The sequence below is a fragment of the Photobacterium sp. WH24 genome, assembly GCF_019204055.1.
In the GTDB taxonomy this organism is placed as follows: domain Bacteria; phylum Pseudomonadota; class Gammaproteobacteria; order Enterobacterales; family Vibrionaceae; genus Photobacterium; species Photobacterium arenosum.
Genome location: NZ_JAGSOZ010000005.1, coordinates 228,749 through 271,083, shown reverse-complemented (window position 1 = coordinate 271,083; position 42,335 = coordinate 228,749). Strand labels below are relative to the sequence as shown.

Annotated in this window: 31 protein-coding genes, 1 tRNA gene, 1 rRNA gene and 1 riboswitch (1 of these 34 cut by a window edge); of the genes, 28 read left to right on the top strand and 5 right to left on the bottom strand. The window is 52.6% G+C overall.

The window, feature by feature from the left end; translation table 11 throughout:
* Nucleotides 1-33: 33 nt before the first annotated feature.
* The 3 genes from KCG43_RS08785 (at nt 34) to metA (ending at nt 1,388) form a co-directional block, all read left to right on the top strand.
* Nucleotides 34-109, top strand: a tRNA-Thr gene (locus tag KCG43_RS08785).
* 7 nt (nt 110-116) lie between these two features.
* A 5S ribosomal RNA gene (gene rrf / locus KCG43_RS08780) occupies nt 117-232 on the top strand.
* A 214-nt stretch (nt 233-446) separates the two neighbouring features.
* On the top strand, nt 447-1,388 hold the full coding sequence (gene metA, locus KCG43_RS08775) for a homoserine O-succinyltransferase (RefSeq protein ID WP_192015898.1): 942 nt from the start codon (nt 447-449) through the stop codon (nt 1,386-1,388).
* 68 nt (nt 1,389-1,456) lie between these two features.
* Here the strand turns inward: metA and KCG43_RS08770 are convergent, their stop codons facing one another.
* Entirely contained in the window at nt 1,457-2,794 is a 1,338-nt protein-coding gene (locus KCG43_RS08770) for a sodium:proton antiporter (RefSeq protein WP_192015897.1), read from the bottom strand.
* Between the two features lie 199 nt (nt 2,795-2,993).
* Here KCG43_RS08770 and metH point away from each other — a divergent pair, with 199 nt between their 5' ends.
* A complete protein-coding gene (gene metH, locus KCG43_RS08765; RefSeq protein WP_218384385.1) occupies nt 2,994-6,662 on the top strand; it encodes a methionine synthase in 3,669 nt (1,222 codons plus the stop codon).
* A 65-nt stretch (nt 6,663-6,727) separates the two neighbouring features.
* Here the strand turns inward: metH and lysC are convergent, their stop codons facing one another.
* Nucleotides 6,728-8,107: a lysine-sensitive aspartokinase 3 gene (gene lysC, locus KCG43_RS08760; RefSeq protein WP_255557898.1), complete on the bottom strand. Its 1,380-nt coding sequence runs from the start codon at nt 8,105-8,107 to the stop codon at nt 6,728-6,730.
* Between the two features lie 103 nt (nt 8,108-8,210).
* Nucleotides 8,211-8,392: riboswitch (Lysine riboswitch) on the bottom strand.
* 256 nt (nt 8,393-8,648) lie between these two features.
* Between lysC and KCG43_RS08755 the strand changes: the two genes are divergently transcribed.
* Nucleotides 8,649-9,767 carry an alanine--glyoxylate aminotransferase family protein gene (locus KCG43_RS08755; RefSeq protein ID WP_218384384.1) on the top strand — a complete coding sequence of 373 codons (1,119 nt, stop codon included), beginning with the start codon at nt 8,649-8,651 and terminating at the stop codon, nt 9,765-9,767.
* A gap of 69 nt (nt 9,768-9,836) precedes the next feature.
* Here KCG43_RS08755 and KCG43_RS08750 read toward each other — a convergent pair whose 3' ends face one another.
* Nucleotides 9,837-11,624, bottom strand: coding sequence for a Wzy polymerase domain-containing protein (locus tag KCG43_RS08750; RefSeq protein WP_218384383.1), 1,788 nt, complete (start codon nt 11,622-11,624; stop codon nt 9,837-9,839).
* 70 nt (nt 11,625-11,694) lie between these two features.
* Complete coding sequence (uvrA, locus tag KCG43_RS08745; protein WP_218384382.1) at nt 11,695-14,544, bottom strand: excinuclease ABC subunit UvrA; 2,850 nt, start codon at nt 14,542-14,544, stop codon at nt 11,695-11,697.
* Nucleotides 14,545-14,796: 252 nt separating this feature from the next.
* On the opposite strand from uvrA, the gene KCG43_RS08740 reads away from it, so the two are divergent.
* Complete coding sequence (locus KCG43_RS08740) at nt 14,797-15,336, top strand: single-stranded DNA-binding protein (protein ID WP_218384381.1); 540 nt, start codon at nt 14,797-14,799, stop codon at nt 15,334-15,336.
* A gap of 82 nt (nt 15,337-15,418) precedes the next feature.
* Here KCG43_RS08740 and KCG43_RS08735 read toward each other — a convergent pair whose 3' ends face one another.
* Nucleotides 15,419-16,333 carry a LysR family transcriptional regulator gene (locus KCG43_RS08735; protein WP_218384380.1) on the bottom strand — a complete coding sequence of 305 codons (915 nt, stop codon included), beginning with the start codon at nt 16,331-16,333 and terminating at the stop codon, nt 15,419-15,421.
* A gap of 199 nt (nt 16,334-16,532) precedes the next feature.
* Here KCG43_RS08735 and csrD point away from each other — a divergent pair, with 199 nt between their 5' ends.
* The 22 genes from csrD to KCG43_RS08625 form a co-directional block, all read left to right on the top strand.
* On the top strand, nt 16,533-18,476 hold the full coding sequence (csrD, locus tag KCG43_RS08730; protein WP_218384378.1) for an RNase E specificity factor CsrD: 1,944 nt from the start codon (nt 16,533-16,535) through the stop codon (nt 18,474-18,476).
* Nucleotides 18,477-18,647: 171 nt separating this feature from the next.
* The gene (locus KCG43_RS08725) at nt 18,648-20,096 is read left to right on the top strand and encodes a PilN domain-containing protein (protein WP_237794599.1); all 1,449 of its coding nucleotides are present in this window, start codon (nt 18,648-18,650) and stop codon (nt 20,094-20,096) included.
* The gene (gene gspM, locus KCG43_RS08720; RefSeq protein WP_218384376.1) at nt 20,093-20,728 is read left to right on the top strand and encodes a type II secretion system protein GspM; all 636 of its coding nucleotides are present in this window, start codon (nt 20,093-20,095) and stop codon (nt 20,726-20,728) included. Before KCG43_RS08725 ends, gspM begins: the two co-directional genes overlap by 4 nt.
* On the top strand, nt 20,721-21,044 hold the full coding sequence (locus KCG43_RS08715; protein WP_218384375.1) for an MSHA biogenesis protein MshK: 324 nt from the start codon (nt 20,721-20,723) through the stop codon (nt 21,042-21,044). Before gspM ends, KCG43_RS08715 begins: the two co-directional genes overlap by 8 nt.
* A gap of 17 nt (nt 21,045-21,061) precedes the next feature.
* Nucleotides 21,062-22,732, top strand: a complete 1,671-nt coding sequence (gene mshL / locus KCG43_RS08710) for a pilus (MSHA type) biogenesis protein MshL (RefSeq protein WP_192015872.1) — start codon at nt 21,062-21,064, stop codon at nt 22,730-22,732.
* Nucleotides 22,733-22,735: 3 nt separating this feature from the next.
* A complete protein-coding gene (locus KCG43_RS08705) occupies nt 22,736-23,578 on the top strand; it encodes an ExeA family protein (protein WP_218384374.1) in 843 nt (280 codons plus the stop codon).
* 2 nt (nt 23,579-23,580) lie between these two features.
* Nucleotides 23,581-24,786 (top strand): lipopolysaccharide assembly protein LapB, encoded by a 1,206-nt coding sequence (locus KCG43_RS08700; RefSeq protein WP_218384372.1) that lies wholly within the window; start codon nt 23,581-23,583, stop codon nt 24,784-24,786.
* Nucleotides 24,787-24,790: 4 nt separating this feature from the next.
* Nucleotides 24,791-26,533, top strand: coding sequence for a GspE/PulE family protein (locus KCG43_RS08695; protein ID WP_218384369.1), 1,743 nt, complete (start codon nt 24,791-24,793; stop codon nt 26,531-26,533).
* On the top strand, nt 26,533-27,750 hold the full coding sequence (locus KCG43_RS08690) for a type II secretion system F family protein (RefSeq protein WP_218384366.1): 1,218 nt from the start codon (nt 26,533-26,535) through the stop codon (nt 27,748-27,750). Before KCG43_RS08695 ends, KCG43_RS08690 begins: the two co-directional genes overlap by 1 nt.
* 212 nt (nt 27,751-27,962) lie before the next feature.
* Nucleotides 27,963-28,565, top strand: a complete 603-nt coding sequence (locus tag KCG43_RS08685) for a prepilin-type N-terminal cleavage/methylation domain-containing protein (RefSeq protein ID WP_218384364.1) — start codon at nt 27,963-27,965, stop codon at nt 28,563-28,565.
* A 9-nt stretch (nt 28,566-28,574) separates the two neighbouring features.
* Nucleotides 28,575-29,054 (top strand): type II secretion system protein, encoded by a 480-nt coding sequence (locus tag KCG43_RS08680; RefSeq protein ID WP_218384363.1) that lies wholly within the window; start codon nt 28,575-28,577, stop codon nt 29,052-29,054.
* 101 nt (nt 29,055-29,155) lie between these two features.
* The gene (locus tag KCG43_RS08675; RefSeq protein ID WP_218384362.1) at nt 29,156-29,662 is read left to right on the top strand and encodes a prepilin-type N-terminal cleavage/methylation domain-containing protein; all 507 of its coding nucleotides are present in this window, start codon (nt 29,156-29,158) and stop codon (nt 29,660-29,662) included.
* Nucleotides 29,649-30,290: a prepilin-type N-terminal cleavage/methylation domain-containing protein gene (locus tag KCG43_RS08670; RefSeq protein ID WP_218384361.1), complete on the top strand. Its 642-nt coding sequence runs from the start codon at nt 29,649-29,651 to the stop codon at nt 30,288-30,290. The genes KCG43_RS08675 and KCG43_RS08670 overlap by 14 nt, the downstream gene beginning before the upstream one ends.
* On the top strand, nt 30,290-31,045 hold the full coding sequence (locus tag KCG43_RS08665) for a PilW family protein (protein ID WP_218384360.1): 756 nt from the start codon (nt 30,290-30,292) through the stop codon (nt 31,043-31,045). The genes KCG43_RS08670 and KCG43_RS08665 overlap by 1 nt, the downstream gene beginning before the upstream one ends.
* Nucleotides 31,035-31,490, top strand: coding sequence for an MSHA biogenesis protein MshP (locus KCG43_RS08660; RefSeq protein WP_218384359.1), 456 nt, complete (start codon nt 31,035-31,037; stop codon nt 31,488-31,490). Before KCG43_RS08665 ends, KCG43_RS08660 begins: the two co-directional genes overlap by 11 nt.
* A 763-nt stretch (nt 31,491-32,253) precedes the next feature.
* Nucleotides 32,254-35,007: a DUF6701 domain-containing protein gene (locus KCG43_RS08655; protein WP_218384358.1), complete on the top strand. Its 2,754-nt coding sequence runs from the start codon at nt 32,254-32,256 to the stop codon at nt 35,005-35,007.
* Nucleotides 35,008-35,329: 322 nt separating this feature from the next.
* Nucleotides 35,330-36,373, top strand: a complete 1,044-nt coding sequence (mreB, locus tag KCG43_RS08650; RefSeq protein ID WP_027253728.1) for a rod shape-determining protein MreB — start codon at nt 35,330-35,332, stop codon at nt 36,371-36,373.
* 40 nt (nt 36,374-36,413) lie between these two features.
* Nucleotides 36,414-37,277, top strand: a complete 864-nt coding sequence (gene mreC, locus KCG43_RS08645; protein ID WP_027253727.1) for a rod shape-determining protein MreC — start codon at nt 36,414-36,416, stop codon at nt 37,275-37,277.
* The gene (mreD, locus tag KCG43_RS08640) at nt 37,270-37,758 is read left to right on the top strand and encodes a rod shape-determining protein MreD (protein ID WP_192015860.1); all 489 of its coding nucleotides are present in this window, start codon (nt 37,270-37,272) and stop codon (nt 37,756-37,758) included. The genes mreC and mreD overlap by 8 nt, the downstream gene beginning before the upstream one ends.
* Before the next feature lie 86 nt (nt 37,759-37,844).
* Complete coding sequence (locus tag KCG43_RS08635; RefSeq protein WP_218384357.1) at nt 37,845-38,411, top strand: nucleoside triphosphate pyrophosphatase; 567 nt, start codon at nt 37,845-37,847, stop codon at nt 38,409-38,411.
* 16 nt (nt 38,412-38,427) lie between these two features.
* On the top strand, nt 38,428-39,897 hold the full coding sequence (gene rng, locus KCG43_RS08630; RefSeq protein ID WP_192015858.1) for a ribonuclease G: 1,470 nt from the start codon (nt 38,428-38,430) through the stop codon (nt 39,895-39,897).
* A gap of 25 nt (nt 39,898-39,922) precedes the next feature.
* Nucleotides 39,923-42,335: the 5' portion of a YhdP family protein gene (locus KCG43_RS08625; RefSeq protein ID WP_370630672.1), read on the top strand. 1,496 nt of this gene lie beyond the right edge of the window; the window shows 2,413 of its 3,909 coding nt (coding positions 1-2,413); the start codon lies at nt 39,923-39,925; its stop codon lies beyond the right edge, outside the window.

Genomic DNA, 42,335 nt, shown 5'->3' with positions numbered 1-42,335 from the left:
GTGAAGCGTAAGACTTTGTTTAGATAAGAATTTGCTGGTATAGCTCAGTTGGTAGAGCGCACCCTTGGTAAGGGTGAGGCCCCCAGTTCAAATCTGGGTACTAGCACCAGAATTTGCTTAGTGACAATAGCGCTGTGGAACCACCTGATCCCATGCCGAACTCAGACGTGAAACGCAGCAGCGCCGATGGTAGTGTGGGGCCTCCCCATGTGAGAGTAGGACATTACTAAGCACCTCCTTCAAAACCCAGCCTCCGGCTGGGTTTTTTCATTTCTGTTATCTGCTATTTTCAGCGTCTCTTTCGCTAGCCTGCTGCTTTCATTAGAATTATTCATTATGTTCTTAACTATCTATAATTCTTTTAATGCGGTAAAGCTTGCAGTGTGAGTAGAAATTCTATAATTTTTGGGTATCTGGACGTCTGTACATCTTAGGGAGAGCAACACATGCCCATTAAAATTCCTGATCAGTTACCGGCAACTGATATTCTTCGTAGTGAGAATATCTTCGTCATGTCTGCAAAACGCGCTGCCAGTCAGGAAATTCGCCCGCTGAAGGTATTGTTGCTTAATCTGATGCCGAAAAAAATTGAAACTGAAACTCAGTTTCTTCGTCTGTTATCAAACAGTCCTCTGCAGGTTGATGTTGAGTTACTGCGGATTGATAACCGCCCGACGAAAAATACGCCAACGGAGCATTTGGATACGTTCTACCGGCAATTCGAAATGGTGAAGCACAGAAATTTCGATGGCTTGATTGTGACAGGTGCTCCGCTGGGCTTAGTGCAGTTTGAAGATGTGCTGTACTGGGAAGAAATCCAGGCCATTCTGACCTGGGCGAAAGGGCACGTGACTTCGACCATGTATGTGTGCTGGGCCGCTCAGGCTGGGCTTAAGCTGATGTACGATTTACCTAAGCGTACCCGCAAAGAGAAATTATCAGGTATCTACACCCATAGGGTCCACAATCCCCATCATCCTCTTCTGAGAGGTTTTGACGATACCTTTTGGGCTCCCCACTCGCGCTATGCCGACTTCTCGCCTGAGTTTTTATCGGAGCACACTGATCTGGACATTCTGGCCACCTCAGATCAGGCAGGAGTGTATTTAGCCGCCACCAAAGATAAGCGTAATGTCTTCGTGACAGGACATCCTGAATACGATGCCCATACATTACATAATGAATATATGCGTGATCTGGGAGAGGGGATGGAGCCCAAAATCCCAGTAAATTACTATCAGGATAATGATCCGGATAAACCGCCTGTTGCGAGTTGGCGCAGTCATGGCCATTTGTTATTTGCCAACTGGCTGAACTATTGCGTCTATCAGCAAACGCCTTATGATTTGGATCACTTCTCGGAAGATCAATTCACCAAGGACGACTGATTGACGCAGCCCTCACAAATAAAAAGACCTGCCAAAGCAGGTCTTTTTCATCGTCAGTATTCGGGTATTCAGGATTTGGGATCGGTTTCCGGTTGTTGGTGAGCATGAGCGGTTTGTTTGTTCTCTTTCGCTTTTTTCGCTTCCCAGGCTTTGGCTTTTTCGATCATAGGTGTGATGGTAGAGCCCTGGATCAGGATAGAGAACACCACGACTGAATAGGTCATCACCAGAATTATCTCTTTCACATCAATATTTTTCTCCGGAATAACGATAACACCGGCAGGGATCGCCATCGCCATCGCCAGAGCAAGACCACCGCGCAAGCCACCCCAAGTGAGGATCTTCACCGACTCGGGATTGTATTGGCGAAAACGTTTAAAGCCAAGATACGACAGCTTCACACTCAGGTAGCGCGCCAGTAGCACCAGCGGCACAGCTATCACCATCAGTGTCCAGTCTTCCTCATGGAAGCTGAAAGACAGCATGCTCATACCAATCAGCAGGAAGAGTACACCGTTCAGGAATTCATCAACCAACTCCCAGAAGTGATCCAGATGGTCTTCACTCTCTTTAGAAAAGCCGATATAACGGGTCCAGTTGCCTATCATGATACCGGAGACCACCATAGCTAGCGGCCCGGACACATGAATAACATCGGCAAAAGCATAACCAGCCGTTGGGATTCCCAGAGTCAGCAGAAGTTCCATGGAGTGATCGTCTGTCGAACTGATCAGATAATGGAACAGCAGGCCGAGAACAAAACCATAGGTTATGCCACCAATGGCTTCCTGCAGGAAAAGATGGCCAACACCCAGCACAGTAGGTGCTTCATCACCAAAGGCGATGGTAAACAAAGTGACGAAGATGACCAGGCCAAATCCATCGTTAAACAGCGACTCACCTTCAATTTGTGTGGAGATGCGGCGCGGCGCGTGCAGTTTTTTTACTATCGCCAGCACGGCTATTGGGTCCGTCGGTGAAATTAATGCGCCGAACAGCAGGCAGTAAATCAGGTCTAACTGGATTCCCAGCATCTGGCATATCCACCAAAGGCTGCCACCGATGAAGAATGTGGAAAACAGTGTGGCCCCCAGAGCCAGAATGGTGATTTCCCATTTTTGATCTTCGAGATGTGGCAGCTTGATCCCTAAACCGCCAGCAAAAAGTAAGAAGCCTAAAATGCCTTTTAGCAGAAAGCTTTCGAAATCGATCTGACCCAGCTGTTCCGCAGCAATTTCTTCGAGGTGAAACCAGCCGTTGTGGCCTGCGATCACAATTCCGAGCGATAAAATAATAGCACCGGCTGTGATGGCGATAGTGGTTTGCATCTTGCCTATTTTGTGGTTAATAAAGGCAATAACCATCGCAGCGGCGGCGAGAAAACAGAGGGTACTGTATACCGACATCCTTGATCCTCATCTGTTGTTAAAGTGTTAAGCAAAAATTGTGACAAAATATAAATGCTCGGGCCTCTGATAGCCATAAAAACTTTAGGCTTACGCTTGGATAATAAGTTTTCGCAAACGATATATGGACGTCTAGATTTCCAATCAGGCTGTGATAGGATGTTAGCAGCTGATAGGTTTAAGTGTAAGGAAGTAAGCAGTGTCGAAGGGTACGGATTTATTACAAAAGCGACTTAAGGAACAGATCCTCATCATAGATGGGGGCATGGGCACCATGATCCAGAGCTACAAGCTGGATGAAGAGGATTACCGTGGTGAACGTTTTTCTGATTGGCATTCGGATCTTAAAGGCAATAACGATCTGCTGGTACTCTCCCAGCCGCAACTGATCAAGGATATTCACTCCGCTTATCTTGAAGCCGGCGCTGATATTCTTGAGACCAACACTTTCAACTCAACGACTATTGCCATGGCTGACTATGACATGGAGAGTCTGAGTGCCGAGATTAATTTCGAAGCGGCAAAGCTGGCTCGTCAGGCGGCTGATGAGTGGACGGCGAAAACACCGGACAAACCACGATTTGTAGCTGGTGTTCTCGGTCCGACTAACCGTACCTGTTCGATATCACCGGATGTGAACGATCCCGGTTTCAGGAACGTGTCGTTTGATCTATTGGTAGCAGCGTATTCCGAATCAACCCGCGCCCTGATAGCTGGCGGGTCCGATATCATCCTGATTGAAACTATTTTTGATACCCTGAATGCCAAAGCCTGTGCGTTTGCCGTGGATAAGGTCTTTGAAGAGCTGGGCGTGACTTTGCCTGTTATGATTTCAGGCACAATCACCGATGCCTCCGGCCGCACCTTATCAGGACAAACCACTGAAGCTTTTTACAATTCTCTGCGACACGTCAAACCTATTTCATTTGGCCTTAACTGTGCATTGGGTCCGGATGAGCTGCGTCAGTATGTGGAAGAATTATCACGTATTTCTGAGTGTGCGGTATCAGCGCACCCGAATGCCGGTCTGCCAAACGCATTCGGCGAGTATGACCTTGAAGCGACAGAAATGGCTGAGCATATCAAAGAATGGGCGGAGTCCGGCTTTCTGAACCTGGTGGGCGGTTGTTGTGGCACCACGCCAGAGCATATTCGTGAAATGGCCCGGGTGACGGAGAATGTAGCGCCACGTCCATTGCCTGAGATTCCTGTGGCCTGCCGTTTATCAGGGCTTGAGCCGCTAACCATTGAAAAAGACACTTTATTTGTCAATGTCGGTGAGCGGACCAATGTGACAGGTTCAGCCCGTTTCCGTAGGTTGATCAAAGAAGAGCTTTATGACGAAGCGCTGGAAGTGGCACGTCAGCAGGTGGAAGCCGGTGCTCAGATCATCGATATCAATATGGATGAAGGCATGCTGGATGCCGAAGCTGCCATGGTGCGCTTTCTGAACCTGTGTGCCTCTGAGCCTGAAATCTCCCGTGTCCCCATTATGATTGACTCATCCAAGTGGGAAATACTGGAAGCTGGCCTTAAGTGTGTGCAGGGTAAGCCAATTGTTAACTCAATATCTCTCAAAGAAGGTAAAGAGAGGTTTGTTGAACAGGCGAAACTGATTCGCCGCTATGGCGCAGCCGTGATTGTGATGGCGTTTGATGAAGTGGGTCAGGCCGATACCCGTGAGCGTAAGATAGAGATCTGTACCAATGCCTATCGCATTCTGGTTGATGAGGTGGGCTACCCGCCGGAAGATATCATTTTTGACCCGAACATTTTCGCAGTAGCTACCGGGATTGATGAGCACAATAACTACGCGGTTGATTTCATTGAAGCTGTAGGAGACATCAAGCGCACTCTGCCACATGCGATGGTGTCGGGTGGTGTTTCGAATGTGTCTTTCTCGTTCCGTGGTAATGATCCTGTGCGGGAAGCGATTCATGCCGTGTTCCTGTATCACTGTTTTAAAAATGGCATGGATATGGGCATTGTGAATGCCGGTCAGCTGGCCATTTACGATGACCTGGCAGACGAGTTACGCGAAGCCGTTGAAGACGTTGTATTGAATCGCCGGGATGACTCTACCGAGCGCTTGCTGGATCTTGCGGATAAGTACCGGGGCAGCGGCGAAGCGGTAGAAGATAAAACAGCCGCTGAATGGCGCGGCTGGCCGGTCGATAAACGCCTGTCCCATGCGCTGGTCAAAGGGATCACTGAGTTTATTGTTGAAGATACCGAAGAAGCCCGTCAGAACGCGGAAAAACCGTTAGAGGTGATTGAAGGGCCTTTGATGGCAGGTATGAACATAGTCGGTGATCTGTTCGGTGAAGGTAAAATGTTCTTGCCTCAGGTGGTGAAATCAGCTCGGGTGATGAAACAGGCCGTCGCTTATCTCGAACCTTACATCAATGCTGAGAAGCAAGTCGGACGCACTAATGGCAAAATACTGCTCGCCACGGTGAAAGGCGATGTGCACGATATCGGTAAAAATATTGTCGGAGTGGTGCTGCAGTGTAATAACTACGAGATCATCGATCTGGGCGTCATGGTGTCTTGCGACAAGATCCTGAAAGTGGCCAAAGAAGAGAAGGTCGATATTATCGGCCTCTCCGGGCTGATCACTCCTTCACTTGATGAAATGGTGCATGTCGCCAAAGAAATGGAGCGTCAGGGCTTTGATCTTCCTTTGCTGATTGGCGGGGCAACAACGTCCAAGGCCCACACGGCAGTCAAAATTGAGCAGAACTACCATGCCCCTGTCGTTTATGTCTCAAACGCCTCGCGTGCTGTAGGGGTATGTTCGGCACTCTTGTCGGATGCCCAGCGGCCAGCGTTTGTTGAGCGCCTTGACAAGGAATACGAGGTAGTGCGGGAGCAACACGCCCGTAAGCGTCCACGAAGTGCTCCTGTCAGCCTGGAAGCTGCCCGCGCCAATAAAGTGGCGATTGACTGGAATAGCTACACTCCTCCCGCGCCGCAAAAGCCGGGGATCCACGTGTTCAAGGATTTTGACATTGCGACATTGCGTCGTTATATCGACTGGACGCCCTTCTTTATGACCTGGTCGCTGAGTGGTAAATATCCCACCATTTTGCGCCACGAAGTAGTGGGTCAGGAAGCCCAGCGCCTATTTGATGATGCCAATCAGCTGCTGGATGAGATCGAAGCCAGCGGCATGATAAAGGCCAATGGTGTCTGTGGCTTATTCCCGGCCAATAATATTGGTGATGATATCGAAGTCTACACCGATGAGACCCGAACCCAGGTACTGACAACCTTACGCGGACTGCGCCAGCAGACAGAGAAACCCAAAGGGCCGAATTACTGTCTGTCGGATTACATTGCCCCGAAAGAAAGCGGTAAAGCTGACTGGATTGGTGCCTTTGCGGTAACCGGCGGAATCGGTGAATATGAGATTGCCGATCAGTTCAAAGCCAAAGGCGATGATTACAACGCGATTATGATTCAAGCGGTGGCAGATCGTCTTGCTGAAGCCTTTGCGGAATTCATGCATGAGACTGTCCGTAAGGAGATCTGGGGCTATGCGCCGGACGAGAACCTGAGTAACGAAGATCTGATCCGTGAGAAATACCAGGGTATCCGGCCAGCGCCAGGCTATCCGGCTTGTCCGGAACACACAGAGAAAGGCGAGATCTGGACCTTGTTGGATGCGGAGGCCAATACCGGCATGATTCTGACAGAAAGCTACGCCATGTGGCCGGGAGCGGCCGTATCAGGCTGGTACTTCTCACATCCGGAATCGCGCTATTTTGCCGTTGCACAGATCCAGCGTGACCAGATGGAAAGCTACGCCGAGCGCAAAGGCTGGGATGAGATCGAAGCGGAGAAATGGCTGGGGCCTAATCTGTGATAGCTGTTCACTGAAGACAAAAAGGCGCTCAATGAGCGCCTTTTTTACCGGAACAGGACGTGAAATTACTCAAAAATCTTACGGTGCAGATTCTGAGCAATAGGCATGGCATGTTCGGTTTTAACCAGGAAGCACAGGTTGTGCGGGCTGGCACCGTAGCAAATCATACGCAGCTTGTACTCGTCCAGCGAATCGAACACGGTACTCACTGAACCGGCAGTCTGACTCATGCGGTTACCAATCAGCGAAATCAGGCACAGATCCTGTTCAATCTCAACGCGACACAGCTCACTGAGCGCGGCATGCGCCCCCGGAGGCAGCGTGGGTGCGCCGCCGCCTGTATCGGTCTGATCCATGGTCAAAGACACGCTGACTTCAGAGGTAGAAATCAGATCAACAGAGACCTTATGCTCAGCCAGAATCCGGAAGACTTCGGCCAGGAAACCATAAGCATGAAACATGTTCAGGCTGGTCAGGGTGATCAGGGTCTGGTTCGAGCGCAGTGCCAGCGCACGGAACAGCGGTGCTTCAGTAACGGATTTACGGATCCAGGTGCCGCCTTGCTCTGGTGCCCTGGACGATCCAACAAACACAGGGATTTGACGGCGAACGGCCGGGATCAATGTCGATGGATGCAAGATCTTGGCGCCAAAATTGGCCATCTCAGAGGCTTCGCTGAAGCTGATTTCTTTGATTGGCGTGGCTTTGGGCGCAATACGCGGATCTGTGGTGTACATGCCTGGGACATCAGTCCATATTTCCAATGTGCTGGCACTCACCGCCTCAGCCATAAGGGCGGCACTGTAATCACTGCCACCGCGGCCAAGTGTTGTTGTGCGACCTTGCTCATCACTACCGATGAAACCCTGAGAAACGATAATCTTATCCTGCAGCAGAGGTAATAGCTTTTCCTCTGTCAGTTGACGAATCATTTCCTGTTCAGGGCTGGCTTTACCAAAGCGGCTGTCAGTACGCAGCACTTCCCGGATATCGTAACGCAATGCGTCAGCACCCATCTCACACATGATTTGCGTAAACAGATGGGTAGACAGCAATTCACCGTTGGCAACCAGTTGATCTGTCAGCTCAGCCGATTTATGTTCTGCGGCTTTTATGGCAAGTTCGGCGACCTGATCGAGCAGTTCATCAATGTTACCCGCAACCTGTTCAGGCTGCTGTAAATCCGCCAGCACGCTGTGGTGAATGGCGCGAAGGCGCTCCATCAGGTTATGTCGGTGCCCGGCATCGGCCACGCCGTTGGCCAGTTCGACTAAAATATTAGTCACACCGGAACACGCACTGATCAACACCAGTTTGGTTGTCGGATTATTGATAACTATCTTAGCACTACGGCTCATTGCAACGAAATCAGCCACACTAGTGCCGCCAAATTTTGCGACTGTGATTTCAGCGTTCAACGCTGAAGAAGAAATTACAGGGCTCAATGTGATCTCCCACTTAACAAAGCGTAAACATGGGGCAAAATTTGGGGAATCTTTCCGACTTGAGTGTCAGAAGAGCCATTAGGCGAGACGTACTAAGACTGCTGCTACCAGAAGCTCTCCACCTGCACTGGATGATGCAGGTGACAGCCAGAAGGATTCAACCTTCAAAGCCGATACGGCAAGCCCCCTGTCTCACCGTATCTCGGCGTTGCTCCCCCTCTCTATGGTGCTTTGGGGTGGGGCCCCGCCGCATAGATACCTGGATAACGCGCCTCTTCCGTTTTCACCTGAAAAATGAGCTTTCTCAGGGTGAACAAAAATTGCCCTTATTGAATATGAGAGGGGGGGCTTTGTCAATGCTTGAATGCATTTTTCTGTGTCAAGATTGTTACTGACTTTGCATAAATTTGCCTGCCTGGTTTCAGGTACGGGTGGTTCTGTTATGCTCGCTAGGAATGCCCTGTAAAAGCGACTGTTGCCAACAATAACTAATGCACTGAATTATAAGTAACTTATGTGTCTGTGCAGATGGAGAAGCCTTATGACAATTCACAGTTTTTACCCACCTCAACGAATACTGATGGGACCCGGTCCGTCGGACATTTATCCGCAGGTGTTGCAGGCGCTCAGCCGCCCGACTGTCGGTCATCTTGACCCACTGTTCATTGGTATGATGGATGAGCTTAAGCAATTGCTTCAGTATGCATTTCAGACTACCAACCCATTTACTATAGCGGTATCTGCGCCGGGCAGTGCAGGAATGGAAGCCTGTTTTGTCAATCTGGTTGAGCCGGGCGAGAAGGTGATCGTCTGCCGTAACGGGGTATTTGGCGAGCGGATGCGGGAAAATGTTGTGCGCTGCGGCGGTGAAGCTGTGCTGGTGGATAATGAATGGGGAGAGCCGGTTGATCCGCAAGCCGTTGAAACAGCACTCAAAGCCCATCCGGATGCGAAAATACTGGCTTTTGTGCATGCGGAAACCTCAACCGGTGCACTGAGCGATGCGGAAACCTTATCCCGTTTAGCCCGTGACCATGACTGCCTGACCATTGTTGATGCGGTAACCTCATTGGGCGGGGTGCCGCTGAAGGTTGATGAATGGCAACTGGATGCCGTGTACTCAGGCAGTCAGAAGTGTTTGTCCTGTGTACCGGGCCTGTCTCCGCTGACCTTTTCGCCGCGGGCCGTGGAGAAAATTCAGCAACGTAAGACACCGGTTCAGAGCTGGTTTCTGGATCAAAGCCTGGTGCTGGCCTACTGGAGTGGTGAAGGTAAGCGCAGCTATCACCATACAGCCCCTGTCAATAGCTTGTATGCGCTGCACGAAGCACTGGTTCGTTTACAACATGAAGGGCTGGAAAATGCGTGGCAGCGCCATGCCGAGATGCACGAGTTACTGCGCGATGGCCTGGAAGCTATGGGGATCCGCTTTGTGGTGGATGAGAAAAGCCGCTTGCCGCAACTCAATGCTGTTTTTATCCCTGACGGGGCCGATGATGCGAAAGTGCGTCAGACTCTGCTGGAAGACTATAACCTGGAAATTGGTGCCGGCCTGGGGGCTCTGGCCGGAAAAGCATGGCGCATTGGACTGATGGGATACGGTGCACGTAAAGAGAATATTGCTCTGTGCCTGAAAGCGCTGGAAGAGGTGCTGAAATAATTATCAGCAAGGAAAAGATGCGGCTGCCCGGGCAGCCGCTTTTTTTGGGGAAGTCTTCAGTTCTTGTTTTCAGTCTTTGTCTGCTTGCCCTTCAGCCTGTGCTATCTGCGGCGAGGGGGTTACGGTTTTTGGCTTGGAAAACTGAGGTAACGCTTCATCGCTGAAATCCATACCCGGGAAAAGATACCGGGCCTCTTCGCGAACCTGTTCAGCTTGATAAGTGTTTGCCAATGCCTGATGAGCTTTGATCAGAAACTGATACAGAATAGGCCTTGGCAGCTCTTTGGCTTTATGGTCAGCCCAATGGATAAAGCTTGTCAGCAACGCAGGATTATCCTGCTGAATGCCCATTTTCAACTGGGTCTGATAAAGATCCCATTCAAACCGGTTGCGCCAGGCCCAGGTGTTATTGACCTTATCCAGGGCGGTTAAATCGGGTGGCGTGGATGATTCAAAGCGGGTCAGCATGGCGCCTGAATATAAGGTGGTGGCCATAAAGAGGCTGACGACAACAGGCAAAAGCATGGCGCTGATTCTGAAGGGCTTATAAAATCGCAGTGTTTGTTTGAAGTATTTCGCACTCAGGGCATCAACCCAATAGATCAGAAACACAAAAATAATCCAGTGGATCAGGGAGTGGTAAAAGGGGTATTCAAGCTGGGTATGCAGTGTTATTGGAAACAGGAGCGCGACCAGAGCCAGCTGAGTGTTGGCCGGTGCGCGGCGAATTTTAGCCAGCACCGCCGCTGCCGCAATCAGCAGTGCCAGTACAGGTAAAATACCCCCTTCACTGGCCCAGAAAAGTAACTCGTTATGGGGATGATCCAGCCCGGGTAACCCATGGGGCGTTTCAGGATCGGCCTGATGCGCTTGCGCTGTCTGCATCAGATAAGCGGGTTCAAAATTACCATAGCCGACGCCCGTGGCCGGTGAGTGCAGGAACATGTCCAGCGCTTGCGGGTAGATGACTGAGCGGGCACTTTCCAGCGACACTCTGCCCGGTTGCGGGCTCCAGTTCAGGCTGCTGGTCAGGTTCCAGGTCACGCTTAATCCCATGACCACCATCATCAGCCACATTCGCCACTGTATTCTGGCTGCAAACTGCATCAGGTAAGGCAGGATAAGTAACATCCCCACAACACTGGCAATCCAGCCGGTTCGCGAGCTGAGCACATACAGCATGGGGATCACAGCGACAGGTGTTAATTGGAGGCCGAGATGGGAGAGGGTCCAGCGGCCCTGAACCATAGGCTGCCGTGCCAGCAGGTAAGCTGAGAGGATCAGCCCGGTGGCCAGGAAGCTGGCCATCACGTTAGGTTGCTGAAAAATACCGTAGGGTCGGTTGAGATCTGTGTTATAGCCAATGCTATTTTGCGGTGAGATCCACAGAAACTGATACCAGGCCAGCGCGGCTTGCAGCCAGACCGCTTTTAAGATCAGCCAGAGTATTTGCTGACGCTGTTTCTGGCTGAAAGCAAACTGCTGCAGTGCCACGAAGAACAACCAGCCAGCCCAAAGGGTAATGATTCGGTTGACGGCGACTTCTGGTCGCGCTTCCGGGAAGAACATGGGGACAGACAGCGTGACGCAGCAACATAAGAGAACCAGCGTCAGGCGTGAATAACGCAATACTTTCTGTCGGCTGATCTCCAGCAGGCCAATAGCAATGGCAAAGCTGAAGGGAATCCAGCTACTGACATTAAAGGGTAGTTCCAGTCCGGATCCTCCCTGATTATGCTGAAAATAATGCATCGACAGCAGAAACAGAAAAGTCAGCGCCAGAATAAAAGGTCGCGTCAGTGGTTTACTGATGGTGGCAGCGGCCAGTCTGGTGCCCCTTAATTGAATGACGGTCACGGTGTCCGGTCCCTCGGCAAATAGACAAAAAGTCAGGCTGAATTCAGCCTGACAGAGTGCATGAGTGTAATTATGCCTGCTGCTTTGCCGTTAATGCGGGCAGCAGGGGTTTTAGGAAGCGGGCCGTATGCGAACCGGCGACTTCGGCAACCTGTTCCGGTGTGCCTGTCGCAATGATCTCACCGCCACCGCTGCCGCCCTCCGGCCCCAGATCAATGATCCAATCTGCGGTTTTAATGACGTCCAGGTTATGCTCAATCACCACTATGGTATTGCCGTGATCACGCAATCGGTGCAGTACACTCAGCAACTGCTGGATATCATGGAAGTGCAAGCCCGTTGTCGGTTCATCGAGAATATACAGGGTTTTACCTGTATCGCGTTTGGACAGCTCGCGTGCCAGTTTCACCCGCTGTGCTTCACCGCCAGACAGCGTGGTCGCTGCTTGTCCCAGGCGGATATAGGATAGTCCGACATCCATCAGGGTTTGCAGTTTTCGGGCAATGGCTGGTACAGGATCAAAAAATACCCGCGCATCTTCCACTGTCATTTCCAGCACTTCATCAATTGACTGGCCTTTGTATTTCACTTCCAGAGTCTCACGATTGTAGCGTTTACCCTTACAGTTATCACAGGGCACGTAAACATCGGGCAGGAAGTGCATTTCAACTTTGATCACCCCATCGCCCTGACAGGCTTCACAGCGGCCGCCTTTGACGTTGAAGCTGAAGCGGCCTGGTTTATAGCCCCGTGAGCGAGACTCCTGAGTGCCCGAGAACAGCTCCCTGATGGGGGTGAAAATGCCTGTGTACGTCGCCGGGTTGGAACGCGGCGTTCGGCCTATCGGGCTCTGATCGATGTCGATGACTTTATCGAAGTGCTCCAGCCCCTGAATATCGTCATAAGGGGACGGCTCGCCTGTAGTGGCCCCATTGAGTCTATGGTGAGCAATCTTGAAGAAAGTATCGTTGATCAGGGTTGACTTGCCTGAGCCGGAGACCCCGGTCACACAGGTCAGCAAACCAACCGGAATCGACACATCGACTGTTTTCAGGTTATTGCCCGTGGCGCCTGTTAGCTGAACCGTTTTTGCCGGATCGACAGGAACACGTTCAACAGGCACTTCAATTTGTTTTTTGCCGCTCAGGTATTGGCCGGTCAGGGAATCTTCCGAATTCAGAATATCTTCCATGGTGCCTTCGGCGATGATCTGCCCGCCGTGAACACCGGCGCCCGGGCCGATATCTATGATGTAATCCGCACTGCGGATCGCATCTTCGTCGTGTTCGACCACCAGTACGGTGTTACCCAGATCGCGCAGCCGGGTCAGGGTGCTCAGCAGGCGTTCGTTATCACGCTGGTGGAGGCCGATGGAAGGCTCATCGAGCACATACATAACGCCGACCAGTCCAGCGCCAATCTGGCTGGCCAGGCGGATGCGCTGAGCTTCACCGCCCGACAATGTTTCTGCACTGCGGGACAGGTTGAGATAGTTGAGGCCCACATTGACCAGGAAGGTCAGCCTGTCATTGATTTCTTTGAGGATTTTATCGGCAATCTGCGCACGCTGTCCTTCCAGTGTCAGCTCGGAAAAGAAGGTCAGCGCCTGGCTGATGCTCATTTCACTGATGGCCGGCAGGTTGGTACTGTCGATAAAGACATGACGTGCTTCTTCACGCAGACGCGAACCGTGACAGCTGGCACAAGGCTTGGTGGAGATATACTTCACCAGATCTTCGCGTACAGCATTGGACTCGGTTTCCCGGTAGCGGCGTTCCATGTTATTCAGAATGCCTTCAAACGGGTGACGGCGAACTGTCACATCGCCGCGATCATTAATGTATTTAAACTCAATATTTGTGGTGCCTGAGCCCTGCAGCAATACGTTTTGTACTTTCTTCGGCAGACTGCTGAACGGTGATTCAACATCAAAATCGTAATGTTCAGCCAGTGAAGTCAGCATCTGAAAGTAGTAGTAATTGCGTTTGTCCCAGCCCCGGATGGCACCGCCGGACAAGCTGAGTTCACTGTTCTGAATCACGCGGGACGGATCGAAATACTGTTGTACCCCCAGTCCGTCGCATGTGCCGCAGGCACCGGCCGGGTTATTGAAGGAAAACAGGCGCGGTTCCAGCTCACGCATGCTGTAGCCGCAATGCGGGCAGGCGAAGTTGGCCGAGAAAATCAGCTCGGCCATGTTATCGTCATCCATGGCGCTGACGACCACTGTGCCGCCTGACAGATCCAGCGCGGTTTCAAACGATTCAGCCAGCCGCTGCTGAAGATCATTACGCACTTTAAAGCGATCCACCACCACTTCTATGGTGTGCTTTTTGTGTAATTCCAGCGTCGGCGGATCGGACAGATCGCAGACTTCACCGTCGATCCGGGCCCGGATATAGCCTTGCGCCGACAGGTTGGCTAAGGTTTTCAGGTGCTCGCCCTTACGCTCCTTGACGATAGGAGCCAGCAGCATCAGCTTGCTGCCTTCCGGCAGTGTCAGCACTTTGTCGACCATCTGGCTGACGGTTTGCGCGGCGAGGGGCACATCGTGAGTCGGGCAGCGTGGTTCGCCGACACGGGCATACAGCAAGCGCAGGTAGTCATAGATTTCGGTAATAGTACCGACCGTCGAACGAGGGTTGTGTGAGGTCGATTTTTGTTCAATCGAGATGGCAGGCGACAGGCCTTCAATATGGTCGACGTCCGGTTTTTCCATCAGCGACAGAAACTGGCGTGCGTAGGCCGACAGTGATTCGACGTAACGGCGCTGACCTTCGGCATACAGGGTGTCGAATGCCAGAGAAGACTTACCGGAACCTGATAAACCTGTGATAACAATCAGCTTATCCCGGGGGATAGTCAGGTTAATGTTTTTAAGGTTGTGGGTGCGCGCACCCCTGACTTCGATCTTATCCATAGTTGCAGTCATCAGCGCTTGAATAAATAGGATTGGCATTATTGCATAGCCCTGAGGGGCTTAAAAGACTTGACTGTACAAAAACACAGTGCTTTGATCGTCTTTTATGCGTCCGATCAAGACATGGGAAGCATGACGTAGCCCTATGACTCGGAGGGCAGCCCATGTTAAACTCGGCGATTAAGTATAAACTTTGAATGAGCGAAGGGTGTCAGGATTGGCAGCCTCAACAGCGAAAACCTGGAGTGAACTATGGCCAGTCGTGGCGTAAATAAAGTGATCCTGGTGGGTAACTTAGGACAAGATCCTGAAATCCGTTATATGCCGAACGGCGGTGCAGTCGCAAATATCACCATCGCGACTTCTGAAAGCTGGCGTGATAAAGCCACCGGTGAACAGCGTGAAAAAACAGAATGGCACCGTGTTGCGTTGTTCGGCAAGCTGGCTGAAGTGGCTGGTGAGTACTTGCGTAAAGGGTCTCAGGTTTACATTGAAGGTCAGTTGCAAACCCGTAAGTGGCAGGATCAAAGCGGTCAGGACCGCTTCACGACCGAAGTGGTTGTTCAAGGCTTCAACGGTGTGATGCAAATGCTGGGTGGCCGTCAGGGTGGCGGTCAGGGCGCGCCAATGGGCGGCCAGCAGCAGCAGGGTGGTTGGGGACAACCTCAGCAACCGGCTCAACAGCAACAGCAACAGCAAAACTATGCGCCTCAGCAGCAGCCTGCGTCTAAGCAACCGCAGCCTCAGTACAATGAGCCGCCAATGGATTTTGATGACGATATTCCGTTCTGATCCTTTCCAGACGGTTGTTAAAAAAAGCAGCGTTCAACGCTGCTTTTTTATTGCCTGATACCCAGTCACCGCACGATGCTGATCACAGAGAGTGGGGATTGGCTGACTGATGTGCGTGTCCGGGTGAGGCTTTTTGTTTAATAAAATCAATAAACAGCTTAGTTTTGGTATGGTTGTAGTTGAGCTTAGGGTAGTAGGCGTAGGCAGCATTTAACGGCTGTTTCAGATCAGGTAAGACAGGGATCAGCAAACCATTGCTGAGCTCGCGTTTTACCGTATTCTCACCTACCAGAATTAACCCCATTCCAGCTACCGCAGCGGCGACCAGGGCTTCCGGGTTCTGGGTGGTAAAATTGCCCCGCAAACGCAGGCGACGGTTACTTTCAAAGACATGCTCTTGCTCATGGCCATGACTGCCGAATAACAGGCAGTTATGCAGCGCCAGTTGCTCCGGGGTTTCGATGGCGGGCCTGTCTTCCAGGTAACTGGGTGAGGCATAGAAGCCAGCCTGAAAACTAAAGAGTTTGGTGGCAATATAACTGGTGGAATTAAAATCAGTCAGTTCGCGGCTGATAAAAACATCCAGGTTGAGATCCGGCAACTGGCCCGGAGTCACAGTGTGCAGCTCTACCTGAATATTGGGATAGGTCTGTAAAAACTCGGCCAGATAATGAACCAGTACCCGGCTGCCTGTCGCCAGCGGGGCGCCGATGCGCAGCACACCCTGAACTTCGCCGTAGGTGGAGGTGGTTTCAGCCAGTATCTGGTGCCAGTCATCAAGTAAATGGACACTGCGCCGATAAAACACCTTGCCGGCGTCTGTGACTGTCAGGTTACGTGTCGTGCGTTTAAGAAGCTGAACACCAAGCTGTTTTTCTAACCATGACAGCCGCTTGGACAAGGCTGAACTTGAGGTGTTGAGAGCGCTTGCGGCCTGAGCCAGTGAGCCCTGCTCAACCACGGCGACAAAACTTTTGGTGCAGGTGATCCAGTCCATATCTCTCCGCTTTGTGGGGTGCATGCTGCCTGGGCGGTGAGCCAAGTAAGGAAAGTGTCGGTCTGAGCACTGCAGTGTTTGAGAGCCGATGGTATTTTCCAGTATAAACAGGCGTTTTGGTTTGTATTGTTGTCTGTATCAGAGTTGACCACAGAGCCAGGCGGTTTGGAATTGTTTTTCAGATAAAGTTGGACCTTGCATGAGAAAAGCCTCAGGGATGAAGCTGACCAATAGACTGGTTGCTTTCGTGACCCTAATTGTCATTTGCGCCATGTTTGTCATTTTCATTGGCGGTGCTGTCAGTTTTCGTCAACTCGGGCAGGATTATCTGCATCATTATCTGGGCGGCGTGGTAGAAGCGATCGACCAGGAAATGGCCGATCCTCAGGGTTCACAGTCTCTGGCCCGCTGGCTGCCGAAGTTACTCAAAGCCAGTAACGTGGTGGCGCTGGACGTCAGCAACGATACCGGCTCTGTCTACCAATTTCAGGGATTACAGAAAATCGATGATCCCAATATTCTTTATCATACTGAATATCCGCTGACCCTGAACCCCGGTTACTCTGTCAGTATCCAGTCAGTGCCGCCTTATACCGAATTAACCTATTCGCTGGGGGCGATGTCTTCTATCAGCCTGGCGATCATGATCATTATTGCCGGCCTGATATGGGGCGTAAACTGGCTTAAGCGGCAGTTGCAGGGCTCAGAGCTTCTCGAAGAGCGGGGGAGAATGCTGCTGGCCGGTAAGCTGGATGCTTTTGCCAAAGGCGCCGATCTGGAATGGCCGGAAACGGCAAGTCTGGCATTGGACAAGCTAATCTCTGAGCTGAAAGATGCCAGACAGGAGCGCAGCCGCTTTGATACCTTCATTCGTACCCACACCTTCCTGGATCAACTGACGGGCTCGGCCAATCGGGTATTGTTCGACAGCCGTCTGCAATCTGTGGTTCAGGATCAGGATAACCATGGTGCTGTTATTTTGATTCGTATCGCTGACTGGGAAGAATTGCTGCTGGCAAAGGGCAAGATTGTGGCCGATGAATTGATTCAGGATGTCGGCATGGTGCTGTCGAATATGGTCCAGCGCTATCCGGACAGCGTGCTGTCTCGCTATTTTGACGCCGAATTTGCCATCATGCTGCTGCAACAGCCCAGCAAGGAGGTCAATCAGTTTGTGAATCAGCTGCTGAAAGGGCTGGAGCGGCTGACACCTTCCGTGCCATTGCAGCGCGAGAACTGGTGCCATATTGGTATGACCTATTTTGCCAGCGGCGAGCGGCGTGGCCGCATCATGGATGAGGCTGACATGGCGCTGCGCAGTGCGCAATTACAGGGCACGAACAGCTGGTATGCCTTCCAGAAAGATGTACTGGGAGAGGATACCCGGGGCAGTGTGCGCTGGCGGACGCTGCTGGATGCTGTCTTGAGTCAGGGCGGCCCGGCTCTGTATCAGCAGCCCGCCTATCTCTCCGGGGAGAAAATACCGCTGCACCGTGAATTATTGGCGAGGATCAATGACGAAAACGGTGTGATGATCAAAGCTTCCCGTTTTCTGCCTGCGGTTGAGCAGGTGGGATTCAATGTGCGTATGGATAAACAGGTCATCAGTCAGGCGCTGGATCTGCTCAAAAATGGCCCGACGCTGGATAATTTTGCGATTAACGTCAGTGTCGAATCTCTGCTGGATAAAGGGTTTATCCGCTGGTTCCGGGATGAACTGCTGCAAACACCCAGGCCGGTACTGAAACGGCTGAGTATTGAAGTCCCGGAGCGGAACCTGTCACGCCATATTGATGCTGTGCGTACCTTTCTCAAAATGGTAACGGGCCTCGGCTGCCGGCTGGGTGTGGATCAGGCCGGGAGAACCATAGTCAGCACCCACTATATCAAGGATGTCAACGTCCAGTATATCAAGCTGCACAGAAGCCTGATTCGTGAAATAGATCAGCGGCAGGAAAATCAGTTATTTGTCCGGAGTATGCTGGGCGCCTGTGCCAATTCCGGTGTCGAGGTGATTGCTGTTGGCGTCGAAAATGACAGGGAGTGGCAGGTGCTGCAGCAATTGGGTATTAATGGCGGGCAGGGGCGCTTTTTTGCCCCGGAGATGAGTGTGAGTCAAATTAGTACCAAAAATCGCAGATAATGTTATCTAAGTGGAAACCTTACATTTTTTACAGGATTTTCTCTATACACCATAAATTCCTGTCAGTATCATGGGTCAAATTATTGACAATAATAGTCAATAGCATGTTTTTAAAGAATGTAGCCGCGGGTTAAAAACGAACGAAAAGTAAAACGGGTTATTACCATGCTGATGAAAAAGCTCCTAAGTCGGAAAACTGTCAGTAAAGTGGCCAGTTTTGCTGTGTTCGAAGGGAAACTGACACTCGTCTGTCTTACAGAAGACGGGAATGACTGGATCAGTGACAGTGTGGAAGTGGCTTCACGTGAAAGCTGGACGTCTTCCATCACGCAATTGATCAATACACACCATTTAAACGGCTGCAGAATTCGCTTCGTACTTGGCCATGGCTTATATCAAAGCCTGATCATTGATAAACCTGCCTTACCCCGCCATGAACTGGCCAGTGCCTTACCGTTTCTGGTCAAAGATCTGGTGACTGAACCTCCCGCTAATCTGGTGGCGGATGGGTTTGAAGAGCCAATAAAAGACAGACTGCAAGTGCTGGTGGCGCAGCGTTCCCTGGTTCAGCAACTGGTGCTGGCGTGCCTGGCGAATGGCTGTGAGCCTGAACTGATTACTGTGGATGAAGTGGTGCTGGGTCAGATGACGGCTGAAAAACAGAGCCAGCTGTTCCTTCATTCCCGTCAGCATTCCGGTCTGCACCTGACCGCTTTCAAACAGCAGGTGATGTGTTTTCAGCGCCAGCTGCGCGGTTTTTCTCAGCCTCTGATGGGTCTGGAGCAGGCTAATCTGCAGATAGACGGGCTGGCGCTTGAACTGCAGCGCTCCCTTGACTTCCTGAGTGCCCAGCTGCGTGATGCACCTATTGCCCAGGTGCTGGTCAGCTGTGACAGCGATGATAATGAGCAGTTGGCTGACGCATTGCGGCAGCGGCTCAATGTGCCGGTCGCGACAGTCAGTGGGGCACCCGCCGAGCTGATTGATTTTGATGCCCGTGTCGCCTGGGCCGTTCAGCTGCAGCAGCCGTTGCTCAATCTGTACAGCGACAGTCTGAAACCACAATCTAACTGGCTCACCTTGCCTAACTTAGTGGCTGGCTGGGCGGCGGGTGCAGTGGTGATCGGATCGCTGGCGGGATGGCAAAGCTGGCAGGAGCACAGGGCCACACAATTACTGGCACAGCAGCAAACCCAGCTGACGCAAAAACAGACTGAACTGGATAACGCCAAAGCCGCGCTGGCCCGTCATCTGCCGAGTGAATTAAAAGTCAAACTGAGCGGCGAGCTGGAACAGCATCTCGCGGCCAAACAAGCCACGCTCAGGGCAATTGCCATGCACGATAACAGCCTGCAAGCTGGCTATGCCACTATGTTGCAGCAGCTGGCGCAGGCTGCCAGCCAGGATATCTCAGTGAGCCGCATTCACGTACAGGGCCAGCAACTGGATCTGGAAGGCGTGGCCAGGCACCCCAATGCAGTACCCGGCTGGCTGCAGAGTTTTGCGCAATTTCCCCAGTTGGCCGATCGCCGCTTTGAAGTCATGTCTCTAGGCAGAAATGAAGAAAACAGAGTGACCTTTATGTTGCATGCGCAACGCAAAACAGAGGCAAAACAATGAGCGCCTGGGCATCTCTTGTTACCCGGTTTGAGCAGCTTAACCGGCGCGAGCAGTGGCTGGTGGCGGTAACGGGCTGGTTGATGCTGATTCTGGCCGGTTATCAGTTTTTACTGGAACCCATCCAGCAATCCCTGACATCGGTGGTAAGGCAACAGCAATCGGTACAGGCCAGCATTATCAAAAACGACGGTGATCTGATTCGGATTCAGCGGCAGCTGAACAGTGATCCCGATAAGGTGCTGGATGAACAAATCCGCCAGTTGCAAGACAGTAACGCCCGGCTGGACACAGAGCTCAAAGAACGTGTTGCCAGTCTGGTAACCCCGGTCCAGATGGCGGCTTTGATGGACCAGGTGCTGCAGCGCTCCCAGCGTCTGACGCTGGTGTCGCTGGAATCTCTGCCGCCAGCTCAGCTGATAAACGGTGAGGATGCCGGTTATTACATTCACCCTGTCCGGCTGACTCTGCGTGGCCGTTACTTTGATTTGGTGAATTATTTGCAGCAGCTGGAAGCGCTGCCGGTGAAATATTATTGGCGAAGCCTGGATTACCAGGTAGATAAATACCCGCTCTCCGATATACAGCTGGATGTATACACGCTGGGCGAAAGTAAGGACTTTATCGGTGGTTAGACAATGTATTTCTCTGCTGTTACTTGCCTTGTTCAGCACAGCAACCCTGGCTGAAAGCGATCCGACTGCCCCGCTGGGGTGGCAGGCGCCATCGGTAAAGAAAACAGCGACACAGCGCTTACCTTCACTGGAAGGCATCGTTTGTCCGGAACAGGACCAGTGCAGCGTTATTTTAAATAGCCAGGTGGTTTTGCCGGGTGAGGCGATAAGTGGTTATACCCTGAAAGCCGTCGACGGAGAGACTGTTATTCTCCAGCGCGGTAGCCGGCAATGGCGTCTGGCTTTGTATAGCGAAGAAATAACAATCAATGAATAATAAAAGTGAATTCTGACATGCGCTTATTGTTAATTGTGATGGCAACAACCTTGCTGGCGGCCTGCTCTACAAATATGGGGCACAATAAACCGGTTGAGGTGCAGGAAGCCTTAAATCAGGCTAAAAATGAGGCTCAGAGCCGGCCTCTGACTGACTTGCCATCGGCAGTCAGCGCTGATCTGATGCCCAGCCTGAGCCGTTCCGGCTATGGCAGCAGCCGTGCGTACGAGCGGCGCTTTCGTGTCAATGCCCGGGCTGTGGACGCCCGCGCCTTTTTCTCCAGCCTGGTTCGGGGTACGGCATTTAATATGGTGATCCACCCTGAGGTCAGCGGCCGGGTTACGCTGAGCCTGCAGGATGTGACTTTAGATGAAGTACTGAACGTTGCGTCGGATATTTACGGTTATGATATCCAGCGCAAGGGCAACATTATTCAGGTGTTCCCTGCCACATTGCGCACGGAAGTGATTCCGGTGGACTACCTGCAACTGCAGCGGCGTGGCCTCTCTCTGACATCCTTGACCACAGGCTCAATCAGCAGCCCGGATAACAGTATCGACAATCAGTCGGATAACCGCCGCAATACCAGTAATGATGACTATGACGACAACCGCCGCCGCGACAGCAATAACGGTGACCGCTCATCTTACTCCACGGGCGGCACCCGGATTGAAACGCGTTCCGACAGTGATTTCTGGGGCCAGCTGCAAAAGGCGGTTCAGGCCATGATTGGTACGGGGCAAGGGCGCAGTATTGTGGTGTCGCCGCAGGCCAGCCTGTTGACAGTGAAAGCATTTCCGAATGAATTGCGCGAAGTGCGTGAATTTCTCGGCGTATCGAAAAAGCGTCTTCAGCGTCAGGTGGTGCTGGAGGCCAAGATCATGGAAGTGACCCTCAACGACAGTTACCAGCAGGGCATTAACTGGAGCAACATTACCAAAACCATAGGTGGTACCGGCATTATTTTCGGCCGTACCGGGCCAGATAATTTGCCCGGTGGCAGCGAGATTGCCAATTTGCTGGGCGGACAAACCAATATCACCATTTCAGATGGTAACTTCTCGGCAGTACTGAGTTTTCTGCAGACGCAGGGCGATCTGAATGTGCTGTCCAGCCCGCGCGTGACTGCTGCCAATAACCAGAAAGCTGTCATCAAAGTCGGCGGCGATCAGTATTTCGTTACCGAGGTGGATGGCGGGGAAGCAGTGACAGATGGCGGCGTGGCCTCGCCGGAAGTGGTGCTGACACCTTTCTTCTCGGGCATCTCTCTTGATGTGACACCCCAGATTGATGATGACGGCGGCGTCCTGCTCCACGTTCACCCCACTGTGGTTGAAGTCACGGAGGAAGTGAAGGAAATTGCCCTGGGTGACACCTTTGGCACATACAGCCTGCCGCTGGCACGAAGCTCAGTGCGTGAGTCTGATTCTGTGATTCATGCCAGCAGCGGTGATGTGGTGGTGATTGGCGGTCTGATGAAATCGTCGCTGAAAGATCAGCAGACAAAAGTCCCTTTGCTTGGCGATATTCCCGGCCTTGGCTACTTGTTCCGCAACATCAATAAAGTCCAGACCAAAACTGAGCTGGTGATTTTGCTTAAACCCACAGTGGTGGGCGATCAGACCTGGCAGCAGGAAATTGAACGCTCACGCGCGTTGGTTGAGAAATGGTTCCCGGACCAAGGATAACCCATGTATCTGTCACACTTCGGATTTGAGCAGCTCCCTTTCCGGTTAACGCCGGATACCGGGCTGTTTCATGCACTGCCGTCACATTTGGAAGCGATCAAAATGACCCTGTCTGCGCTGGCGATGGGGGAAGGATTTATCCAGATTTCGGGGGAAGTCGGGACAGGTAAAACTCTGGTTTGCCGGATGCTGGTCCGACAGTTGCCTGCCCGGTATGACCTGGCTTATCTGCCGACGCCGGCCATGAGCGGGCGGGAACTACGGGCGGCGCTGGCTAAGGAACTGGGATTGCAGCCGGACAGTGACGGCCTGACACTGACTGAATTACTGCACCAGTCATTGATCGAACGCAAGCGCGGCGGACGCACAGTCGTGGTGTTGTTAGATGAAGCCCAGGCACTGCCTGATGAGGCGCTGGAAGCCTTGCGGCTGCTGGGCAACCTGGAAACTGAACAGGAAAAACTCTTGCATATTGTGCTGCTTGGCCAGCCTGAGCTGGATGAGCGACTGGCTTCCCCGCAGCTGCGCCAGTTCCGTCAGCGCATTACCTTTCGTGCCGTGTTGCGGCCGTTGGATATGGCGGAGACTGCGTCCTATATCGAGCATCGCCTGAGTAAAGCGGGCGGAGAGCCAGGGTTAATGCCGTTGGCGCGGCAGAAAGAGATCTGGCACGCCAGTGGCGGCATCCCCAGACTGGTGAACCAGTTGTGCCATAAAGCCTTGATCGTTGCCTGCAGCGCGGGTCATGACATTGTCAGCCGTAAAGCGGTGCAGGCAGCGATCACAGATACGCAAACCGCGCGCCAGCCGCGCTGGCAGTACCCTGTGTTGTGGGGATGGAGCTGAGCATGAGTGAAGTCAATAAAATGCTCAATAGTTTGAGCCAGAACCAGGCACCGCAAGAGGCGCCAGAGCTGAAGCCTGTCCGGGTCAAACCTTTGCCTAAGGCGTTGTGGCCACGCTGGCTGCTCGCCGGATTGCTGATCACAGGGACAGCTGGCGCCACAGGCTGGTGGTTCGGGCACAGTCGCGAGGAGAGCCGTTCAGCGGCTGAGATTACGCGGGTAAAAGCAGAACAGTTATCTCCTTCCGCGGTTTTGAAACAGGGACCGGATCCGGTCGGGAATTTTCTGCACACCAAGGCCAGGCCTGCTGGCGAGACAGCACCTGTTACCCAGCAGCCTGACAGCCAACCCACAACGGTCAGCCCAGCCAAAGCCACTGTGCTGCCCGTTGTGAAAAAAGTGCCCGTTGCGCCGGTCGCCAGCCAGCCTGAACTCGCCCCGGCGGTTAAACCGGCTGCCGTACCGGTTGTACCTCGCGCTGTCGCCCCTGTGCGTGCTGCGCAAACGGCCCCGGCGGCGGTTATGGCGATCACTGGCGACACTGAGAGCAAAACAACCGGCACGGCCACGGCAATGACTGAACCATTGCAAGAGGGGGAATCCGGCTTGTCTATCGAAAGTATTGCCCTGTCGCCAGAGCAGCTTGCTCAGACTGATTACGATAAGGCCATGAAAGCCTTAGCGGAAGGGGACACACTCAAGGCCACGAATTACCTGAAATCGGCATTGGAATATCAGCCCGCCTGGATTGATGCCCGCCAGCGTTTGTCAGCGCTGTACTACGGTCGCGGAGATGTCAGACGTGCGATGCTGACACTGCAACGGGGACTGGCCAAACAGCCCAACCAGCAGGACTTGCGTCTGACGATGGCCAAGCTGCTGACCCAGGAGTCACAACCGGAAGTGGCGCTGGATGTGCTCAGCGAACTGCCGTCGCAGCCTGCCAGTGAGTTCCTGGCCTTGCGCGGTGCGCTGGCCCAGCAACTTAATAATCAGCCACTGGCACTGAGCAGCTATCAGCAACTGGTGGATACCGAACCTTTCGACGGCCGCTGGTGGCTGGGGCTGGGGATTGCCCTTGACCGCAGTCAGGATAACGCCAAGGCGGTCGCGGCCTACACGCAGGCGCTGAAACTGGGACAGGTTTCCGGTCAGTCACAACAGTTTATTCGCCAGCGTCTTGCCGCACTAAAGACACAGGAGGGCTGAACAGATGCAGCTGAGGTTACGCAAACGTCTGGGCGATCTGCTGGTTGAAGAAGGCATAGTCCGCCAGGAGCAGCTTGATCTGGCACTGGATCAGCAACGCAGTACTGGCCGTAAACTGGGTGATACCCTTATCAGCATGGGCTTTTTGGGCGAGCAGCAACTGCTGGCCTTCCTGTCCCGCCAGCTGGATATCCCACTGATAGATTTGAACCGGGTGCCGGTCGACAGCGAAGCTGTTGGCCTGTTGCCGGAAGTCCATGCCCGTCGTCTGAGAGCGCTGGTGATCAGCCACCGGGGTGACACAGTACGTGTGGCCATGAGCGATCCGGCCGATCTGGCGGCCCAGGAAGCGGTGCTGAACCAGTTGCATCAGTTCAGGGTGGAACTGGTGATTGCCCCGGAACACCAGCTGATAGCCTCGTTTGACCGCTATTATCGCCGTACCAAGGAAATTGCCTCTTTTGCCGAGCAGCTGCATGCCGAGCATCAGGCGAACAGCGATTTCAGCTTCAGTGTCGATAATTACGACAACGAGGAAGTGACAGTCGTCAAGCTGATCAATTCCCTGTTCGAAGATGCTATTCAGGTGGGTGCCTCGGATATACATATCGAACCGGATGCCAGCGTACTGCGTATTCGTCAGCGTATTGATGGTGTACTCCATGAAACCCTGCTGAATGAATCGGCCATCGCTTCGGCTTTGGTGCTTCGCCTTAAATTGATGAGCGGACTGGATATTTCTGAAAAGCGTTTGCCGCAGGATGGCCGCTTTAATGTGACGGTGCGCGGCCACTCTGTGGATGTGCGTGTCTCTACCATGCCGGTTCAGTACGGTGAATCTGTCGTCATGCGTCTGCTGGATCAGTCTGCCGGTATTTTGAGTCTGGATGAGATTGGCATGCCGGCCGATATTCTTGCCCGCTTCCGCCGTCAGCTAAAACGCCCTCACGGCATGATTTTGGTCACCGGGCCGACCGGCTCGGGTAAAACGACCACCCTTTATGGCGCACTGAGCGAGCTGAACAAACCCGGCAAAAAGCTGATCACCGCCGAAGATCCGGTGGAATACCGGCTGCCGCGGGTGAATCAGGTGCAGGTGAATACCAAAATTGGCCTGACGTTTTCCGGCATACTGCGGACTTTTCTGCGTCAGGATCCGGATATTATTCTGGTCGGGGAAATGCGGGATCAGGAAACCGTGGAAATTGGTCTGCGTTCTGCGCTCACCGGCCATCTGGTGCTGTCGACACTGCATACCAATGATGCGGTAGACAGCGCCCTGAGGATGATGGACATGGCAGCGCCCGGCTATCTGGTAGCCAGTGCGGTCCGGGCTGTACTGGCTCAGCGCCTGGTACGCCGGATCTGTCAGGACTGCAGCCATGAGGTGACGCCGGATGCTGCAGAACTGCAGTGGCTGAAGGCCTGTTTTCCGTCCTCGGCCGACCAGACATTCAGGCAGGGCAGGGGCTGTCAGAGCTGTAACCTGACCGGCTATAAAGGCCGGATTGGTGTGTTTGAATTACTGGAAATGACCCCGGCAATGATGGATGCACTGCGCGCCAATGATGCAATGGGGTTTGCACAGCTGGCACGCGCTTCCGAGGGCTACCAGCCGCTGATTGAGTCCGCTATGGCGCTGGCTCTGGCCGGGCGCACCAGCCTGGAAGAAGTGCTGCAACTGAGCGAAGGAGATTACCTGATGCCGGAATTTAACGCCGTACCGGCGTCCACGGAATCCCGCTGATGCCGACATTTGATTACCGGGGACGGGGCAGTCAGGGACAACTGAAGAAAGGCAAGCTCGACGCGCCAACAGCGGAGGCAGCCGCTGATCAGCTGATGCGCCAGGGAATTATTCCTGTGGATATCCGCCGTGGCCGAAGCGACAGTCCGTTGACTCTCAGCGGCCTGTTGCAGCGCAATGTGCCGCTGGAATCTATGGTGATTCTGTGTCGCCAGTTGTACAGCCTGACCAAAGCCGGTGTGCCGCTGTTGCGGGCCATGAAAGGGCTGGAGCAGAGTACCAGTCACCCGTTGCTGCAATCGACGATTGATGCCGTGACGGTAGAGCTGACCAACGGCCGTGCACTGTCGCAGGCAATGAAAATGCATCCCAGGGTGTTTTCCGAGCTGTTCGTGTCGATGATCCATGTGGGGGAGAATACCGGTCGTCTGGAAGATGCCCTGCTGCAACTGGCGCAGTATTACGAGCAGGAATTGGAAACCCGGCGCCGGATAAAATCGGCTATGCGTTACCCGTCTTTTGTGCTCAGTGCGATTTTACTGGCAATGATAGTGCTCAATACCAAAGTGATTCCGCAATTTGCCTCCATGTTCAGCCGGTTTGGCGTCGAACTGCCTTTGCCTACCCGTATCTTAATCGGCACCTCTGATTTTATGCTGAGCTACTGGCCTTTGTTACTCGGCGGCTCAGTCGTAACCTGGATCGGCCTGAAAGCCTGGCAGCGCACTCCTGAAGGGCAGGAAAAATGGGACTACTGGCGGCTGAAAGTGCCGGTCGTGGGCGATATCATCAATCGGGCCCAGCTGTCGCGCTTTGCCCGGACTTTTGCGCTGATGATTCGCGCCGGTGTGCCCCTGAACCAGGCGATCCAGTTATCGGCCGAAGCGCTTGAAAACCGTTTTCTGGAAAATCGTCTGATCGACATGAAAAACGGCATTGAAGGCGGCAGCAGTATTACGCAAACAGCCAGACAAAGCGGCATTTTTACCCCATTGGTGCTGCAGATGATTGCGGTCGGTGAAGAAACCGGTCAGGTCGATGAACTGTTACACGAAGTCTCGGATTTTTATGACCGCGAAGTGGATTACGATCTGAAAACACTGACTGCCAGAATCGAGCCGTTTTTATTGGCGGTTGTTGCTGGCATGGTGCTGATTCTGGCGCTGGGGATATTCCTGCCGATGTGGAATTTACTTGATGTCGCGCGCGGGGCTTAATGCAGGCTGATGATATTAGCACTCAGTGCGAGAATAAAGTTTTGTTAGTGATATTTTTGTCACTTAATTGCTTTGTAGGATAAGCCTAAACCGCAGTTAATATTAGGAAAATGTGCAATAACCCGATTATTTCCACTGGTATTTTTTTACGATAATGCGAGAATGACTACTTACATCATTTTGACGCCCGTTCGTCATGTTTTTGGCAGATTATGACTCAGTATCCGAACAGGCAAACCGGCTTATCGCTGATCGAACTGGTCATTGTGGTGGTGGTGGTCAGTATTCTGGCTGTTGTGATGGTTCCCCGTTATATCGATATTGCCGAAGAGGCCAAAGTGGCCGCCCTTCAGGGCATGGCGGGGAGCTTTTCGACCGCAGTCCTGTCTGCCCGTGCGCAATGGGAAGCCGATGGCAAGCCTGGCACCCAGAGCCGGAACTGGGTCAATTACGACGGCACTCTGTTTAACCTGACCGCAGCAAAAACAGGTGGCAGAGAGGGATATCCTTTCGCGCTGCAGGGGCAGGGAAGTTCGCAACTGGGACAATTGTCGGAGCAGGATTGCCTGACATTAATGGACAACCTGTTACAAAACCCACCGCCGTCAACCACTGATGCGAGTGAGGCGGGCTCTGGGCAATATCAGTATTTCGTCGAAGTCGGTGCAATCAGTGGTAACCGGTTTTGTCGTTATTACCAGCTGGCTTCGGCCAGTGATTTTTGGACCGGTAAGAAAGCAATAACAGCCGGCCATTATTTTACTTATATACCGGCTTTGGGTCGGGTTGATATTAAAATTGATCGCAATATTTAGGAGTTAGCTATGAAACGTCAAGGTGGTTTTACCCTGATTGAATTGGTAGTGGTAATCGTGATTCTCGGCATTCTGGCCGTGACTGCTGCGCCGCGTTTTTTGAACCTGCAGGATGATGCACGTAACTCTGCGCTGCAGGGGCTGCGAGGCGCAATTGTGGGCGCTTCAGGCATTGTTTACGGCAAGGCTGCAGTGCGTGGTAATGAAACTAGTGATGAAGCAGTAGATGTCGATGGTGTTCAGGCCATTTTCGGCTATCCGACAGCAGCGGATGATGGCATTGGTGCCGCGTTTGAAAATGGTGATTGGCTAGCAATTACTTCGGCAGATACCAGCGATGTACCGGAAGATACTTTGACGGATACTCAGATTATCTATACGTTTGCAGACCGTACTACAGAAGGTTGTTACGTACTATATACCCAAGCAGCAGATGCTGACACACCAGCGACAGCTGAAGTGGTGCTAGGTGATGGCTGTACACAGTAAACACTGAGAGAGTAGGTCGATTATTTACCTATTGATTGTGTGTAAATTGGGGCGGACTCCTGCCCCTTTTCTCTCTTTGACAGGGCGTTTTGGGTGAATGCATGGCTCGCCATTTGAGCGCTGGCCGACAACGCGGCTTTACGTTAATTGAACTGATTTTGGTGATCATACTGCTGGGAATCCTCAGTGTGACGGCCGCGTCACGTTTGATTGGCCGCAGTAGTTTTGATGCTTACCTGGCCCGCGATCAGGCCATCAGTCTGGCCCGTCAGATTCAGCTGCGAGCGATGAGCAATATCAATGAGCTGGGCGATCTGAATCCCTGCCTGTCTTTACAGGTGGCATCGGATCATTTTGGCCCGCCTGCCTGCGCTGATATCACGTTATCTGGCCGCGCAATCACGGCATCAGCCGACGATATTACTGTAACTGGCGATTTGTTAGGCGAAGTGCGGTTCGATTTACTGGGACGACCTTATCAGCAGGATGGCAGCGGGAGCAAGACACCGCTTTGTACCACAGAGTGCCAGATAACCTTTGTCTCGCGTAACGCTCAGAGCACCTCAATCTGTATTAACCGGGAGGGTTATATCCATGCCTGCCCGTAACCCCTGGCGTTCGACAAATTGCCGCCAGAAAACCTACCGCCATCAGCAGGGTTTTACCCTGATTGAAGGCATTATCGCCATTGTCATTATGGCAATCGCCATGGTCACACTGACCAGCTTTTTATTTCCTCAGGCCGAACAGTCCGCCGTACCGCATTATCAGGCCAGAGCCGCCGCCATCGGCCAGGGCGTGCTGAATGAGGTGTTATCGCGTAAATTCGATGAAGCCTCGGATCCCTTTAACGACAGCGTGATCCGTTGCGGAGAAGAGGTGTATGTGTGCAGCGCGCCGGACAATCTGGGCGCAGATGCCGGTGAAGTTAACAGCGGCTTACTGAATGTCGGCGCTGCCGATGACGTGGATGACTTTATCGGCTGCTGGGGCAGTGTGGCACAGTGCAACGGCAGCAGTCTGCCCCGTCGCGGGGCATTGCAGGATCTCGTTACAGTGTCTGCCGCCGAGCAAAGTGATTACCGCAATATTTATCTTGAGATCAGTGTGCGCTATGAAAACAACGCTTTCAATGGTGCCGCAACGGCTGTCAGCACCCAGAAGCGCATTGATGTTCTGGTCAGGACCAGCCGCTACGGTGAATACCTGTTCACTGCGTTCAGGAGTAACTACTGATGCGGCCGTCCCGGGGATTCACTCTGATAGAAATGATCATGGCGCTGGTGATTCTGGCATTTATTTCGCTGGGCATCGGCGCTTACCTGCAGCTGGGCGCCGGGGGCTACTCCGACACCATAGATAGAGAGCGCTTACAGTCGGAGGCGCGTTTTGTTATCGAGCGTCTTACCCGGGAAATTCGCCATGCTGCGCCAAACAGCGTCAGTTTCAGCAGCGGGTGTCTGTCGTTTTATCCTGTGTATTTAACGGCGACCTATTATAGCCGACTTGAACCTCAGGAATCAGAAACAGAACTTAGCGGACTTGTACCGCCTGACTCACAGCACATTGCCTTATGGAACACGGGTATCAAAGATAAGCGCGCGGCTGTGGGATTTGTCAGTGCCAGTGATTATCAAGCCGATGAAGACGCAAGTATGGAGTTTTTTGAGCTGACGAAAACCCCGACTGCGGCAGATCCTACGGTCAGTCTGAAATTGTCCCGGTGGCTGGGCGATCGTTCGCCGGGTCAGCGCTTGTATCTGTTTTCCGACCAAGTGGCTTTTTGTCAGGTTGGCGATAGCCTGGTACGGCGAGTAAAGAATGGTACCGGCTATACGCTGACCAATACGCTCAGCCATTTCAATGTCGCTGTGTCAGGGGCCGGCCTGAACAGCAATGGTCTGATTCATCTTGCGCTGACATTTCGCGATCCTGTCAGCCAAGAATCGTCGGACTACAGCCAGAGCGTGCAGGTGATCAATGTCTTATAGCCGACGGCATTCAAAGCAACAGCAACAGGGCAGCGCGCTGATCGTCGCCATTTTCGTGATTGTCGTCATGGCCGCCATGGCAGCCGCCATGTTGCGGGTGGCGGGTTCTGGTCAGGACATTACCACCCGCGAAGTACTGTCGACCCGCGCCTGGTTTACCGCCCATTCCACCAATGAAGACATGATGAGGCAGCTTTTTCCGCTGGCCGGCACAGTGAGTGAACCCGCGGTCGATATCTGTCTGCGTCACCATCCTGACACCGGCACTGCTTACACTTTCGCACCAGCCGGGGTAACGGGCTGCCGCGCAACGACGACCTGCCAATCTTCAAATACCGGGTCAGTAAACACTTACTTTTTAATCAGCACTTCACAGTGCGGCAGCGGCCCTCATGCTGTTACCCGGATTCAGGAGCTTTGGGCAAAGGATTTGGATAATGAGTAAACGATTACAGGCTTTCGGGTGTCTTTGCTTCCTGCTGTATTTATTTCTTTCAGGACAGGCTGTGGCAGCAGAGTGCAGTAATAAGCTGAATAGTAATAAAGACTTTTATATTGATTTTGAAATACCGAGCGCGAATTTAGATGAGCAGGTCATTGCATCTCAGGCTAATTCCGGAACAAGAACTCAAGTCATTTGGACAGATAATCGAAATGCGAGTGAAGCCAACACAATTGTCGAGAAGAACTTTTTAGCTGGTGGACGCTATTATGTTCGGTTGTTATACAGCTCAGATAAAGGGAAGCAAGGAACGCTGCAGTATCTTAATAAGACGACGGTTTCCGGTACATGGCAGCTTGTCAGTGAAAAAGTGATCGACCTTTCGGAAATAAAGTCTGCTGATTTTCGTGTTGTTGGGAATGGCGAAGTTTCAACTATGGAGTGTGCAAAAGGAGAACCGCCGCCCTCGCCACCACCAGTTAATCCTGATGTTTGCGAATTATTTCCCGGCCCGGTACAAACCTGGATTGGAAATGAAAATAACTTATTTACATCTGATGTAGGCACCAAAATATCAAATACCTCAGCGCATAGCGTTGGGTTTAGTAATGCTATTGTCGATATGGGGTATCCTGACGCATACACTCCAGAGGACAATGTGAAAGCGTTATGCGATGGCGTTACTTGCTCCCTAAATGGCGGCATGGCGAATAAGCGAGATTTGCTTTGGGATGTTTCGGACAGTACTGAAATTAAAGATAAAGTTGTGACAGATAATGAAACGGCTTTACCGGGAAGTTATTTCATCTCGTCGTTCGGTGCGCCATATTCGGGACTCACGATAGAGCCTTCAGGGAACCTAATTTTCCCAACAGGGGAATACTGGTTAGACAGGGCCGATATTCGAGGCACGATGACAGTCGAAGGAGACGTTGTGCTTCACGTTTGGGATAAAATGACGGTTGCTGGCTTGGTTAATACAACAAGCCCATCAGATAATTTAACTATCTATGCTTACAATAAAGGTGATGAATGTCCTCGTCCGGGCTTTTATCCTAGTGGGCCACCTGCAGTAAATACGAATTTCTCAGTCGATATCAACTCATCAGGCTTGTTTAACGGCCGTATTTACTCCCAGGGCCCTGTTGCTTTATCTAACAATACTGGATTAAGAGGTGCGGTTACAGCCTGTCAGTTACAAATGAGCAACACCGCGCAAATAGTCGGTAACAGCCAATGTTTCAATCCGCCGGATAATAATTATCAACTTGTTGTCAGCCCAGAGCGAGCCTTGAGCTTGCTGTGCGAACGTCAACCCGTAGAATTCCAAGTGTTGGATAGTAGTGGTGCGCTGGCGTCCCAATTTAATGGTGAGATAGATGTCACGACGAATCTGACTGGCAGCGGACAGGCGTTCTGGTATGAGCAGCCGGACGGTGGAACAGGTACAGATGCCAAGCAAAGCCAGCGTTTTTCTGTTTTTAACGGGAAAACGCAATTGTGGCTGAAAAGTGAAGTGATTGAAACAATCTTTGTTACCGGACAGCTAGTCTCAGACGGCAACCCAAGCGCAGAAGGCCAGTACAGTTTTGTCCCGTTTAAACTGCAGATTCAGGAGCAGGCATTGAAAGTCGTTGCCGGAAAACCTGAACAAATTACTGTCTCTGCCAGGAGTTGCGATACCAGTGCTGCAACACCGGCAGAAGCCCGAGACTACAGCGGTATCCGGACACTACAGTTGAGTACTCGCTATACCTTGCCAGATTCAGGTGGCAACTCTGTCGAGTTACGCGATAAAAATGGTAACTGGCAGTCCACCAGCGTTGCATTGAACTTTCAGGAGGGCAGTGTTGAATCAGAGTTGCGTTATTTGGATGCGGGTCAGACGCAACTTAGTCTTGTCGATCCAAATTGCACTAAAGCCGGTGGATGCAGTATCAGTGGTAATGGCTCGTCGCTGGACGGTATGGATTTAGGCGATTGGACCCGATTAGAAGGTACGCAAACCGTCTGGTCCCGACCTTATACGTTCGCGCTCTGCGATGTGACCGCTGACAATGGAAAGACAGATTTCTCCGGCACTGCCAGCGGCGGACCGGGCTTTGCGGCAGCGGGTGAGTCGTTTTCAGTCACCTTTAAACCTGTGATCTGGACGGAAGATGCAGTGATGCCGGATCAAAGCGGTGACGATATCAATGATATCCAAACCACCACCTCAGCCTGGTGCAATCAACTCACCACCCCAAATTACTATTCCGTCTCTGGGCTGGTGACAGCGCCGATTCAGTTGTCTATTCCCGGTAAACCGGCTTCGCCAACGGGCGATGGTGTGGTTGCTGGGAGTCTGGGGGGCACGCTGTATCACGAATTTACAGGCTCTGAAGCGACATCAGGCTGGACCATAGACGATCTGAGCTGGAGTGAAGTCGGCAGTCTGTGGCTGCAGGCCGATGCCGACTATCTTGGCATGACAGTGGAGCAGGGTGTCGGACAACTGGGACGCTTCTACCCAGCACATTTCGTCATCAAGGAGAGTGTGGTCAGCGACGCCTACGGTAGTTTCACCTATATGAATCAGCCGTTTTCTTTGTCAGCGACTGTTGAGGCGCAAAATACGCAGAACCAGCCAACCCAAAACTACGGCTATTTTGCCGACGATTATAGAGAATCGCTGCAGTTACGCGCCGTGAATGCGGGGGCGACAGGGAGTGATGCCAATAACTTGACCAGCCGGTTGTCTGAGCGTCTGAGCTATCAGCAATGGGACAAAGCTCTCCAAACGATCACGACCGATACGCTGGCATTGCTACGGGTGGTGAGCAGCACAAACCCAAATGTGACCGAACCGGACGGGCCGTACCCGGTCGATTTTGGTCTGGTTGTAGAATCTCGGAATGATTGCGCTACCCGGGGTTGCAGCGACTTTTCAGATAAACCCTTGAGTGTCTATGAGTTGGACGGCGCCACGCCGGAAACCGCCGCCGCGCTGGTTGGTGATATTCATGCCCGCTACGGCCGGATGCGGTTGGAAGGTGCGGTGGGCCGGGAAGGTGAAAAAATCAATATTCCTGTGCTGTTGGAGTACTGGAATGCAGGCCAGTTCGTCACCAATGGCGACGATAACGACTCGGTATTCAATGGCCAGCTGTATTTCAGACAGGGCATCACTCACCCGACCACGAATGCAATCACCGCATCCGTTGGTGATATACAGGTGCAAGAAGGCCGTTCAGCGTCGGGCGATCTTTATGCCACTGAGGGCGAATCTGGCGAGCAGGTGCGCTTCTGGCAAAAACTGATAGCCGACATGCCTGCTGCCATCACAGGCGAGAATCCTGTCACTGACTCAGGATCCGGCACCCATGCCGGCAGCGAATCCCAGCCCTGGTTGCTGTACAACTGGCGGGGGCAGGGTGATGAAAACCCCTCAGCCGTGGTGACTTTTGGTGTTTACCGTGGCAATGACCGGGTGATTTACCGGGGTGAAAGGAATATGAACCAGTTCATCCATACCAATTAGCCGGTGTCAGTTCGTCGAGACCAGTGCGTCAACAGCTGGCGTTGCTATGCTGAATCGGAATGATTTTGATAAAGTCAGTCTGAATGGATAAAGCATGGCTTTATATTCCACTTGCTTTATATTTGTCTGGTATGTCTCAGGGGCATGCTAATGAGCGGGCAGCCCACAATTCGAAGCAAAAGCACACACGAAAGCGTAACAATCCCTAAAAATGAGGATCTGTGGCAGGTTTGACAAAGCTTATCTTGTCTCGCTACCTGCCACTTGATACATTTAGGCGCAATTTTTACGAAATTTGAGCTTGCAGGATTAGCCGAAAACTATGTTTAAAAAACTTCGTGGCATGTTTTCCAATGACCTGTCCATTGACCTGGGTACTGCCAATACCCTGATTTATGTCAAAGGGCAGGGTATCGTACTTGATGAACCTTCAGTGGTCGCCATTCGCCAGGATCGTGCGGGTGCCACTAAAAGTGTCGCGGCCGTTGGCCACGAAGCAAAACAAATGCTGGGGCGTACGCCTGGTAATATCGCTGCTATCCGCCCGATGAAAGACGGTGTGATTGCAGATTTTTATGTCACAGAGAAAATGCTGCAGCATTTTATCAAGCAAGTGCACGATAACAGTGTACTGCGTCCAAGCCCACGTGTGCTGGTAGCTGTGCCTTGTGGTTCTACTCAGGTTGAGCGTCGTGCTATCCGTGAATCGGCACAAGGTGCCGGTGCCCGTGAAGTGTACCTGATTGATGAACCTATGGCGGCGGCTATTGGTGCCGGTCTGCCGGTATCTGAAGCGACAGGCTCCATGGTGATCGATATTGGTGGTGGTACAACTGAAGTTGCCGTTATCTCTCTGAATGGTGTGGTGTATTCCTCTTCCGTGCGTATCGGTGGTGACCGTTTCGATGAAGCGATCATCAATTATGTCCGTCGTAACTACGGCAGCCTGATTGGTGAAGCAACCGCTGAGCGCATCAAACACGAGATAGGTTCTGCTTATCCGGGTGATGAAGTGCGTGAAATCGAAGTGCGCGGCCGTAACCTGGCTGAAGGTGTGCCACGCAGCTTTACTCTGAATTCCAATGAGATTCTTGAAGCCCTGCAAGAGCCGCTGACAGGTATTGTGTCTGCTGTGATGGTGGCGCTGGAACAGTGTCCGCCGGAACTGGCTTCGGATATCTCAGAGCGCGGTATGGTACTGACAGGTGGTGGTGCATTGCTGCGTGATCTGGACCGTTTACTGACCGAAGAAACCGGTATCCCTGTGGTTGTTGCTGAAGATCCGCTGACCTGTGTGGCTCGCGGTGGCGGTAAAGCGCTGGAAATGATCGACATGCACGGTGGCGATTTATTCAGCGAAGAGTAATGTCTACCCCGGCAAACATCCAAACAGGTCATAGTGTTACATGAAACCTATCTTTGGCAGAGGCCCTTCTCTGCAATTGCGCCTGTTTCTTGCCATGTTACTGTCGGCCGGCCTTATGCTGGCCGACAGCCGTCTTGATGCTTTCGCCCAGGTCCGGTATGTCCTTAACTCTGCGGTTGCCCCTTTGCAATACGCAGCGAACCTTCCGCGTGAAATTCTGGATGGTCTTTTCAGTCAGCTGAGTTCTCATCAGCGATTACTGGCAGAAAACAAAGCGCTTAAGCGCGACCTTCTGGTACTGCAAAGCGATGTGCTGCTACTTGACCAGTTGCAGCAGGAGAACCAGCGCCTTCGTGAGCTGCTGGGCTCACCTTTTGTGCGTGACGAACGTAAAATGGTGGCTGAAGTGATGGCTGTCGACTCCGACCCATACAGTCATCAGGTCATGATAGATAAAGGCCGGGTAGACGGTGTGTATGAAGGTCAGCCGGTGATCAATGACAAAGGTATCGTCGGTCAGATCTCCTATGTCGGTGCACACAACAGCCGGGTGCTGCTGCTGATTGATCCCACCCATGCGATTCCGGTGCAAGTGGTGCGTAACGATATCCGGGTAATTGCCTCAGGCAGTGGCGAGCAGGATCAGATTCAGCTCGAACACGTCCCCAGCAGTACCGATATCAAAGTGGGCGATTTACTGGTGACATCCGGTCTGGGTGGCCGCTATCCGGAAGGATACCCGGTCGGCAGGGTGACAGAGTTTTCGTTCGATAATAAGCGCCCGTTTGCGCAAATCAAAGCCTTGCCAACGGTGCAGTTTGACCGCTTGCGCTATTTACTGCTGGTCTGGCCGACAGACAGAGAAAGGCATACCGTCACCACAGGAGATCCGGTCAATGGTTGATAGTCGAGCCAATGGCATTGTGCTGATCTGGTTGTCGTTTGTGGTTGCACTGATGCTGCAGGCCGCTCCCTGGCCCGGACAGCTGGAAGCTTTCCGTCCGTCCTGGGTTATGTTAGTGGCGTTTTACTGGGTGCTGGCGTTGCCACACCGGGTGAATGTCGGCACGGCATTGGTACTGGGACTGATCTGGGATCTGTTACTGGGTTCTACTTTGGGTATTCGCGGTCTGACCATGTCAGTGCTGTGCTACATAGTGGCCCTGAACTTTCAGGTGATGCGCAATTTATCGTTATGGCAGCAGGCCATGATAGTCGCCTTGCTGTCGCTGGCCGGCAAGCTGGTGGAGTTCTGGGCAGAATACCTGGTGGTCGAGATTGAATTTGATCCCACCCGGTTGTGGGCCGTATTACTCAACTTCCTCCTCTGGCCTTGGTTGTTCCTGTTTTTGCGGCGCATTCGCCGTAAGTTCTCAATACGTTAGGGGACATCAGTCCCCTTCGATAGCACTGTGTGATACGGCTCGCATGACAAGCCCCCAGTGCTATCGTCTTTCTAGGTAAGATCAAGATGACAACACTGTATCTGGCATCCGGTTCACCCCGTCGTAAAGAACTGCTCTCTCAACTCGGTTACACTTTCGATATCCTGTCGCTCGACGTCGAAGAACGGCATCAGGCAGGAGAAACCCCGGAAGCCTATGTTCAGCGTCTGTCGCTGGACAAAGCCATGGCAGGGGTGAGGGTAACTGACGGACAGACGCCGGTACTCGGTTCAGACACTATAGTGGTAGTAGACGGACAGATTCTTGAAAAGCCGAGGGATTTCGCGCACAGCCGTGAGATGCTCATGTTATTATCCGGACGAAGCCATCAGGTCATGACGGCTGTCACTGTTGCCACGCAAGCGCGTCAGCGGACAGAGCTGGTTGTAACGGATGTCTGGTTCCGGTCTCTGACCAGCCAGGATATTCAGGACTACTGGCAAAGCGGTGAACCCAAAGACAAAGCCGGCAGTTATGCCATTCAGGGGATTGGCGGGAAATTCATTGCCCGTATCGAAGGGAGTTACCATGCAGTTGTCGGCTTGCCGCTGCTGGAAACCGATGCGCTGATCCGAGAATTTATAGCCAATTAAATTAACAGAGGCATCCATGAGTACCGAGCTGCTTATCAATGTGACACCCAGTGAAACCCGCGTGGCGATGATTGAAGGGGGCAACCTCCAGGAAATCCATATTGAGCGTGAATCCAAGCGTGGCATTGTTGGCAATATTTATAAAGGGAAAGTGAGCCGTGTACTGCCTGGCATGCAGGCAGCTTTTGTGGATATCGGGCTGGATAAAGCGGCCTTTCTTCATGCCTCCGATATTGTTCCCCATACCGAGTGCGTGGCCGAAAATGAGAAACAGCAGTTTCAGGTAAGGGATATTTCAGAACTGGTGCGCCAGGGGCAGGATCTGGTGGTGCAGGTGGTGAAAGATCCGCTGGGAACCAAAGGCGCCCGCCTGACGACGGATGTTACCCTGCCATCCCGCTACCTGGTTTTCATGCCCGGTGCCAGCCATGTTGGCGTATCGCAGCGGATTGAAAGTGAACGCGAGCGTGAACGCCTGAAAAACCTGGTAACCAAGCATTGTGATGAATTGGGCGGATTTATTATCCGCACCGCTGCGGAAGGGGCGTCATCGGCCGAAGTAGCGCAGGATGCTGCATTTCTAAAGCATTTATGGCGAAAAGTGCTGGAACGTCGTGGAAAATACAAGAGTAAGTCGATGCTGTACGGAGAGCTTGGTCTGGCGCAGCGTATTCTGCGCGATTTCGTCGGCACTGAATTGGATTCTATTTACGTCGATTCCCGCCTAGCTTTCGAGAATTTAAAAGAATTTACCGACGAGTTCGTGCCAGAACTGAGCAATAAGCTGGTTCGCTACACAGGCGATCAGCCGATTTTCGATCTGTACGATACGGAAAATGAAATTCAGCGTTCGCTGGATCGCAAAGTGGAGCTGAAATCCGGCGGTTATCTGATTATCGATCAGACTGAAGCCATGACAACGGTCGATATCAATACCGGTGCTTTTGTTGGCCGCCGTAATCTGGAAGAGACCATCTTCAATACCAATATTGAAGCCACCAAAGCGATTGCCCGCCAGTTACGCCTGCGCAACCTTGGCGGGATTATCATTATTGATTTTATCGATATGGCCTCTGAAGAGCACAGACGCCGGGTGCTGACGGCACTGGAGCAGGCGTTGTCTTACGACAGGGTGAAAACCAATATCAACGGCTTTACCCAGCTTGGGCTGGTGGAAATGACCCGTAAACGGACCCGTGAAAGTATTGAACATGTACTGTGCGGGACTTGTCCAACCTGTGAAGGGCGTGGGACGGTGAAAACGGTCGACAGTGTCTGCTATGAAATTCTGCGTGAGATTACCCGTGTCAACCGGGCTTATGATGCCGATCGCTTTGTCGCTTATGTTTCCCCTGCGGTGGCCGAGACACTGGCCGGCGAGGAATACCACGCGCTGGCTGAACTGGAAGTCTTCATCGGTAAGCAGGTTGAAGTCAAAATCGAACCTTTGTATAACCAAGAACAGTTTGACGTCGTAATGATGTAAACCCTGAGGCAATGGCGTGTTATCTGTGCTGATAAATCTGACCCGCGTTCTGAAATGGACGTTGCTCACTCTGCTGGTCATCGGCGCAGTGTTAATTACCTCGTTGCGCTTACTGCTGCCGCAATTGAATGATTACCGCGCTTCGATTACGCAATGGCTCTCGGCGCAAGCCAATATGCAGATCAGCGTCGAGCTGGTTGAGGGGCGCTGGCATAATCTTGGCCCGGTTATGGCGCTGCACGGTGTCAGTATCGGTCAGAGCAGTAAGGATATGGTGCAGGTCGGCGAGATCGACTTTGACGTTGATTTGTGGCGTTCTGTACTTAACCTCAAGCCGGTTTTTCGTGATATCAGACTGACCGGACTCACGCTGGATCTCACCCAGTTTCCGGCCAGTAACCGTCCTGCTGAGGCAGATAACCCCCTGGATGTTAACCGACTGGAACAGCTGTTGTTTGTTCAGCTGGGAACATTCTCCCTTCATGATGCGACCCTAGTAGTGAGCTCGCCTGCGGGTCATCGTCAGCCGGTGGCGGTGACAGAACTGAAATGGGATCGCCAGGGTGACATGCACCTGGCGGAAGGTATTGTCAGTATTCCCGGTACCGATCTCAATCAGCTCAATGTGATGGCGAATCTGTCTGCCACTCGCGGATTGCCGCATTTATCCGGCACTATTTATGCGCGGGCGAAAAACCTGTCAATGACCCCCTGGCTCAACCAGTCTGTGCTGGGCGGGGAAAAAATCACCGACAGCCAGCTGAATGCGGAAGCTTGGCTGACTCTCGACAATGGTCAGCTCAGTAACAGTAAAGTCCGTTTTCTGGACTCCTATGTACGCTGGCAGGAAAACGGGCGCAAACACGAGCTGGCATTGCTGCGTGGCATGCTGTCCCTGATCCCTGAGCAGCGAGAAGCCAGCAGCGGATGGCGACTGGATAGCCATAAACTGGTACTGGCGACAGATCAGAAAGCCTGGCCGCGTCTTGATTTCTCCGCTAACTGGCAGGCACCGCAGCAAAAGGATCAGGCTGTGCCTGAGCCGGTATCACCGCAAGACACTGTGTCCCAGGGTCATTGGCAGCTGGCTGTCAGCAGTGTTGATCTGGCCAGACTGGCACCGTTAGCCAGTTTGCTGCCGGAAGACAACACAGGCCGACAAGCCATTGAATCACTTCAGCCAGCCGGTTTGGTACGCGATCTCCGTTTGGCCGGTCAGGGACTGGCGCTCCCTCGTTTTTCATTTGAACTGGATGGGGTCTCGAACAGGCAGTGGATGTATCTGCCAGCCTTTGCATCTTTGCATGCCAATATTGCCGGTGACGGGCAGCAGGGTGAGATAACGCTCAATGTCGGCAAGCAAACCCTGGACTATGACAAGGTCTTCCAGGCACCGATGGAGATTGAGCAGGCCGATGTCCGTGGCTACTGGAAATTGGACCGCCAGGGATGGCGTGTGTGGAGCGATGAGCTGTCGCTAATCACACCGCACCTGAGTGCGAACGGACAGTTCCGGCTTGATTTTCCGAAAGCGGCTCCTTCCTGGCTGTCTTTTTACGGCGAAACCAAAGTCAAAGATGCTGGCGCAGCCTGGCGTTATTTGCCTCGCCCGGCGCTGGGGCAGGAGCTGACGGATTATCTTTCCTCCGCCATTCGTGGCGGGCAGTCTGATCATGCTCAGTTACTGTGGTTTGGCGATCTGCCTGCATTTCCTTATGCCAGCCATGACGGAAATTTTGAAATCAGCGTACCGCTGAAGCATGGACGTTTCAGTTTCGATACCGCCTGGCCTGAGCTGACCGAGATTGATTTGAACCTGGGTTTTCGCAATGATCGCATGCTGATCAATGCCAGCCATGCCAAGACCAAAGACGCTGTGGCTGATCGGGTCGTCGGCGATGCCTGGCTGCACCCGGATGGCCACCTGAAACTGGCCATTGATGTCAGTGCAGAAGGCGAGCAGGTCCGCGACTATATGATGGCAACGCCACTGGTGGACTCGGTCGGGGCGGCGCTGTCGGCGGTGAATGTTGACGGACCTGTGGCCGCGAAGCTGCAGTTGGACATTCCCTTTAGTGGCGGCGAGGTGAAAGCGCAGGGAGAGGCCAGTCTTGACAGTAACCGGGTGACTATCGAAAGCCTGTTGCTGCCTCTTACCCAGGTAAAAGGCACCATTCATTTTGATAATGACCAGATAACGGCGGACGGCGTAACCGGCTACTGGCTCGGCCAGCCCCTGACCGTCAGCTTTGACGGCGAGAACGGCGAAGCCGGTTACCGGGTCAATGTGGATCTGGCCGGGTTCTGGCAGGTTGCCTCGCTGCAGCAGCGCTTGCAGGATCCGCTGCTGGCCAGACTGCACGGCAGTGCCAAGTGGCAGGGTAATGTCGGGGTGGTAATGCATGATACCGGACTGAAATATCAGGTCTTTATTCAAG

Bases quoted from the DNA above. Each gene is read 5' to 3' on its own strand.
- mreC (WP_027253727.1), top strand. From the start codon at position 36,414: ATGAAACCTATCTTTGGCAGAGGCCCTTCTCTGCAATTGCGCCTGTTT.
- KCG43_RS08690 (WP_218384366.1), top strand. From the start codon at position 26,533: ATGCCGACATTTGATTACCGGGGACGGGGCAGTCAGGGACAACTGAAG.
- KCG43_RS08705 (WP_218384374.1), top strand. From the start codon at position 22,736: ATGTATCTGTCACACTTCGGATTTGAGCAGCTCCCTTTCCGGTTAACG.
- KCG43_RS08660 (WP_218384359.1), top strand. From the start codon at position 31,035: ATGTCTTATAGCCGACGGCATTCAAAGCAACAGCAACAGGGCAGCGCG.
- KCG43_RS08665 (WP_218384360.1), top strand. From the start codon at position 30,290: ATGCGGCCGTCCCGGGGATTCACTCTGATAGAAATGATCATGGCGCTG.
- KCG43_RS08695 (WP_218384369.1), top strand. From the start codon at position 24,791: ATGCAGCTGAGGTTACGCAAACGTCTGGGCGATCTGCTGGTTGAAGAA.
- KCG43_RS08680 (WP_218384363.1), top strand. From the start codon at position 28,575: ATGAAACGTCAAGGTGGTTTTACCCTGATTGAATTGGTAGTGGTAATC.
- mreD (WP_192015860.1), top strand. From the start codon at position 37,270: ATGGTTGATAGTCGAGCCAATGGCATTGTGCTGATCTGGTTGTCGTTT.
- KCG43_RS08740 (WP_218384381.1), top strand. From the start codon at position 14,797: ATGGCCAGTCGTGGCGTAAATAAAGTGATCCTGGTGGGTAACTTAGGA.
- mshL (WP_192015872.1), top strand. From the start codon at position 21,062: ATGCGCTTATTGTTAATTGTGATGGCAACAACCTTGCTGGCGGCCTGC.
- csrD (WP_218384378.1), top strand. From the start codon at position 16,533: ATGAGAAAAGCCTCAGGGATGAAGCTGACCAATAGACTGGTTGCTTTC.
- metA (WP_192015898.1), top strand. From the start codon at position 447: ATGCCCATTAAAATTCCTGATCAGTTACCGGCAACTGATATTCTTCGT.
- gspM (WP_218384376.1), top strand. From the start codon at position 20,093: ATGAGCGCCTGGGCATCTCTTGTTACCCGGTTTGAGCAGCTTAACCGG.
- KCG43_RS08725 (WP_237794599.1), top strand. From the start codon at position 18,648: ATGAAAAAGCTCCTAAGTCGGAAAACTGTCAGTAAAGTGGCCAGTTTT.
- KCG43_RS08700 (WP_218384372.1), top strand. From the start codon at position 23,581: ATGAGTGAAGTCAATAAAATGCTCAATAGTTTGAGCCAGAACCAGGCA.
- KCG43_RS08735 (WP_218384380.1), bottom strand. From the start codon at position 16,333: ATGGACTGGATCACCTGCACCAAAAGTTTTGTCGCCGTGGTTGAGCAG.
- rng (WP_192015858.1), top strand. From the start codon at position 38,428: ATGAGTACCGAGCTGCTTATCAATGTGACACCCAGTGAAACCCGCGTG.
- KCG43_RS08675 (WP_218384362.1), top strand. From the start codon at position 29,156: ATGGCTCGCCATTTGAGCGCTGGCCGACAACGCGGCTTTACGTTAATT.
- KCG43_RS08635 (WP_218384357.1), top strand. From the start codon at position 37,845: ATGACAACACTGTATCTGGCATCCGGTTCACCCCGTCGTAAAGAACTG.
- KCG43_RS08670 (WP_218384361.1), top strand. From the start codon at position 29,649: ATGCCTGCCCGTAACCCCTGGCGTTCGACAAATTGCCGCCAGAAAACC.
- mreB (WP_027253728.1), top strand. From the start codon at position 35,330: ATGTTTAAAAAACTTCGTGGCATGTTTTCCAATGACCTGTCCATTGAC.
- uvrA (WP_218384382.1), bottom strand. From the start codon at position 14,544: ATGGATAAGATCGAAGTCAGGGGTGCGCGCACCCACAACCTTAAAAAC.
- KCG43_RS08685 (WP_218384364.1), top strand. From the start codon at position 27,963: ATGACTCAGTATCCGAACAGGCAAACCGGCTTATCGCTGATCGAACTG.
- KCG43_RS08770 (WP_192015897.1), bottom strand. From the start codon at position 2,794: ATGTCGGTATACAGTACCCTCTGTTTTCTCGCCGCCGCTGCGATGGTT.
- KCG43_RS08755 (WP_218384384.1), top strand. From the start codon at position 8,649: ATGACAATTCACAGTTTTTACCCACCTCAACGAATACTGATGGGACCC.